This window comes from Candidatus Deianiraea vastatrix (assembly GCF_007993655.1).
GTDB classification, from domain to species: domain Bacteria; phylum Pseudomonadota; class Alphaproteobacteria; order Rickettsiales; family Deianiraeaceae; genus Deianiraea; species Deianiraea vastatrix.
This window is the reverse complement of sequence record NZ_CP029077.1, coordinates 227,756-285,426: the sequence shown is the minus strand read 5'-3', so window position 1 is coordinate 285,426 and position 57,671 is coordinate 227,756. Positions and strand designations below refer to the sequence as shown.

At 32.3% G+C, this 57,671-nt stretch carries 49 protein-coding genes and 1 pseudogene (2 of these 50 running past the window's edge); 42 read left to right on the top strand and 8 right to left on the bottom strand.

Translation table 11 applies throughout. The features are described 5' to 3' along the window. Positions 1–1,913, top strand: partial view of a DNA gyrase subunit A gene (gyrA, locus tag deia_RS01250; protein WP_146820362.1) — the 3' portion only. Its footprint begins 835 nt before the window's first position; the window shows 1,913 of its 2,748 coding nt (coding positions 836–2,748); its start codon lies off the left edge, out of view; its stop codon occupies positions 1,911–1,913. Positions 1,914–2,084: 171 nt separating this feature from the next. On the opposite strand, the gene obgE is transcribed toward gyrA, so the two are convergent. After that, on the bottom strand, positions 2,085–3,083 hold the full coding sequence (gene obgE, locus deia_RS01245) for a GTPase ObgE (protein WP_222912636.1): 999 nt from the start codon (positions 3,081–3,083) through the stop codon (positions 2,085–2,087). 111 nt (positions 3,084–3,194) lie between these two features. Between obgE and deia_RS01240 the strand changes: the two genes are divergently transcribed. Further along, entirely contained in the window at positions 3,195–4,382 is a 1,188-nt protein-coding gene (locus tag deia_RS01240) for a hypothetical protein (protein WP_146820361.1), read from the top strand. Positions 4,383–4,640: 258 nt separating this feature from the next. Here the strand turns inward: deia_RS01240 and lipB are convergent, their stop codons facing one another. Further along, on the bottom strand, positions 4,641–5,273 hold the full coding sequence (lipB, locus tag deia_RS01235) for a lipoyl(octanoyl) transferase LipB (protein WP_146820360.1): 633 nt from the start codon (positions 5,271–5,273) through the stop codon (positions 4,641–4,643). Between the two features lie 127 nt (positions 5,274–5,400). On the opposite strand from lipB, the gene deia_RS01230 reads away from it, so the two are divergent. Continuing rightward, complete coding sequence (locus deia_RS01230; RefSeq protein WP_146820359.1) at positions 5,401–5,988, top strand: hypothetical protein; 588 nt, start codon at positions 5,401–5,403, stop codon at positions 5,986–5,988. A 48-nt stretch (positions 5,989–6,036) separates the two neighbouring features. Here the strand turns inward: deia_RS01230 and deia_RS01225 are convergent, their stop codons facing one another. Then, entirely contained in the window at positions 6,037–7,134 is a 1,098-nt protein-coding gene (locus deia_RS01225; protein ID WP_146820358.1) for a hypothetical protein, read from the bottom strand. A 205-nt stretch (positions 7,135–7,339) separates the two neighbouring features. Here deia_RS01225 and hemE point away from each other — a divergent pair, with 205 nt between their 5' ends. Genes hemE through deia_RS01210 form a run of 3 tightly spaced genes read left to right on the top strand, consistent with a single transcriptional unit; the run spans position 7,340 to position 9,240 of the window. Next, positions 7,340–8,392: a uroporphyrinogen decarboxylase gene (hemE, locus tag deia_RS01220; RefSeq protein WP_146820357.1), complete on the top strand. Its 1,053-nt coding sequence runs from the start codon at positions 7,340–7,342 to the stop codon at positions 8,390–8,392. A gap of 44 nt (positions 8,393–8,436) precedes the next feature. Then, a complete protein-coding gene (locus tag deia_RS01215) occupies positions 8,437–8,718 on the top strand; it encodes a hypothetical protein (RefSeq protein WP_146820356.1) in 282 nt (93 codons plus the stop codon). Positions 8,719–8,721: 3 nt separating this feature from the next. Next, a complete protein-coding gene (locus tag deia_RS01210) occupies positions 8,722–9,240 on the top strand; it encodes an alpha-ketoglutarate-dependent dioxygenase AlkB (protein WP_146820355.1) in 519 nt (172 codons plus the stop codon). On the opposite strand, the gene deia_RS01205 is transcribed toward deia_RS01210, so the two are convergent. Both deia_RS01205 and deia_RS01200 read right to left on the bottom strand, forming a co-directional pair. Further along, positions 9,215–10,465 (bottom strand): RecQ family ATP-dependent DNA helicase, encoded by a 1,251-nt coding sequence (locus deia_RS01205; protein WP_146820354.1) that lies wholly within the window; start codon positions 10,463–10,465, stop codon positions 9,215–9,217. The genes deia_RS01210 and deia_RS01205 overlap by 26 nt on opposite strands. A 5-nt stretch (positions 10,466–10,470) precedes the next feature. Further along, the gene (locus deia_RS01200; protein ID WP_161982782.1) at positions 10,471–12,282 is read right to left on the bottom strand and encodes a ShlB/FhaC/HecB family hemolysin secretion/activation protein; all 1,812 of its coding nucleotides are present in this window, start codon (positions 12,280–12,282) and stop codon (positions 10,471–10,473) included. A gap of 169 nt (positions 12,283–12,451) precedes the next feature. Here deia_RS01200 and deia_RS01195 point away from each other — a divergent pair, with 169 nt between their 5' ends. From deia_RS01195 to deia_RS01170, 6 genes are all read left to right on the top strand, one after another. Continuing rightward, positions 12,452–13,264, top strand: a complete 813-nt coding sequence (locus deia_RS01195; protein ID WP_161982780.1) for a peptidylprolyl isomerase — start codon at positions 12,452–12,454, stop codon at positions 13,262–13,264. Between the two features lie 17 nt (positions 13,265–13,281). Then, positions 13,282–19,272 (top strand): two-partner secretion domain-containing protein, encoded by a 5,991-nt coding sequence (locus tag deia_RS01190; RefSeq protein WP_146820351.1) that lies wholly within the window; start codon positions 13,282–13,284, stop codon positions 19,270–19,272. A 232-nt stretch (positions 19,273–19,504) separates the two neighbouring features. Then, positions 19,505–21,289, top strand: a complete 1,785-nt coding sequence (locus deia_RS01185; protein WP_146820350.1) for a hemagglutinin repeat-containing protein — start codon at positions 19,505–19,507, stop codon at positions 21,287–21,289. After that, positions 21,273–21,977, top strand: a complete 705-nt coding sequence (locus deia_RS01180; protein ID WP_146820349.1) for a hypothetical protein — start codon at positions 21,273–21,275, stop codon at positions 21,975–21,977. Before deia_RS01185 ends, deia_RS01180 begins: the two co-directional genes overlap by 17 nt. 12 nt (positions 21,978–21,989) lie before the next feature. Continuing rightward, complete coding sequence (locus tag deia_RS01175) at positions 21,990–22,826, top strand: hypothetical protein (protein ID WP_146820348.1); 837 nt, start codon at positions 21,990–21,992, stop codon at positions 22,824–22,826. A gap of 360 nt (positions 22,827–23,186) precedes the next feature. Next, positions 23,187–24,350 (top strand): type I restriction enzyme HsdR N-terminal domain-containing protein, encoded by a 1,164-nt coding sequence (locus tag deia_RS01170; RefSeq protein ID WP_146820347.1) that lies wholly within the window; start codon positions 23,187–23,189, stop codon positions 24,348–24,350. On the opposite strand, the gene deia_RS01165 is transcribed toward deia_RS01170, so the two are convergent. Then, positions 24,347–24,700 carry a hypothetical protein gene (locus deia_RS01165; protein WP_146820346.1) on the bottom strand — a complete coding sequence of 118 codons (354 nt, stop codon included), beginning with the start codon at positions 24,698–24,700 and terminating at the stop codon, positions 24,347–24,349. The genes deia_RS01170 and deia_RS01165 overlap by 4 nt on opposite strands. A gap of 2 nt (positions 24,701–24,702) precedes the next feature. Between deia_RS01165 and deia_RS01160 the strand changes: the two genes are divergently transcribed. From deia_RS01160 to deia_RS01130, 8 genes are all read left to right on the top strand, one after another. After that, on the top strand, positions 24,703–24,972 hold the full coding sequence (locus deia_RS01160) for a hypothetical protein (protein WP_161982779.1): 270 nt from the start codon (positions 24,703–24,705) through the stop codon (positions 24,970–24,972). A gap of 473 nt (positions 24,973–25,445) precedes the next feature. Beyond that, a complete protein-coding gene (locus deia_RS01155; protein ID WP_146820344.1) occupies positions 25,446–26,030 on the top strand; it encodes a hypothetical protein in 585 nt (194 codons plus the stop codon). Between the two features lie 12 nt (positions 26,031–26,042). Further along, positions 26,043–27,497: a hypothetical protein gene (locus deia_RS01150; RefSeq protein WP_146820343.1), complete on the top strand. Its 1,455-nt coding sequence runs from the start codon at positions 26,043–26,045 to the stop codon at positions 27,495–27,497. 14 nt (positions 27,498–27,511) lie between these two features. Beyond that, positions 27,512–28,147, top strand: coding sequence for a hypothetical protein (locus deia_RS01145; RefSeq protein WP_146820342.1), 636 nt, complete (start codon positions 27,512–27,514; stop codon positions 28,145–28,147). 140 nt (positions 28,148–28,287) lie between these two features. Beyond that, the gene (locus deia_RS01140) at positions 28,288–29,925 is read left to right on the top strand and encodes a recombinase family protein (protein ID WP_146820341.1); all 1,638 of its coding nucleotides are present in this window, start codon (positions 28,288–28,290) and stop codon (positions 29,923–29,925) included. Between the two features lie 191 nt (positions 29,926–30,116). Beyond that, positions 30,117–30,308 (top strand): hypothetical protein, encoded by a 192-nt coding sequence (locus tag deia_RS05795; RefSeq protein WP_161982777.1) that lies wholly within the window; start codon positions 30,117–30,119, stop codon positions 30,306–30,308. Positions 30,309–31,003: 695 nt separating this feature from the next. Continuing rightward, a complete protein-coding gene (locus deia_RS01135; RefSeq protein WP_146820340.1) occupies positions 31,004–31,570 on the top strand; it encodes a hypothetical protein in 567 nt (188 codons plus the stop codon). 9 nt (positions 31,571–31,579) lie between these two features. Beyond that, positions 31,580–32,368: an SMODS domain-containing nucleotidyltransferase gene (locus deia_RS01130; protein WP_146820339.1), complete on the top strand. Its 789-nt coding sequence runs from the start codon at positions 31,580–31,582 to the stop codon at positions 32,366–32,368. Positions 32,369–32,374: 6 nt separating this feature from the next. Here deia_RS01130 and deia_RS01125 read toward each other — a convergent pair whose 3' ends face one another. Then, positions 32,375–32,740 (bottom strand): helix-turn-helix domain-containing protein, encoded by a 366-nt coding sequence (locus deia_RS01125; RefSeq protein WP_146820338.1) that lies wholly within the window; start codon positions 32,738–32,740, stop codon positions 32,375–32,377. 202 nt (positions 32,741–32,942) lie between these two features. Here deia_RS01125 and deia_RS01120 point away from each other — a divergent pair, with 202 nt between their 5' ends. From deia_RS01120 to deia_RS01055, 13 genes and pseudogenes are all read left to right on the top strand, one after another. Continuing rightward, positions 32,943–33,734: an LEM-3-like GIY-YIG domain-containing protein gene (locus deia_RS01120; protein ID WP_146820337.1), complete on the top strand. Its 792-nt coding sequence runs from the start codon at positions 32,943–32,945 to the stop codon at positions 33,732–33,734. Between the two features lie 122 nt (positions 33,735–33,856). Continuing rightward, a complete protein-coding gene (locus tag deia_RS01115; protein WP_161982776.1) occupies positions 33,857–37,516 on the top strand; it encodes a restriction endonuclease subunit S in 3,660 nt (1,219 codons plus the stop codon). 80 nt (positions 37,517–37,596) lie between these two features. Beyond that, the gene (locus deia_RS01110; RefSeq protein ID WP_146820335.1) at positions 37,597–38,421 is read left to right on the top strand and encodes a hypothetical protein; all 825 of its coding nucleotides are present in this window, start codon (positions 37,597–37,599) and stop codon (positions 38,419–38,421) included. A 91-nt stretch (positions 38,422–38,512) separates the two neighbouring features. After that, a complete protein-coding gene (locus deia_RS01105; RefSeq protein WP_146820334.1) occupies positions 38,513–38,842 on the top strand; it encodes a hypothetical protein in 330 nt (109 codons plus the stop codon). Between the two features lie 293 nt (positions 38,843–39,135). After that, positions 39,136–39,879 (top strand): DNA adenine methylase, encoded by a 744-nt coding sequence (locus tag deia_RS01100; RefSeq protein ID WP_146820333.1) that lies wholly within the window; start codon positions 39,136–39,138, stop codon positions 39,877–39,879. Between the two features lie 303 nt (positions 39,880–40,182). Next, positions 40,183–41,391, top strand: coding sequence for a phage/plasmid replication domain-containing protein (locus deia_RS01095; protein ID WP_146820332.1), 1,209 nt, complete (start codon positions 40,183–40,185; stop codon positions 41,389–41,391). Positions 41,392–41,396: 5 nt separating this feature from the next. Further along, the gene (locus deia_RS01090) at positions 41,397–43,013 is read left to right on the top strand and encodes a recombinase family protein (RefSeq protein ID WP_146820331.1); all 1,617 of its coding nucleotides are present in this window, start codon (positions 41,397–41,399) and stop codon (positions 43,011–43,013) included. A 124-nt stretch (positions 43,014–43,137) separates the two neighbouring features. Beyond that, positions 43,138–43,353, top strand: a complete 216-nt coding sequence (locus deia_RS01085) for a hypothetical protein (protein WP_146820330.1) — start codon at positions 43,138–43,140, stop codon at positions 43,351–43,353. Between the two features lie 6 nt (positions 43,354–43,359). Continuing rightward, entirely contained in the window at positions 43,360–43,665 is a 306-nt protein-coding gene (locus deia_RS01080) for a hypothetical protein (RefSeq protein ID WP_146820329.1), read from the top strand. A gap of 12 nt (positions 43,666–43,677) precedes the next feature. After that, on the top strand, positions 43,678–44,043 hold the full coding sequence (locus deia_RS01075) for a type II toxin-antitoxin system death-on-curing family toxin (protein WP_146820328.1): 366 nt from the start codon (positions 43,678–43,680) through the stop codon (positions 44,041–44,043). Positions 44,044–44,055: 12 nt separating this feature from the next. Then, positions 44,056–47,121 (top strand): Eco57I restriction-modification methylase domain-containing protein, encoded by a 3,066-nt coding sequence (locus deia_RS01070; RefSeq protein ID WP_146820327.1) that lies wholly within the window; start codon positions 44,056–44,058, stop codon positions 47,119–47,121. A 7-nt stretch (positions 47,122–47,128) separates the two neighbouring features. After that, positions 47,129–47,626: a dual specificity protein phosphatase family protein gene (locus deia_RS01065; protein ID WP_146820326.1), complete on the top strand. Its 498-nt coding sequence runs from the start codon at positions 47,129–47,131 to the stop codon at positions 47,624–47,626. Position 47,627: 1 nt separating this feature from the next. Continuing rightward, positions 47,628–50,051, top strand: a pseudogene (locus tag deia_RS01055) (AAA family ATPase). Here deia_RS01055 and deia_RS01050 read toward each other — a convergent pair. Continuing rightward, positions 50,039–50,404, bottom strand: a complete 366-nt coding sequence (locus deia_RS01050; protein ID WP_146820323.1) for a helix-turn-helix domain-containing protein — start codon at positions 50,402–50,404, stop codon at positions 50,039–50,041. The pseudogene deia_RS01055 and the gene deia_RS01050 sit on opposite strands and share 13 nt — an antisense overlap. 183 nt (positions 50,405–50,587) lie before the next feature. On the opposite strand from deia_RS01050, the gene deia_RS01045 reads away from it, so the two are divergent. The 9 genes from deia_RS01045 to deia_RS01010 all read left to right on the top strand — a co-directional run. Further along, the gene (locus deia_RS01045; protein WP_146820322.1) at positions 50,588–51,262 is read left to right on the top strand and encodes a hypothetical protein; all 675 of its coding nucleotides are present in this window, start codon (positions 50,588–50,590) and stop codon (positions 51,260–51,262) included. Then, positions 51,244–51,807 carry a phospholipase D-like domain-containing protein gene (locus deia_RS01040; protein ID WP_146820321.1) on the top strand — a complete coding sequence of 188 codons (564 nt, stop codon included), beginning with the start codon at positions 51,244–51,246 and terminating at the stop codon, positions 51,805–51,807. The genes deia_RS01045 and deia_RS01040 overlap by 19 nt, the downstream gene beginning before the upstream one ends. Before the next feature lie 933 nt (positions 51,808–52,740). Continuing rightward, positions 52,741–53,310 carry a hypothetical protein gene (locus tag deia_RS01035; protein WP_146820320.1) on the top strand — a complete coding sequence of 190 codons (570 nt, stop codon included), beginning with the start codon at positions 52,741–52,743 and terminating at the stop codon, positions 53,308–53,310. A gap of 111 nt (positions 53,311–53,421) precedes the next feature. After that, entirely contained in the window at positions 53,422–53,598 is a 177-nt protein-coding gene (locus deia_RS05775; protein WP_153259910.1) for a hypothetical protein, read from the top strand. Further along, complete coding sequence (locus deia_RS01030) at positions 53,585–53,878, top strand: septation protein SpoVG family protein (RefSeq protein ID WP_161982774.1); 294 nt, start codon at positions 53,585–53,587, stop codon at positions 53,876–53,878. Before deia_RS05775 ends, deia_RS01030 begins: the two co-directional genes overlap by 14 nt. Continuing rightward, the gene (locus deia_RS01025; protein ID WP_146820318.1) at positions 53,850–54,938 is read left to right on the top strand and encodes a hypothetical protein; all 1,089 of its coding nucleotides are present in this window, start codon (positions 53,850–53,852) and stop codon (positions 54,936–54,938) included. The genes deia_RS01030 and deia_RS01025 overlap by 29 nt, the downstream gene beginning before the upstream one ends. A 15-nt stretch (positions 54,939–54,953) precedes the next feature. Further along, positions 54,954–55,736, top strand: a complete 783-nt coding sequence (locus tag deia_RS01020; protein ID WP_146820317.1) for a recombinase family protein — start codon at positions 54,954–54,956, stop codon at positions 55,734–55,736. A gap of 46 nt (positions 55,737–55,782) precedes the next feature. Then, positions 55,783–57,399, top strand: a complete 1,617-nt coding sequence (locus deia_RS01015; protein ID WP_146820316.1) for a recombinase family protein — start codon at positions 55,783–55,785, stop codon at positions 57,397–57,399. Between the two features lie 92 nt (positions 57,400–57,491). After that, on the top strand, positions 57,492–57,671 hold the 5' end (the start) of the coding sequence (locus deia_RS01010; RefSeq protein WP_187694791.1) for a hypothetical protein. Its footprint extends 621 nt past the window's final position; only the first 180 of its 801 coding nucleotides appear in the window; it begins with the start codon at positions 57,492–57,494; the stop codon falls past the right edge of the window.

The window sequence follows — 57,671 nt, the reverse complement described above, 5'->3', positions numbered from 1 at the left end:
TAGAAAAAATCGTAGAACTAATAAAAGACAAGCGTATTGAAGGAATATCCGATATTCGCGATGAGACAAATAAAAAAGGAATTCGTGTTGTAATTGAGCTTAAAAAAGACGCACACGCAGACGTAATTTTAAACCATTTATATAAATATACACCGCTTCAAACAAGCTTTTCGTATAATACCTTGCTACTAAATCACATGAAGCCTGAGCTTATGAATGTTCGCTCTATTATAAAGGCTTTTATAAACTTTAGAGAGGAAATTGTAATACGCAGAATAACTCATTTACTTGCGGTTGCAAGAAATAAAGCCCATGTTTTAATAGGGCTTTGCGTTGCAGTTGACAACATTGATGAGGTAATAAAGATTATCAGATCATCGGCAGATACGGCGGAAGCTCGTAGTAGACTTGGCGAAAAACCTTGGCCAGCAAAGGGAAATATTGAAAAATTAATAGCCCTTGTGCATGATAAAAGTAATACCGTAAAAGACGGATTATTCTTCTTTACAGAAGGTCAAATTAAGGCGATTTTGGAAATGAGACTTTCAAAACTCGTTGGACTTGAAAAAGAAAAACTAGTGAGTGAGCTTGAAGATTTGGGTCGTGAAATCGAAAAATTCTTGCATATTTTAGGCTCTAAAGAGGAAATAATAAAGATTATAGCTGATGAACTTGCGAAAATTAAAGAGGAATTTGCAACCCCTCGCAAGACTGAAATTTTAATCGATGAAGCAGAGGATGTTGACATGGAAGCCTTCATCCCGCGTGAAGATATGCTAATTACCATGACTATAAATGGATTTATTAAGCGTAATCCACTTTCTGAATATACCTCGCAAAGACGCGGCGGAAAGGGTAAAAAAGGTATGGAAACTAATGAAGACGATGTAATTTCCGATGTTTTAATATCAAATACACACCAACATATATTGTTTTTCTCAAATTTTGGTAAGGTTTATCGCATGAAAGCCTACCAACTGCCACTTGGCGGAAATAACAAAAAGGGGCGCGCGATAGTTAATATTTTACCACTTCAAAACGGTGAAAAAATTAACACTTTAATCCCAGTTCCTGAAAATAAAGAGGAGCGAGAAGGAGCTAGCTTGATTTTTGCAACGAAAAAAGGAAATATCAGACGCTCTGGAATGGCTGATTTTGAAAACATCAATTCTGGTGGTAAAATTGCAATAAAACTTGATGAAGACGATGCTTTAGTTGGCGTTTCACTTGCAAATGACAAACAACACGCTATGCTTTGCTCAAAAGAAGGTAGCGCAATTCGCTTTGCAATTGATGATTTACGCGTAATTAAGAGTAGAACATCTGACGGCGTTCGCGGCATGAATGTTGAAAAAGGTGACGAAGTGGTTTCAATGTGCATTTTAAGCGGTCACGAAAGGGATATTACGGTTCGTGATGAATATCTTTCAATTCCGTATCAAAGCAGAATTAAAATGAAAACCGGCACACAAATTGACATAGAAACCGAGCTTGCAATCCTCAAAAAAGACGGCAAGGAAATCAATTTAGACTCAAAAACAATATGTGAAATGTCAAATGAGGAAGAATTTCTACTTGCAATCACGGAAAATGGCTATGGAAAAAGAACTTCTGCATTTGAATATCGCATTACAAATCGTGGCGGTAAGGGTGTAATTAACATAAATACCTCAGCGCGAAACGGTGGAGTTGTATCGACTTTTGTGGTAAACGAAGATGATGATGTAATGCTAATTGCAAAGTCTGGAAAGATAATTCGCTGCAAGGCAAATGGAATTTCAGTATTTAGCAGAAGCGCGCAAGGCGTTAAAATTATCGATGTTGCAAAAGATGACAAAATCGTATCAGTTGCAAAGGTCACTGGTGGCGATGATAGCGAAGAGGAAATGATTGAAATATCCCCTGCGCAGTAGATTTTTACACTATTTGGTTTATCAATAGAGGTCAATAAATAAATCTCAATGATATATAATGGCTAAAAAATATAATGTTTTTTGACGCAAATGTTCGGTATAGTATTGTAATTTACCATCCAATACTTTATAAGATGATTTTACGCTAAAATTACTGTCTTATATTTTGTATTAATTACTAAGATCAACTATTACATCTTCCAATAATTCAAGATTAAAGCCTGAAAAAGACGATATAATAATGAATTTTTTGCGCGCAAAGATTGTCTTCAAAAGTCCTTCAATTTCCAAAAGCTCGTCATCGTTAAAGCCTTCAGCCTTGGAAAATACAATAATTTCTTTCTTTTTTGCAAGATCTTTATTGTACGCTTTGAGTTCATTTCTAATAATTTTGTAGTCTTCAAGTGGGTTTTGCGAATGTATGTCAATTAAGTGTATCAAAGCTTTGCAACGCTCAACATGTCTTAAAAATTGATGTCCAAGACCGTGATTATCTGACGCACCCTTGATTAAACCTGGAATATCTGCCAAAACATATTGTTTGTAATTCATCTCAATTGTTCCAAGAACAGGCTTTATGGTTGTAAAAGCGTAGTCCCCAACAGCAGATTTCGCATTAGTTAAGGCATTAATTAGACTTGATTTTCCTGCATTTGGAAGCCCAATTATACCAACATCGCAAAATAATTTAAGGCGAAAAGTAAAAACTCCAGCCTCACCTTCCCCGCCAGGCGTGGTATCACGCGGCGCCTGCTCAACTGATGTTTTAAAAGTTGCATTTCCCCTGCCGCCTCTGCCGCCTTGCGCAAGCACAATTTTCTGCCCATCTTCGGTAATATCGTATATTAAATGCTTAGTTTGATAGTCAAGCACCTGAGTTCCAAGTGGCACACGCAAGATTATATCCTCACCACTAAAGCCAGTTTTATTACGTCCAGAGCCACTTTTTCCAGATTGAGCTATATAGTGCCTTTGATATTTGAATTTCGATAATGTGCTAAAATTTTTGTCACCAATTACGATAATGCTGCCGCCGTCACCGCCGTTTCCGCCGTCTGGACCACCTTCGGGAATGAATTTTTCACGCCTAAAACTACAGCATCCAGACCCGCCATTTCCAGCCCTGATATTTACAACCGCTTCATCAACAAACATAACATCATTAATCATAGATACAATCTATAAGAATATTTTATTTAAATGCAATTTTTATTTTTAAAATAAAATGTTTCTTGACATTAACAAAAAATTATGCTATAATGATAAAATTATAATTTTTTTATGCAAAAAACAAAAAGCAATTTACAAAACTCAAAGTACTCAAATCCAAAATTTAATGCTAAACAAGGCGAGCAAAATGGATTAAATCAAGAAGAAATTCTTAAAAAAATGGTTAAAGATGCGCAAAATATGGAAGCTTCATATATTACACCTCAAGCCGTTACACAAGAAAGTGGTAGTCAAGAAAGGTACAATATTCAGGAAAGAACGCCATATCAAAACCAAGCACAAGAAGGTTATTTAAATAGGGTTGTTCCAGACATTACAATATCAAATTTTAAGCAGGTATTATTTTTTTTAACTGTTTTCTTTAGTCAAATTCATGGTGTCGGAGCACAGTATTATGAAATACAAAACTTAGTTAAAAAAATTGCACAAACAGATCCAAGCCTTGCTCAATCATTTGCTTCTTGTACAAATGTTTTATTTAGTAATATTGCACATGTTGAAACAGAGCTCAATATAGCAAAACTATGTTCATTTGATCAAGTTAGGACAACAATAGAGAAAATTAAAGCATTAGATAAAGATTTAATGGTAACTATCCTTAACGATAAACCGAGAGATGGAGATCAAATCTTTGCAGCTGGAATGTCAGCCGTTGATGAAGAAACCGGTAATCCAATAATATTTATTAACAGGGAAGTTGCCATGGAACGAAATTTATTTGATCAAGATAACTACAACGATGCTAACGATGTATATCTACATGAATTGATACATATACTGCAACGTATACTAGGATGTGAAAATCCTTTTCAAAATAAAGAATGCAATGTTCCGGCAACTGTAAATGAAGATCAAATTGAAACTTGCTTAAGTAGCCTAAGTAATCATTATCAAGTTATAATTAATGGTCAAGTTCAAAGATACAATCAAAGAGATGGTACTAAGGGAGTTATCGAAAAAGAAACACATACATGTCAAGCACTTTACCACATCTATTACAACGAAGGAAAAAACATTCCAAAAGAGTGTACAAGTTTCTGTAGAGTGTCACCGAAAATAGGAAAAGGATTGCGTGAGATAGAAAAGCAAAATACAAAACTCAAAATTAACACAGGAACCGCGTATGAAGAGGCTGTAAGAAGAGAGAAAAGGTTACAATCGGCGAATTCTGAAAAATCATTGAAACAGGAAGCACAAAGACCTCAAACAGCGCCTTCTGGTGTAAGAGCTGATTTATAAAATAACCTTACTAACCCAGACATCACTTTGTGTCTGGGTTTATATATTTTTTTGCAAACTTACTAAAAAATTACTGTATTTTTATATAAGTTGTATCAATATATAAAAACTCAGAAATATTAAATTCTAAATAGAATATTCAATTGGACAAAAACATACTTCAACCCAGACATCATTTGGTGTCTGGTTTGGGGTTGATGCTTGACAGATTTTGTAATTCATTGAAACAGAAATAGATGAGTTTTTAGATAACGATTTTTACACGGCAATCTTGCGAAGTTCATCTAAAAAAATTTCCTGCATTTTTTCGCAAACCTCGACAATTGATGCTTCTTTTTTAAGGCTTTGCATTGAGCAAACGCCAAAATTTTGTATTCCGCATGGAATAATTTTATCAAATTTACTAAGGTTGCAATTGATATTTAGCGATATTCCATGATACGATATGCCATTTTTTATTCGAATGCCTATTGCTGCGATTTTTTCTTCTAAATTCCCATTTCGCACCCAAACTCCAACCATTTTATCCTTTAAATAAGCCTTAATTTCAAAGCTTTCAAGGGTCTTGATTATAACATTTTCAAGAAATCTAACAAAATATCCCGCGTCCATATTAAATCGCTGCCGAACGTCGATCATGGTATACATTATAAGTTGCCCAGAGCCGTGATAAGTGACTTTTCCACCGCGATTTGTGTAAATATGTGGTATTGATTTGTCCAAAATGTCATTTTCACTTCCGCTACCGCCTATTGTGTATATATCTTCATGTTGCAAAAACCACACGACTTCCTTTGACTCATTTTTAGCGATTTTATCAATTAATTCCAGCATTCTATCAAAAGAGTCTTGATATTTTATGATTTTTTCCGAGTCGTTAATGATTAGCATAAAATGCAGAAATGTTTATATAAGATTAAATAATATATTCATTAATAGCAAGATTTAATTAAAAATAAAAGATTGACTTTTAAAAAGATATGAATTTGATTTTCTGATTTGTAAAATATTTATTTATATGACGGGCATTATTAAATTTGTAAAACAAAAAACCAAACCTGGAGATTCAAACAAGAGGGGTGGAGGTCGTAGAGATTCTCGTGGATATCAAGGCGGCGATTCAAGGCGTAGTAGCGAGAATAATGCTAAGTCTAATTTAAAATCAAGAATAAAGAAATTAATAGATGACGGTAAAACATTAGATGAGGCACTTGATATGATTTCAAGACCTAGAGCTGATAATTTTTCCAACGATAGAGATTCGCAGCATCCTAGAAGAAATTTTGGCAAAAGACCTAGATTTGAAGACAAAAATGGATACAATGATAGAAGAAGGAATTATTCAAAGTCTCCTTCAGAGCAAGAAGGTAATGGAGATGAAAGACGCTCGTTTTCAAAATACCCATCATCTAGCTCAGAAGATGGTAATGCTGGCGAAAGACGATCATTTAATCCAATGCAACGAAGAGATGGCTTTAAGAAAAGGCCATTTAATCGTGAATTTGATCAAAGAAGGAAGCCATTTGATAAAAGTGCAAATTTAATAGCTGAATTAAAGCAGAAAATAAAAATACTTCAAGATGCACAGAAAAGTGATAAAAATTAAACAATAATGTCACAAATAACAATCTTAGGTAAATTTGTTATTGTTTAATTATATACTCTTGTAAGAAGTTTTTAATCTACTTTGTTGCAAATTTTTCTCAAATCCTCTTTTCTGCGATTGATTTCTATCTGTAAGCCCTTGCCCATTAAGAGATAATTTACCATCAAGATTTAATCCATCTGATTGTTGCTTTGTCTGTTTTGTTACTACAACATTATGAAAATTATTTACCCAATTGTTATTTAATGGCTCTGTTTTTGAGCGAACTTGTTGGCTTGGAGCGTTATTTACAATTGAATTACTGCGAGATGTTTCTAACGATGGTAGCGTAGTAGATTTTTCACTATTTAAGCTACTATCACGCTTATACATATTTTGATAAGATGAAGCAATAGAAATTTGGCTTAAATTTGGACTTTTTTGATTTCCTTGAATTACTTTAGTAGTTTGTTGTTGCTTTTTTTCCTCTTCTACAATTTGCTGCTCCTGAGTATATCTTTTATAATGTTCAGGATTTGCATTATTGATATTCCCAATATTCTTATTTGTTTTTTCCATTTCTAAATTCAAACTATTTAATATTTGCTTTAATTGCCCCAAAACTATATTTAGACCATTGCCTCGACTATCTTTTGAGTATGCAGATATTATAGAAGATCTTGTTGCTTCATTTATTAATCCAAACTCTTTAGCTTTTGTGCATAAATTAATTATATCATCCAGTTTATAACCTGCATTTTTATCATTTAAATCTTGCATTAAATTAGCAATTTTGCTTTTAAGCCATTTTGCATATTTCCCTTGATGTTTAGCGTCATCAATCTGTTTTTTATATTCACTATAGTCTTTAATTGAGAATTGATTCTTTAAATTGCTATTTTTAGCGCTCTCATTAAATTTTTCAAATTTCTCTCTTTTTTTTTCTTCATCGTATTTTTCTGGTGAAAATGTTTCATATCCTTCAGGAAATAATTGTTTTCCTTGATTTTTAACTTTATTTGGATTAACATTTTCTTTTGTATTATTTATATTTGCTTTTTTCGCATTTAATATATTTTCATTTAGTCTACTAAGCCGAGATGTGAGTTGCAATTGTTCATCTGTATTAAAAATATTTTCAACTTGATTAAAGTCTTTAATGTTCATAAAGAAAAAAAATAACAAAGTATTTTGTCATCTTATAATTAAAAAGCAAGTTTTTTTATATATTTTTTTGTCTTTATAAATTATATCTTCAATTATAACAAGATGTACTGAGGAATAAATTGTTCAAGAGATAAATTATTAATAATTGTTTTTTAGATTATTGCTTTTTATTTTTTTTATTACAATGCTCTAATAAAAATTGCAGATGACAGATTTTATCGCTACATTAAATGGTCAAAAATGTGAGAAAATTCCATTTTGGTTCATGCGTCAAGCGGGAAGATATTTGCCCGAATACATGAAGCTTCGCACGAAAATGCGCGATAGCGGCAAGACTTTTCTTGACATGTGCTATGACGCAGATCTTGCAACCGAAATCACTTTACAACCAATTAATCGTTTTAAAATGCCCGCTGCTATTGTGTTTTCCGACATATTAACAGTTCCAAACGCACTTGGATTAAAGGTTGAATTTTGCGATGGCAAAGGCCCGATTCTTGAAAAATTTAGCTCAAGCGATGATTTAAAAAAACTCAGTCTTGATTGTGGTTTTGAGAAATATAACATGGTTGGAAATGTCGTGAAAAATGTGCGTGATAATCTTGCAAAAGACAAGGCTCTAATTGGGTTTTCTGGCTGCCCTTTTACCCTTGCCTGCTATATGACTCAAGGAATGGGCTCTAAAGATTTTCATGAAACACTAAAAATGGTGCACAAAAATCCAGATTTATTTGACGAATTAATACATATTTTAACCCACGCAGTAGTTGATTATTTATCCATTCAAATTGAAAAAGGCGCGGACTGCATTCAGCTTTTTGACTCTCACGCTGGAATTTTACATGGCAAATTATATGAAAAATACATAACCATGCCAAATCGTGAAATTGTCTCAAAAATCAAGGCAAAATACCCAAAAATTCCAATAATTTGCTTTCCAAAAGGAAGTGGGATTTTATACAAAAACTTTGCAGAAAACGTAGACTGCGAAGCAATTTCTATCGATAACAGCGCAAGTAATAGCTTCTTTGCAAACGCAATTTCAAACAAAGTTTTACAAGGCAATCTTGATAATTTCCTACTTTGCTATGGCAAAACTCAGGATATACGCACGGAAACTGAAAATATTATCAGAAATTTTGGCGCAAAACCATTTATTTTCAACCTTTCCCACGGCATGTTAAAAGACACACCGATTGAAAATGTTGAGGCTGTGTGTGAAATTTTACATAGTTGTAAATACAACATTTGCAGTTAATAGACACTTCCTAATAAAATTAAAAATATAAATCTATAAAATAAATGAACTATGAAAACGATTATATTGGAAAAGTTATTGTCTCAATTGTTGACAGTCCATATTATCAAGGTGCATTTGGCTTAAAAGATTTATTTTCCAGTTTATGCGCCGCTGCGCCTTCGGCGGGTCAAATAGAAGAAGTTGGAACTGAAGCGAGGTATAAACGCTATACCGTTTACAAATTCAATCCCTTGCTTTTTAAAGATTATATTCATACAATGACTAATGAAGATGAAAGTGCAATTTCAAAAAATGATGATTTAATAACGATAGTATTTGAATAACGTATGACTTTATTTGCCTCTGAAATACCAAATATAGAAGGTTTATCTTACGCTACAAACTACATCACTTTAGAACAAGAACAATTCCTAATTGACCGCATTGATAAACAGCCTTGGCTTTCCGATCTAAAAAGAAGAGTTCAACACTATGGCTATAAATATGATTACAAGGCTCGCAGAATAACACCTGATTTAAAAATTGCAGATGTACCAGCTTGGCTTCAAATCCTGCCAAGCTTTGACCAAGTAATTATAAACGAATACCGAGCAGGACAAGGTATAACGCCACATATTGACTGTATTCCCTGCTTTGGCGATACGATTTGCATTGTAAGTTTACTTGAAGATTGCGAAATGATTTTGGAAAATGCGGGCGTCAAACATTCAATAATTTTGCATCAAAAAAGCCTCTTAAAACTTGAGGGCGAGGCAAGGTATAAGTGGAAACATTCAATCCCACAGAGGAAATCTAATATTAATAATAGAAGGGTTAGTATTACATACAGGAAAGTGATTCTATAATAATACAATTATCACAATTAGAGCAGTTGTGTTTGTGATTATCGTCTGCGTCTTCTGCAACCTTCTCCCCAAAATACTCAAGTATAACCTTTCTTCTACAATGGATAGTTTCACAAAGCCCTAGTAAGGCAGTAACTTTTCTTTGCTCAATTCGTTTATACCTTTCTTCAGCTTCAGATGATTTTACTAAATTCCAAAGCATGGCTACGTCTTGCATTCCGTGTAGCATTAATACTTCAGAAGGCAAACCGTCTCTTCCCGCCCTTCCAGTTTCTTGATAGTAACTTTCAATTGATTTTGGCATATCAAGATGAACTACAAACCTTACATCTGATTTATCAATTCCCATTCCAAAAGCAATGGTTGCAACCATTATAACTCCGTCTTCCTTTAGGAAAGTATCTTGATTTTTTGTTCTTATGTTTTTATCCAACCCTGCATGATATGGAAGTGCATTAAAGCCTTTACCCCTCAAGTATTCAGCAGTCTTTTCAACTCCGTTACGAGACATACAATATACAACACCAGCTTCTCCTTTATGTTTATTTAGGAAGTGGATGAGTTGAGCGTTAGCGTTATCTTTGGGTATGATGTTATATTTTATATTCGGTCTGTCAAAACTTGAAAGGAATATCTTGCCACTTCCTAAGCCTAGCTTAGTTATAATTTCCTTCCTTGTTAAAACATCTGCCGTTGCAGTTAGGGCAAGTCTTGGAATACTTGGAAACAACTCTGAAAGCTTACTCAAAGCTAAATATTCAGGTCTAAAATCGTGTCCCCAAGATGATATGCAATGAGCCTCGTCAATGGCAAACATTGATATTTTTACACCTGCAATGAAACTCAAAAACTCTTCTGTCATCAATCTCTCTGGAGCAATATAAAGCAACTTCAGTTTACCTGATTTTATCGCTTCTTCTGTGCGTGTAATAGTTCTGTAATCTAAGCTTGAATTCAAAGCCTCAGCTTTTACGCCATACTCCTTAAGTGCATTTACTTGGTCTTGCATCAAGGCAATAAGGGGAGAAACTACAATACAAAGTCCATCCAAACACAAAGCCGGAATTTGATAGCACAATGACTTTCCTCCGCCCGTTGTCATTAACACCAAACTGCTATTTCCTGCAATTGTATGGTTTATTATTTCTTCTTGGCTACCCCTAAAATTATCATAACCGAATATGGATTTTAGGATATGGTGTGGAGATTTTGCATTTTCATTCATATATTCTACCAAACCCCCCTCACCGTCAAATAAATAACCCTGCCATCATTTGCTTTCACGCTTTGTGTTAAATAGTCGGGGTATTTAATAGAATGAGCAATAGTTAGACTTGTTTGAAAGTATTTTGAAGTATAACCAATTTTATAACCAGCACCAGCAAGCACGCCATGGTTTCCACTTGATAAATTACCAGCTCCAGTGCCTCCAGCGGTTGTATTGCTTGCAACATGCGAAGTTGCTTGCCCGATATCAAAAAACCCTCCAAGAGTTAAGCCACCTTTGCCGTTATTGGTGAGGATTTGTGTAAATTTATTAGTTGGTTTAATATAATCCATTAGTGCAAAATCAATATCGTTACGTGTCAAGATTCCACTAGAGCTATAAATATTAACATCCCTAAAACCTCTTACAGAATAAAATCCACCTAAAACAAACTGGTTTTGCGAATAAACATCTTGCCAAGCGTATTGTGCATCTATAGTGTTTTGAAATGTAAAAGGCAATTTACCATTGAAGATTTTATCCGTCTTGATACTGTAAAGGTGATAAAATCTAATCGCATCAAATTGTGCGTGGTAAGTTGATGTTGGAGTATCGCTAATAGAACCAAAGGAATTTAAACCTCTTATGTATGTCAGCTTATGAAAAAACCCGCCATAAGGAGTATATAGGTTGTTCATTATGCCAACTTCCATATTGGCAAGACTTCGGCTTTGAGTATTACTTAAGGCATCATTAATATAATTCTTAGTGCTTAATAAGTTCAATGTTGAAACAAGTGTTGTCTTCACCGATTTATTCCTAAACACAACTCCATTTGCAAAGAATGAGTTTGACGTTACAGTTCCGCTAGACTGAAAAGATTGAAGTTGTCCTTGAATTGTAGACAAATATTTTGAATAAGCAGAATTCACCCCAATTCTAGCCCATTTTACAGGCATAGACCACGAACCTATAAAGCTACGAGAATACTTTCCGTCTGAAGCATCGTTAAAAGTTGAAACATACTTCAAATTCAAACTATCACCAAGTTTTAACGGATTATCAATCCTTGAACCAAGTGTATACCTATTATGCCCTGTATATTGTTGACCTATTGTATCGGTTTCGGCATAAACGGACGCAGGAAAAGATTTTGTACCACTGATGTTAATCTTAGACAATCCAGCCTTAGACCCAGCTTCAACATTGGTTTTATATTGGTAAGATGGAATGTAGCTTAAGTTTTCAGTTGTTTGGTCAATTGCTTTTACATTGAGAACGTCATCTTTTGATAGAGGTGTTATAAAGTAACCAGTAACCTTATCGGCAGTAGCATTATTACCAAATTTTACATCTTCAACTTTACCTTCAATAACATTTAACGTTAAAACTCCAGACTTCAAATTCTGCTCCTTAACATAAACTTGAGTTGTGATATAGCCCTTATCTTTATATAGATTTGAAAACGCAGTAATAACTTCTGCTATTTTTTCTGGAGTAATGCAAGTATTCAAATATCGTGAGGAGGTTTTGGAAATATCTCTTTTGGAAAACACGGTATTGTCTTCAAGCTTTATTTCATGAATGGTAAAACAATTCTCAGGCGATTTGTCCTTATTGGCATCTTCAACATTATGCTCTTTCTCCCTTTCCTTCTCCCAGTTCTTAAAATCTTGAATTTCCCTATTAAGCTGTTCCTGTTCAATGAGCTTTTGTTGTTGGGGAATTATTAAAGAAGCAGGGTCATCTTGTGCATAAGCTGTATTTATGCTAACTAAGATACTAACCAATAAAACTACAAAAATGCTAAAGGAGTTTACAAAACTTCTTGACATTTGATAAACTACCCCTTTATATCTCAAATATAAGCCCAAGATTAATGGCATAAGAACAGACATTTCCACTACGTACAAATTTTACTTGCTATTTAAAATAATACTGTGATAAAGTATTATTAAAAATCAACCATAAAATATGGTTTTACTAATTAATTTTTTTAGAATTATGGCTTTTACACAATCTTTATACAGATTAATTTCTGTTACTTTATTTACAACATTTCTATTTGCAGGGCCTTCTTTTGCATCTGAGCGTATAGCCTCTATCGGGAAATATGAAATAACAAAACAGGAAGCGGACCTTGCAACAAAAATGGCAGGACTTGGTGAATTTGATAAACTTTCAGTTGATAGCAAAAAGGTTGTAGTTCAAAGACTTATTAATGATAAAGTTCTTGAGGAACAATCCAAAAAAGAAAAAATAAACGAACAAGATGATGTTGCTATGGCTACAAGGGCAATTCTTGTTTCAAAATATATTGAAAAACATTCTGGCAATTTAGAAACCTTGGCTAAGAAAAAATACGACGAGACAACCTCGGCTTTAAAAGGTAAAAAGACTTATACCCTATCTCATATTTTAGTTAAAGATGAAGCTGAGGTAAATAAGATTTATAAGACCCTTTCAACTTCTGCAAACTGGAAATCTGAGTTTAAAAAACTAGCAAAAGAAAAATCAATTGATACGGCAACGGCTAAAAACGGCGGCTTAGTTGGAAGTGTGCCTGAGATGAAACTACCAGCTGATTTCCTTTCAAATATTCAAAATGATAAAACAAACACATTAATAAAACCTTTCAAAACAAACCTAGGCTATCACATCGCAACAGTTGAAAAGGTAGAACCTGTACACATTGAACCTTATGAAAAGGTTAAAAACGTCTTCATAGGTCAAGTCTTCCAAGAAGAAACTGAGCGTTTAGCAAAAGAAAATTTAAAGGGTAAGGAGGTTAAATTTGAGTTTGATGCCAAAAAATAACGATTATTTGAATTGTCATGATAATCGCTATCAAAAGCATACTGCTCAAAACTGGTAATTTCTTAAGGCAATCACTCGTTTTTACTGCTGCCTTTTCCTTAGTATTACAACCCATTTTCTATAACCAAGCTCTTGCAAATCCTTCAAACATAATTCCTGATGGAACAACCCAAACCACAACAGAACTTTCACCAAATAACATTACAGTTGTAAACATTGCCTCACCTACAGGCAGTGGAACATCAATGAACAACTTTGACCAATTCAACGTTGACCAAACTGGTGCAATAATGAATAACTCAAGTGTTGTTACTAATACTCAAATAGGTGGTTGGATTTATGCCAATCCTCATCTTGCTGATGGAAGACAGGCAAATGTAATTGTTGGTGAAGTAACGGGCAACATGCCTTCAAACCTTTTAGGATATACCGAAATTGCAGGAGGTAAAGCTGAATTCGTATTATTAAATCCAAATGGAATAGCATGTGCAGGATGTGGATTTATAAACACAAACAGCCTAACTCTCGGAACAGGCTGGGGAATTTACAACGCAGACGGAAGCCTTGCATCAATCAATATGGGCAATGGTAATTTCTCAGTAACAGGTGCTGGGCTTGATGCAACACTTGTTGACTACTTCCGTGTTATTAGTAAAAACATTCAACTTTCAGCTCCTATATGGGCAAAGGACGAACTTGCAATATATCAAGGAAGTAGCAATTTTAACACAAGCACCAACACTTTCTCAGTGAATGCAAACCCACAGGCAGGACAAACAATCGGCATAGATGTATCCGCTCTTGGAGCAATGTATGCAGGCAAAGCAACTTTAATAGCAAGTGATTTAGGGCTTGGCGTAAATATATCTTCCGATGTTATAACATCCAGAGACGGCATTGCAATTACGGCTAATGGGGATATTGTTTATAACAATCTTACTTCAGCAACAAGCACGAATATTACTGCTAATAATAATGGTAGCATTACCCAAAATGGAAGTCTTAAAAGCTCAGGAGGAGACACAAATCTAACCGCACAAAACAATATTTCAATTGCAGGAACAAGCCTTTCTTCTACTGGAAACACTACAATTACAGCAGGAGGTAATATAAGTAATTCAAATAATTTAAGCCTGCAAACAAGCAACCTAACAACAACTTCCACAGGCAGTACAACACTTCAAAATCTTAATGCAACGGTTGCAGGGCAGACTAACGTTACGGCAAATAATTTTTCAGTTTCAAACTCTAATATTAAATCTACAGGTGGGTTTGCAAGTAATGTTACCAATGCAACAAACCTAACAAATACGACAGTTTCAACCAATGGCAATGCAAACCTAACAACAAAAGACCTTACACTAACGACTTCAACATTATCAGCAAATCAGGTAAATATTACAGCAAGCAATAACGTATCCACAACGAATTCGGGAATTAACAGTAACACTTCAGTTTTACTAAATGCTACCAACGCAATCACAAATTCAAATAGTAAGCTTAAAGGCATAACAGACGTTACAATAAACTCCGCAAGCCTAATAAACACAAGCGGAACGTTAATAAACTCAAACGGAACACTAAGCGTTGCATCAACAACAATTTCAAATGATGGCTCACAGATTTATTCTATTGGTAACCAAAGCCTTATAACAAATTCCTTAACAAATCAAAACCTTTCACTTATTTACAGCGGTGGAACACTTGGTATTAATAACACTGGCAACACAAACCTCACTTCACTTCTAAACTTAGGAAGTGATATTTATTCCACTGGAAACTTAAGCCTTAAAGCAAATACATTAACAAACTCATCTTCTTCGTTAATCCAAACTGGAGGAACTCTAAGTATTTTATCACAAACACTAACAAACCAAACTGCTTCTAAAATTCTTGCTATAGGAAATACAAACATTACAGCAACAACACTGAATAATACAGGTAATTCACTAATCCAAACAAATGGAGTTTTAATTGAAGCAATAACAGGAAATATTACTCAAGACAGCTCTCAAACCTTAGCAACAGGTTCAATAACAATTAACGCAAGCTCTTTAACAAACCAAAACTCTTCACTAATCCAAACAGGAAGTACACTAAACATCACATTAATATCAAACCTTAACAATACGGCAACAAGCTCAATAATTGCAACATCAAACGCTACACTAACAGCGGTAAATGCAACTAATACAAGCACTTCAAATATCATAACGGGTGGTAATTTTACAGGTAGCTTCTCTGGAACTCTAACAAACTCGGCAAATATACTAGCATTTGGCAGTATAACAGCAAATAATCTAAACAACCAAAACGGATATTTAGAAGCAGGAACTTCAGTGCTTATAACAAACAACAACTTTGCATTAAACAATTCAGGTGGAACAATTCAATCTGATAACGGCAATACAACAATTAACTCAAATTATCAGTTCAACAACACCAACGGACAAACAAACTCTGCAAATGATATCAATCTAAATATCAAAGCAAATCAAAACTACACAGACACAAAATCTAAAATCAATGCAGGAGGAAACATTTATCTTAACTCGGCGGGGTATGATATAACCGAAGGCTCAGGAGTAAAATTTAAAACATCAAATCTATTCCAAGTAACAGCCTCAAACTTTACTAACAATTCAGATATCAACGTTGGCTATATTGATTTTGCACTTTCAAACGCTTTAATTAATAATTCAAATCTAGTTTCAACAAATGATTCACAATATATCATTCGTAAAAATATCATCAACACAGGAACAATTGCTTCAGGTGCCACTCTTCTTCTACAAGGTGCAAACATCACAAACACTAACGTTGAAGGCTCTACAGGTTTAATTTACTCTGCTGGAAACATGGAAGTTGCAGGGTCAAGTTCAATTACAAACAACGCAAATTCTGCAATAGTTTCAGGTGGAACGTTAGGAATTTATGCAGATACATTAATAACAAACGGCTCTAACGCACAAATGTGGTCAGTTGGTAATTTAACTTTAGCAGGTTATGGAAATACAAGCGTAGCAACATTTAACAATGGAAGTACATCGGGAGCTGCATACCTCAAGTCTCAAGGCAACATGCAGATTTACGCCAATCAAATTAACAATATTGGCAAGGATAACGCAAGTTTAACTGAAGGTAGTGCCTACACGGTTGCAACAGTTGGATACGGCGGATACCCAGGGATGGACTCAAGTAAAATAATGAGCCAAGAAGTTGCAACAAATATCCTAACTTCAACCAATTCACAAATCGTAGCAGGTGGTTCAATGTTGATAAATAGTAATGTTTACAATCAAACCGCTGATGTTTTAGCGGGAACAAACCTAACTATAAACGGAAATGTAACAAACAACGTAACACACTTTACAACACGTTCTTTAAGTGAAAGCTGGGCAAATACTTATGAAGATTGCTGGTCTTCTGCATTCGGTGGATTATTCTGTTCAACAGAACATGACTGGTGGAGTGGCTCTCACACAAATACTTTCTCAAGTCTAACTCCTTCAAGAATAGCAGCAGGTGGAAACCTTACGATAAGTGGAAGTAAAATCTCTAACGATGGAGGAAGTGCGGTTTATCAAAATAATACTCCACTTGGTGGAAGTAGTGGTGGAACAAACTCAGGTTATTCAGGCTCTTATGCAAGTAGTTTTACAAATTCAAGCAGTTTAGGTTCAAGTCCAACCTCTGGCAGTGGTACTACAGGTACAACTCCAACAATAACCCTAGTTACAACAAACCCTACAAACGGTTCAAATCCTACAATTGTTTCCGTACAACAACAAAATCCTAATGCAAGCCTTGCCTCTCCATCACTTGATTTAAGTGCAATTTCAAACCCTGCAATAGCAAGCATTAACACAAATCCACCAGTTCTTACAATTACAAATGCAAGTGGGCAAAACATCAATTTCACTTACTACGTAGAATCAAACCCTGTTTTTGCACAAGAACACAACTTTACAACAAGTGAGTACCTCTTCACTCACTTAGACTATAACCCATCAAGACAAATCATTCTAGCCTTTGACCCATATTCAGAACGCAGAACAGTTGAAGACACAATTGCAAGAACTGGAATGGTTCAGTATTTAGGTAACGGTGCAATTGACGGACTTTACGCAAATGGATTGAAATATTTAGAAGGAAATACAACACAAATAGGACATGAATTAACTGGGGATCAAATATCTAACCTTACAAAAGATATAATAATCCCTGTTGAAGAAGAGGTTAACGGTCAAATAATGCTCGTCCCTAAAATATACTTCTCGGCAGATACCCTTGCAAAAGCACAGGATGTCAATAAAGCAGGAGGGCAAATTTACGCTGGCGGAAATGTAACGCTTCTTTCAAATGGAGATTTAACAAATAAAGGGTATATCGGTTCAGGTGGAAGCACAAGCTTAATAGTTCAAGGCGATTTTAGTAATATTGGTGGTGAAATAAACACGGGAAGTAACCTAAGCATTACAGCTAAAAACACAATACTCAGTGCCTTAACCGACCAAAACAACCAAGTTCAAAACGTTTCTAAATTCAACGTTGGTGCTAACCTTCTAATCAACACAACCGAAAACATCTCAGCCTACGGAGCTTCAATAAAAACAGGACTTGATACTTACCTAACAGCAGGCAATAACATCACAATAGCGGCAGCTACTTCTTCAAGCTCAATGTCTGCACAGGGCGGGGATATGTCGATGAGTAAAAGCAAAGTAGTTGCATCAGTCTTAGAGAGCGGAGGAAATATAAACATTAAATCAGGTGGAGATTTTAGTCTATTAGCTGGGCAGGATACCTACAGCTCACACTTTGCTCACACAGATGATGGAGCTTTAGGCACAAGTTCGTCCGTTACAAAAGATAGCTCAGGTTTAACAAACGTTGCTTCAAGCATAAAAGGTAACAATGTTTCAATTGATAGTGGAAATGATGCAACAATTATAGCCTCAAACATCACAGCAACAAACAACCTAAGTCTTGAAGCAAAAGGCAACACAAACATCTTGGCAAGCAAAGATATGTCTTCAAGCTTTAGTCAGGAGACTTCTTCAGCTGGGTTTATATCAAATTCAATTGATGTAAAGAATCACTATAATGAAACCGTTGCAAGTTCAAACCTAACAGCAGGCAACTCAATGCTTATCTCAAGTGGTTCAGATGTTAATATTCTGGGTTCAAACATAACAGGCAAAGATGGAAACATTGTTGCAGGATACTACCAAGATGACAACGGTAAAATAACAAGAAATGAAGGAAATGTAAACGTGATGAGCGTTACTGAGCTTGCTAAGAATTATGAGTATAGTTTAAATGTTCGCTTTGATGTTGGGGGATTTTTAGTGGCAACAGCAAGTGGGGCAATAGCGGGTGGAATTACAGGATGTTTAGTTGGCGGGCCTGCAGGCTGTATTGCAGGAGTTGGTGCTGGTGCTTTGTCTGGAGCTGGAGTTGGAATCAATTCCAAATCAGGCCATGAAAATACTGACGAAAGTCTTCTCATAACACAAAAATCATCAAATTTGTATTTTGAAAACCTTGAAATAACAGCATCTAAAGATGTAAATGTACAATCTTCAAATATAAATGTTATACAAGATTTGGTTATAAATGCAGCTAGCTTTAATGTTAATGATACTTATAATACCGATAAGAAGACCTCAATTCATACTGATATTTCGCCTGATTATGTAGCTTTGGCAATTGGTGGAGCAGTAACTGGAGTCGCTACATTTTATGCATCAGGCTACGCAAGTAATCAAGGCTTTGCATTTTTGCAAGCAAATGGATTTGTTGCAGGAGCTGGAACTGGCGCAGTTTTTGTTGCTCATTATGGTTTCGGATCCATTGGCAGCAGTATCACTAATGCCACAACTAATGCTATATTGGGAAACGAATATACAAACGATTCCAGCGATCATAATCATAACTCCGTTGTAACTAGAAACATTATTAAATCTGAAATTAATGTAGAATCTTTTTTATTTAATAAAACATAATGATGAAAATTTCTTTAATGTTATTACATATCATGCTGTTAATTATTTGCTGTTCTTGTACAGATATTTTCTTTGGCGTAATGGGATCAGCCTTATCAGATAAAGCTGCAAATCAAAAGAACGTCTGCTTCGGGTATTTTAAGCACCCAAAGCCAACTCAGAGAAAGGAAAATTGGGATTTAGTTTGCAACAAATACAAAAAGGATTATGAGAATAGTATTTATTCCAAAATATGAAATACTCAATTCATACTAATATTTCGCCTGATTATGTTACTTTAGCAATTGGTGGAGCAGTTGCTGGAAGCTTAAGTGCAGGAACATCCGCCCCAGCGTTTGGCTTTTACGGCTACGGTTCTTTAACGGTTGAAAGCTCTTCTGCAAAATCAACAAACACAACAACAAACGAAGTTCAAAATCAAATCCTAGCCGGCAACTTAATTGACCTTACAGCTGTAGCAGATGCCAATATTTACGGCTCACAGTTAGTCTCGGGCAACAACATCAACATTACAGCACAAAACCTAACTCTTGAAGCTTCAAAGAACAATCAAACCTCAGGAAGTTCTTCGGTTTATGATTCAGTAACAGGTACGGCCAAAACTACAGGTACATTCGGTGGAAGCTTTACACATGCAGAAAGTGGTTCAAGTTTGACTTCAACAACAAATGTTGCTTCAAATATCGCAAGTGATAATGTTAATATTAATACAAGTGGCGATACAAATGTTTTAGGCTCAAATATAGCGGGGGTAAATTCAGTCCTCCTTAATGCTCAAAACCTGAATGTTACAACCTTGCAAGATGTTTTATCTTCAAGCTCAGAATCTCACTCATACACCTTTGGAACGGATATCGGCTTCTCAATTTCTTCTTCAAGCCATGATAAACTTTGGGCAGGAACTCAGGCAGGCATAACCTCGGGCGATGCTCTAAATATCACCGTTGCAGATAATACCAACCTTACAGGAAGCCTGCTGAACTCACAAACAGGCAATTTGAATTTAGCCACTAATACACTGACACATAGCGATTTACAACAATCTGAGAAGGACTGGAATTATGCTTATTCACTTGGGATGAGTTTTAGCGTTGGCAGTGGAACTGCAAACGGAGGTAGTGGAAATGGTCAGTCTAGTGCTGGGCAAGGTGTTTCAGGTCAGACTGGCGTTTATAACACTGGTGCTGGTTCAACGACGATAGGGTTTTCTAATTCTGGTTTTGAAAAAGAAGGTGTTGCCAAGGCTACTGTTGGAGAAGGTAACATAACCACTACATCAAATGTTGATGGGTTGAATAGAGATGAAACACAATCTATGCTTGTAACTAAAAACGAGAGAACTGGTGGGTTAGATGGGAATATTACAATTGATAACTCAATGTTGACTGATTTAGTTACTGCCATGTCAACAGGAAATTGGGAATATAAAGATACTGGCAGGAAAGATGAAAACGGAAATCCAATCATGGAAAAAATGTATTGGAAGAGTGTAGCAGATGGGCTTGATGTCATTGGAAATGCCGATGAGAAGCTACAGGATTATACTAAGACAAACCACCTTAATTATGGTATAGGCGGTAATGCCGTAACAAAAAGCAAAGACCCAGATACCCAAGAAATTGCGGATAATGCAAATGCTGGTCGTAATCAAATTGGAATAGGAAATAGCAATGATGGTGGAGTTATTGGTAAAGAAGTTGGTATTTCCGATATTGGATGGAGCGGGAAACAATTTACAAACGAAGGTGGATTGATGTCCACGATAGTGAGCATGATACCTGGTATGAAATCTATGGCAGTGTTTCATGACGGATGGACTGGTAATAATTTTAAAGACAACAATACTTCAGAAGGAGCTTATAAAACAGGAATGACAATGGCTTCAATTATTCCCGCAATAATGATAAACTACTACGCATTGGCATTACATACAATTAAAAGCCCTGTTGCAACGTATCAATCAACATTCTCAAGTTCAACAACAGTTTCTTCTTCTCAAAATGCACAAAATCCATAATAAATTAATATCGCTATTGTTTATATTACTCCTTACTAATTGTGGGGATTTTGGAAAGATACCGACTAAAGCAGTTGGAATAAGAATATACCAATCATCAAAATTTCCTGAAATAAATTATGATGGAACAAATGGTATGCCCAATAGAAATTCCAACGAAGCAACAAACGAAATCTACACCAAAGAATCTTATATGTATATCTATATAGGTAACAGATTATATCCTGATAAGAAAGGAGATTATTACCTTATGGTTAATAGACCAAACAACGTAGTAACGGATAAAGACATAAATTTCATGATTAATTTTATGGTAAACAACTCCTGTACGGAAAATCGCCTATATTACATTAAGAAAGAAGATGTCTACCTATTAAAAAATGATGGAACGAAAATTCCTGTACAAATGCAAGCATCTGGAATTAAAGACTTAGATAGCATAGGCTCTGAATGTAGCATTGATAGGGTATCATATTTAAGCGGTAAAACATTACTGAAATATAAATGGATTACCTTTCCGCTACATTTATGGCAATATCTAGAAAATGATACCAAGCTTGTAATAGCCAAAGTATACAAAAACGATAAAGTAATTATGCAAAATATTGAATACAGTTTTGATATACATAAATTTGATCATGTTAATCCATACTGGAACAGAAAGGTTAATATCAAATTACCACAATAGTTTTTTCTATTTATGACCCTTACCAAAGCAAAACTTCTCCTCACACTTACAACCCTAACCATCTTAACATCATGTGCCACAACACACCTACCAGACCACATGATTGACAAAACTCCAAAATACATAGGCAAAGATATTCAGATAAATGAAGATGAAACAAACTTAGGAATGCCAATCAGCTCACAGTTAATGTCTCTTCCTATGTATGGTGCATTAATGCTACTAAAAACACCAATGTACTTAAACCCCCAAACTTATAAAAAAGAGACTATAGACCCAAGTCTAAACAAAGGTTCTTATTTCTTCGTAAACGCTGATAACTCAAATAATATAGTTTACTGCACAAATAAAGTCATGAGATTGGTTGTTGGTTTTGGCGGGGAAGAGGGAAAGCTTACCTACACTCAAGATGACAAAATTCTACCACATTATGAAATTAAAAAAGAGGACATTTATTTATTACAAGGTGATGGCAAGACTAAAATAACCCCAAGTAACATTTTCATAGCTGGAAGTTCATTCAACACCGTAACCTCAAGAAACCTCAAAATCACTTACCCAATTGCAAGAACAAAACTACACCACGAACGATTTATTGATTTTCCTATTGATTGTTCTTCAATTTCAAATACACAAACAAAGCTTGTTATAGCCAAAATCTATAAAGATGGCAAGGTATTTGCCGAAAATATTGAATTTGCAGAATTCAAATCAGAAAACCAAAGAGGCAATATTCAAATGTTTGAGTATAGGTCTGGAATGGGTGCTTTGGTTAGAAATAACGGAGTGAGGGCGGATATTGGATTTACATCTAAAAATTCCGTTCTTCTTATCAACCTTGAGCAATAGAAATATCCATCTAGCAACAACGTCTTACTGAATTGGTATTTGTTCGCAATCTTTTGTTAAAGATTCTGTCTTTTTTTACACTCCAAACGCCCAACTCTCCCATCTTTTTTACCCCAAATCACATTAAACTTGATTTTTATAAAACCTTAGTATAAGTTATCTGTAATGGTTGATGGTGCTGAATACACCGAAAATTAGTTATAAATATTTGTCCGAACTTCAATCGTACAAAGGACTCCTGTATGTCAGGAGTTTATCTGAATAAGATGCTCTTGGGCATTCAATAGGATAAGCACTAAATTTTCGGTGTATTCAAACTCCTGACGCCACTTAATTGTTATTAATTATTTGGTCATCTATATGGTACACAAACAGGAAAAACAGGAACTACTCTTGACAATTAGTAGTAAAATTCAAAAAATAGCAACAGAATCCCAAGGTTTTGAAAGAAGCTTAGAACAAAATTCCCCAAAGGGAAGAAACTCTAAAGAAGATGAGGAATACTTAGAAGCTAACACTGAAAACGTATTACTCAAACCCTTTGTTGAAATCTTTGGATATAACACACAGTCCTTAACAGACCCTAACAGAGCAGTTGCTCAGCACAAAGTCAATAGCAGAAGAGTTGACTTAGCGTTGTTTAAAAACAATCAAATCTCAATAGTTATTGAATGCAAGGGCTTTAATTTTAATCTAAACAATAAGCAATACATCAACCAATTAAGCGAATACTTTAACAACATAAGTCCAGCTCCTAAATTCGGCATATTAACAAACGGACTTCAATACAAATTCTATGCCTCTTTTGATAACAACAACCGCCTTGACGACAACATTTGCTTTGAGTTTGATATAAGGACTGACTCTAACAACATGGAAAAGTTAGACAGACTTTACAACATCCTACACGAAGTAGACGAGGAAACCGCCAAACAAGCTAAAACTTATTCACGCACAAGGGAATTTATAGAGGAGGATATCTTAAACAATCCAACAGACCTCTTTATAAGAAAGGGCATATTAGAAACAGCCAAAGAAAGTGGGCTAATTTTACACGAAGGCAAAATAATAACAGCCAAAGACACGGAAAACCTAAAACCAATCGTAAGGAAAATCTTTGAAGACATCATTAAGGAACGAGTTCAACAAGGATTAATTCAGGCAATCAATAGCAATAACCCGCAACCAACAGAACAAGAAACAAAGGCTAACAAAACTGAATTTACAGAGTTAGAACATCAAGCCTTACTCATAATCAAAGCAATAGCTTCTGAACTTGAGAGCTTTGACATCAACCGCATTACAGCAGATGACTGCCAAGGTCATTGCAATATAATCCTAGACGGTCAAGCTCGTAATAAGAAAATCTGCGTCCTGTATTTCAACAATACAAAGAAGTTGTCAATATCAATAAATAGCTCCCAATCACAAAATAACACGCCATACAACCTCACCTCTCCTTCAGACATCTACAAATACAAAGAAGAACTGAAAGAGTCTATAAGAGTCTTTATTCAGGTTTAAACAGTTTTTTTGTAGAAAAAGTATAATATCAATCCAGCAATCAATTTTTGTGTTATAATTCCAAAAAACCATGTTAATGCTATAAAGTTAGTAATCGGCATTGTTGCATATGTGATATATCCCGAGCTAATACCCATTACAAAACCTATTGTAAAAACATATAATAGTGTATTTTTTAGTGTTTTGTCTGTAACAAAGTAGACGTAGGAAAGGCAAATTGTAATAGATATTAGAAAATTAACAAGTTGAATTAATCCAAGTTTCATATCATTTTGCGAACGCCACAAACTTGCAGTTTCGTTATATGAAGACATAAGAATATTTCCATGAATTAGACAATCTGTCAACATAAATGACAAAAAAACCAAGACAATACTTAATAATAATTTTGTGTAAGACATATCGTGTAAGAATAATAACTCAAGAAAATATAATTTTGATTTTTGTAAATGTCAATAAAAAAATCACCAATAAACACGGAAGTATTTACGAAGGTGATATTGTGGAGTGTTTTGATATTGTTGCAGTGCAAATCAGAATTACAAAGGAAACGAAGCTGACCAAGAAGATGATTGAGAATGCGAGGGTGCTAAAGATGGATAACAGCTCAAACACAAAATAAATTTTCTAATAACGAGTATATATCAATATCAACATCTTGATACCAAGGATATTTCCTTAAACAAGAAACATCTAAGGCGTAAAGGCGTTGATATTAATTATATATAGTAAAAGAAGTAGAATGAAAAGAAATAATATTAGTAGAAATAGAAGATGAATAAGAAACAGAAACTATAAGGGTAATAGAATATATCCTTGTAAAAGAAACAGACAATGTCTTATGTATTGGATAACAGTCTTATACGTAAAACAAATCTTTGAATTAAGCTAATTGTTAATTTAATTCTAAAAAAAGAGATAACTGGGTGTATATTGAAAGATAAATACCCCTTATCTCGATAGGGTGTTAGGGGAAAGAAGGGATAGCTTCATAACTAACAACAACCAAACAATACAACAACGCAACTTTATTGAAATTTAAAAAACCTCGTGGTAGAACTATATTAATGAGATTAATTGTTGCTATTATTAGGTATGGTTGTTAAAAACAATAAAGATAAAAGGGATGCTCCCAATGTAAAAGACTATGTAAGAAATCTATTCAAAGAACACGATATTGCATGCCCTGAAGATGACCTTGAACTTGCATCAAATAATCTTGTAAGGTTCTTTAGACTCTTACATGAAAGCAAGCTTGAGATGGAAGGTAAACCAAAGCAAGAAAAACCTCAAGTAATAAGGAAAACCAAAAGACCTTCATATTTCCCAGTATATATGGACGCTTACAGGCTAAGACCTAAGATATCGGAATTTATGAACATGCTTACAAAGGAACAAATTATGCAAATATGTTTTGAGATTGAAGACTTTCAAAAACTCAAAGAGCAAACAAACCGTGCTTACGAAGAAATACACACAACAATGACACCTGAATACAAGGAATTCCTACTATTCAAACAATCAAAGAAAGCAAAACCGAAATCAAACAAAATAAACTTTGCAACCGTAGGAGGTAAGGCACTTGAAGAAATAGAAAATATGACAGCAGAGCAAAGAGTTCTAAACGAATTCATAGACCACCCCGAATTTGACGAATACGGACTTCCTTATTATACCTAGTTTGGATATGGTATGATAGATACAATCAAATTAACATTGACAGACGGAACGTTTGAAGTGCTGGACAGAGATAAATTCCAGCCTAATGCCGATGTTGTATTGCGTCCCTTTTTTGCAGAAACGGTAGTAAAGGCAGTTCAAAGTCCTACAAAAGCGGAAACTATGAACAAGATTTATAAACCTAGACTTACATTGTTAAGGCAGTTCAAAAAAGTGATGCTTATAATGGAGTTCTCAATCCCAAAGCTAATGTTCGGTAATAACTTTGAGGAAATCGGAGGAGTTGATTTGAAATTTGTTATTAAAACACTTCAAGAAGTTCTAAAAGAAATGGGTGTAAGTGTTGAGGAAGAATACCTAATGAGTGCAAAAGTTCAGCAGGTAGATTATGGTAAGAACTTTATATTAACAGGTATTTCAACGGCAGTAACACTTATTAATCTGATAGCTAAAGCCGATACAACCTTCAGAACCGATATATCAACAAAGCTTTACAGAAACGGAGGCAAGCTTGTAAGTTTTTACACCAAGATTCAAGAGATAGTATTTTACGATAAAATAAAAGACCTTCAAAAAGAACTTAACATCAGTAAGAAAAGAACCGAAGAAGTTGATGCCGAACTTCAAAGAGACTTCCTTGCAAACTACGGAAAGCACGATGTTTTAAGAATGGAGGTAAGAATTAGGAATCCAAAGAAACTCAAAAGAGTAATTCAAAGAGAAATGGGATCGTCAATCCCTGCAAATCTTGCAGAGATAGTATCCTCGGAAGAAGAAGTCTTGAAGTTTCGCCATGTATTTGATGATGAGATTGCTAAAAGAATACTTACAAACTACCTAATGCAATTAAAGAAAATGCTATATACCGTTATGGCAAGCTATAAGGATGGAATGCTTCAATACTTTATATCTGAAGGAATTAAACCGCAGAAGGCTCTTGCTTATGCAAAGGCACTTGAGCTTATCAAAGAACAAGGGGAAAGACGTTTGAGGGTCATGTTTCCAAGCGTACACAAGCAAATTGATAAGCTCAAGCAACATCCAGTCATCGGGGTTATTTTAAACCTTGATAATCATAACAGCGTATTTCTTTCAAATGCTTTTCACAGACTTGAAAATGTTTTATATCACTTCAGACCAATAAGACTTGAAAACGGTAAGGATATTCAAGGAAGAGCCGAAATAACAAACAGAGACTTCTATGAGTTTTTACCAACAAAAGGAGATAAAAAATATCAAGATATGGTACTCGACATCAAACCTAAAAATAAAGATGTTGAAGATGAAGAACCGCAGGACTATGCCACAAAAAGATGGATAGCTGAACATGGCACACCCGAAGTTGGTAACGCTCATTGGATTTATAATTCTCGTAAAGCTCGTCGTGATAGCTACGAGGGAGGAAGTAAAGATGACGATGAAGAAGAGTTTCTCGATTATCTTGCAGATGATGATAACGTAATATAATTGTTTTAAAATGTATGGAAGATAAAATATACCACCCTGATTTACCTGAAGGCTACTATATCAACAAAAACGGCATTGTTTGTGAGGTAAGAAAGGTTAAAGAACTCAAATACAAGGAGACGGAATGGGAACTCGGCATCCCCTCAGTTATATTCGTAAGGGGATTTAACATTGATAACACTTCAACCTTTTATGATATTAACGCCGCTCAAGACGCAGAAAACAAAGATATTCTTAAACATTATGATTTTCGTTATGAAAAAAGAAACGAAATGTATAAAGACGGATACAGAGACTGCGAGAGACTTGATGATATTGTATGCAAAATACAGATGTATAATTACGGTTGTGAATTTACACACGACCCCTTTATAATAAGAACATTCGGAGTTGATTCAAGCGATAATAAATTCCATGTAGAAAAGGTCAGATTTATGCTGGATTATATCAAAAGCTTCAATTGCAAAATGATGATTTGCACACTTGATGTAGGAATGCTTCTTGACGGTCTTAATACTACCAAGTATGCCATTAAGAGGTTGATTCAGGAAGAGAGAATTAACATATACTTTACAGGTTTGGGTTTTTGCCTTAATAGCTCCACCATTGATATGGGAGGTTTATTTGTTGATGAAGATTCGGTGATTTAGTAAATTCAATCTTAAAAACTTACAACTCCTTGTAGAAGTTAAGCTTAATAGAATTGAAAATTAAAGAATGCTATTTTATAATTCGAAAAGGTAAGAGTATTATAAAAATAAAAAGCATTTAAAAATTTGTTATCAATTCTATGGCTATAAAATCTAAAGTTAAAAAATCAAAGTTCTCGGTTAATAAAGAAAGGACTTCAAATAAAGCGGTAATATGTGCAAGAGTTTCAACAACAGACCAAGAAGATAACCACTCTCTTGTTGCTCAGAGAAACAGACTTATTGAATATTGTAAAAGAAACAGATTTGAGATTATCAAAGAGTTTGAAATAGTAGAAAGCTCAACAAAAGGAGATAGACCTAAGTTTCAAGAAATGCTTCAATTTATTGAGGAGCAAAAAGAACCTATAAACCTTGTTTCAGATAAGGTAGACAGACTTCAAAGAAGTATTATGGATATAGGAAAGATTGATGACCTTGTTAAATATCACAACATGGCTTTACATTTCCTTGATATCGGAAGGCTTGATAATGATTCCAACGCATCACAAAAAGCTTTCTATAGGATAGCGGTAGTCTTTGCTAATGCTTATACGGACGCAATATCGGATAATGTTAAACGAAGCATAGGAAAGAAATTAAAAGAAGGAACGATTTTAGGACCAGCTACCCTTGGATATATCAACAAAGAAAGACCTAACAAAAAACTTGAACCTAATGCCATTGTTTTACTTGATCCCGTAAGAGCACCTCTCGTTAAAAGAATGTTTGAAGACTATGCAACTGGAGCTTACTCAATAAAGCAAGTTATGCAGAATGCTACCAAAGCAGGGCTTAGAACTTTAAAAGGACATAAACTTTCTCACAGCACAGTTGAAGGAATCTTAAAACAACCTTTTTATTACGGTTTTATTCAATCAGGAGGGGAGCTTTATAAACACAGATATGAACCCTTAATTACCAAAGAACTCTTTGATATCTGTCAAGACATAAGAGCTGGTAAAACAACAGATAAAACAAGAATACCAAAAACTGAAGAGGACTTTACTTATAGAGGATTAATCAGGTGTCATCACTGCAAATGTGTTTATACCCCTGACCCGAAGAAAGGAGGAAGGTATATTTACATGAAGCCTACTAAATCCCAAGGAGATTGTGAATTTTGTAAAAATACCAACGAAAACGTTATAAACGAACAGATAGAACACATAATCAAAGAACTTACAATTACAAAGGAAGCACTTGAAGCAATAAAACCGGAATTAAAAAAAGTATTGGAAGAGAATAAAAGCCTAAATGAGATAAAATTTGACGAACTTAACAAAAAACTCAAAAATATTGAAAAAAGGCAAGAGGAACTCATTGAAAGCTTAACTGAAGAGCAAAATGACCAGAGTATTACCCTGGATGAAATTCAAAAAATGAATACAGTCCTAAGTATGAAAAAAACCCAAATTCAAGATGAACTACTATCTTTAGACATTAATAACACATCTACAAGAAACCAGATACTGACTATATTTGAGCTAGCTGAAGGTATGTATGATATTTTTGAAAGTTCGAATAATATCAAAAAGAGAGAACTTATTAAAATTTTATTTTCGAACTTAGAACTAAGTGGCTTAAACCTACACTATTCCTTGCAAAAACCATTCGATTTATTGCAAAAAAAGGAGGGTCAACCAGTTTGGCTCCCCAATATGCCTTTATTCCTAACAGAAAGTCATCAAGAAATCCAAAATTTTCATAAAATATATTCTTCAAAACTTTCAGCATAAAATTTTATCATCCGTCAAAAAAACTTTTATAACAATTCGAGGCAAGAAATTTTTATAAAATTTCCATCTTCAATCCATTCTTACTTTTTCATAATACGATAACAGGTAATTTCTCACCATCCTTGTATTTTCTTTTTATTTCATCTATATCGTGCGAGAAGTGGGTGAACTTGTACTAAAATATAAGTTGCATGCCAGCGAGAAGCACAGAAGAGAAAAACCAAATTTTGTTAATTACTACTAATACTAATACTATTGCTATAACTATTGATAAAAATATAAATTTTGCTATAATAACTAAAACTGAAAATATAACTAAAACGATTAAAACATTAAAAATTGAAACTGTAAAAATTATAAAAGAAAAAAGAGTAAATACATAAAACAATAAGGCTAAAAAGGAAATTACGTAAGTAACCAATAACAATAAAACTTAAACCAAACAACCAAAACCAAAGAAAGAAATTTCCAAGGAAACAATAAAGGAAGGGGATCTGAAAGGGTCTCTTTCTAATTCGATAAAGTCTTAAATCAATCAAGATTTAGATAATAAAATACAAAATCAATTTATTAACACACCATTTGTTCGCAACATGTTCGTCAATGTTCGAAACTTGTTAATATCTTTTAAGATCAAAACTAACCTTCAAACATCCTTGATTTTTATCAACATACTCGATAAAGTTGTGTGAAAATTATGCGGCAAACCAAATTAGGCATGTCAAAATTTTCACACAACAACTTTCTAACTTTTTCTTCAATTCTTCTTTTATCATTTCTAATCTAACTACATAATTGTTAAAGAGTAAAAAAATTCACGCCACAAAGTGGGCTTCACGCTTCGCTATTGCGATGTTTGCTTATCGAGCAAATCAATCAGTGGTTACAAAGCATTTTGGATAGCTTCTTCGTTCTTTTATGTTTGTATATATAAAGTTCTGTTCAGTAGTGCCAGAGGTTGTTTTTTTGTAGGTCTTTGGTATACGAAGTGCGATTTATTTCGCCAAAGACTTGACAATTGGGAATTTGAGATTATATATGGAATATATTGTCAAAAAATGTTATCTTCTTAAGAAATATGTCGGAAATAATCAAAGCTTTTAAAAAATTACAGGTTGACATGGATTATACAAAATCATCTTTATTTAATACGGGAGATTGTCATCATTCTGGATTAATTTGGACTCGTCGTGTAACTAGATTCTTTGCTTTTGCATCATTAATTGTTTTGGCAATGAACAAAGATTTTTTATCAATTTTCGATATCAATCAAAAATATGTATTACTAACCGTCTTTATAGCAAACGTATTAAATTATGCTGTTTCAGAATTATCTGACAAAATAGAAGATTTAAATTCTCAAATCAAAGATTGTAAAAAGCACGGTCATGAAATAAATTCACTTCTAAAGGAATCAAGAAATGTTTTAGCGATATATGAAGATTATAAGGTAAAACAAAAGAAGTACCAAAACTTTGATGACTTGGATGATTACTTAGTATATCAGTTGCAAGATTTTACCACAAAATACAATGTCATTATTGAAAAAATGCCACATATTGCTGAAAAGCATTATAATAAAACACAAAAAGATTTTGCCAATGGCACCAATCAATACACGGAACAGGAACTTAACAATATTTAATCTTTTATTATGGCAACGGTTTCAACGCATTTAACGGATATAGCTGATAAGCTAAAATTTTCAGACGATGAAAAATCAAAAATTAACACATCAATTGACACGATTAAAAAGAGAATTAATGGGTATTTTAAAAATGACATTAGTTACCAAGTTGAAGATGTAATCATATTCGGATCGTACGCAAGGGGAACGATTGTAAAAAATAGCGATAAAAGCGATATTGATATTATGGTAATTTTTAAGAATTCGGCCGAGTATAAACCTCAGACTTTTTTAACCAAATTAAAGGAATTTGCAAATAATTCGTATAGCGCATCAGAAATTAAACAATCCAGTCCAACTATTAAAATTGAATTAAATCATATTATTTTTGAGCTTGTGCCAGCGTATCAGAAATACTTGCAATATGGACTAACGGATTATTACATTCCAGAAACAAAAGATAATCATTTTTCTACAGATGGATGGCAAAAAACTGATTTTATTGAATTCAATAAACAAATAAAAGAAAAATGTCAAAATAGTAGCACACTTTATAGACTGATACTTTTAATGAAATCTTGGTGTGCTAAAAATAAATATATACAATCTTATTCATTAGAAAAATTTATTGTAGATACATATTATTACAATTGTAATACGTTATTTGATTATTTGTATACATTTACAACTAATTCCAGTTGGAATGTGAAGCAAGAGTTAGAATCATTAAGAGCTCAAATTATAAAAGCTAAAAATTATAAAGACCAAGGGTATGAAAATAGTGCGATAGATGAGTTAAAGAAGATTAAGTTTTAACCATTTCTATTTCTCCACCACAACCCTACAAATCTCGCTTACAACTTTATCAATTGCAGTAATAGTGTCATCATTTTGAGCAGAGATTTTATTGATAATTTCTTTAATTTTCTTGGCAGATTTGCTGCCTTGTTTTACTTTTACATCAACAAATAAATCAGAAAGTTCAATTTGTAAGGCTTCCGATAGATCAAATAATGTTTCAATTTTTACGCCAAAAATGCCACGTTCAACATTTGAAATCGTTTCAACAGTTTTATTGATTTTGTCAGCAAGCTCCTCTTGTGTTAAACCTTTCATTTTCCTGTAATATTGCACTTTATTGCCAATACTTTTTATCACTTTGTCATGTTTTGGAATTTTATTGCTCATATAGTTATACTAAATTACACTTGGAACAGAGTGCTACTTAATATAATCGCTTATAATGATTCAAAAAACCATAGAGTAGACTTAAGTAAATTGATGTTATAATTTATCTTAAAGCCGAAGTGATACTTCTATTTTTCTCTTTACTTTTAAATTTTCTTCTTCTAAGCTATCAGGAATTAAGGTAAATCTTTTTGTCGAAAATATGTCTGTAAATCAATTTAGAACTGATATTTGTGAGTCTTTGGGTTATTATGTTTATCGTTTAGTCGACCCAAGAAACGGAGAAACTTTCTATGTAGGCAAAGGAATTGCCAATCGAGTCTTCGAACACGAGTCAGAAACAGACGATATAACAAGTATTGCAGAAAAAGAAAAACATAAGCGTATTTTAGAAATTAAGGCAGACGGACACGAAGTAATAAGAATAATTCACAGACACTTTCCATTTGAAACCTTTGATAAAGAAACATCAGAATTATTGTCATTTGAAGTTGAATCAGCATTAATGGATGCCTACACTGGACTTACAAATATTCAAGAAGGAAGAGATGCTGATAATAGAGGATCAACACATATCAGTGAAATTATAAAGCGATATTCAAAAGAAGAAATAGTTCCACATCACAGCTTAATGGCAATATCAATACCTATCTCAATTGAACAAAAGAGCCTTTATAATGCCGTTCGCTACGCTTGGAGAGTAGATATTAATAAAGTGCAAAATCGCTATGTTCTCGCGCATACAAAAGGATTGGTGCGTGGAGTGTTTGAAGTTTCTGCATGGTTAAAAGAGGGAACGGAAGAATTTGAAATTGAGTTTAAGGATTTTCTGAGAGTTGAAAAAACAGCAGGAAGATATGGTTTTATTGGAAAAGAATTATCAAAAGATAGTGAAATATCAAAGCTTTACCTTGGTAAAAGGCTTCCTCCAGTTAAGAAAGGTGCAATGTCTCCGGTGAGGTATTTTGATAAGCTGCAAAGTCCCGTAAAATAAAAAATCCATATAAAATTGACTTTTAAAAAAAACTTGTTTTAGATATTGGTAGAGTTTAACCGTTCCTTGGTTTGCTATATTTTTTGTAAGTTTTGTATCGTAAAATGGCTCTTGTAAACAATATGGACATATTATCATGGCTCTCAAAGCTTGGATTTAAAATTCAGTCTGGCAAAAAGGATTGCTATAGCAAAATCATCAATGGGTACGAGCTTTCTGTTGACTTGGAAACTTCAAAAATTAACTACGGAAAAGATATCACAATTCACAGAACGACAACATCGAATTTATCACAAGACGAAAATCTTGTAGTATTAGATTGTGTTTGTAGATTGCTTAAAAAAGGGTATAGTCCAAAAGATATAGAATTAGAAAAAAGTTGGAATTTAGGGCATAAAGGCAAGGGTTTTCTTGACATACTTGTAAAAGATAAGCAAGGCAATTCGCTGTTTATGATTGAATGTAAAACTTGGGGACCTGAGTTTAACAAAGAAAAAAACAAGATGTTCAAAGACGGAGGGCAGCTTTTGAGTTATTTTAGGCAAGATAAAAAACCTAAGGCACTTTGTTTGTATGCCTCAAGAGTAGGTGAAAGTGCAATTGAATTTGTTAGCGACATTATCAATACAAAGGGTCTAAATGGTGAAAACGAAGAAGAAATATTTATATCTTGGGACCGTACATTTCAAACAATCGGTATCTTTGAAAATGATGTAAAATGCTATGATTTTCAAGATTTATTTTTGACATATAGAGATTTGAAAGATCTTGACAAAGAACATGGAAAAAGAATCTTCAATAAATTTGCTGAGATTTTGCGCAGACATAATATATCAAATAAGCCAAAGGCATTTGATATTATTTTTAATTTTTTCATTTGTAAAATATACGATGAGAATATTAATTGTAATGAAGGGGATGAATTGCAATTTCAATACAAAAGAAATGAAAAAAATGAAGAGTTAATTGATAAGCTAAAAAAACTTTACTCTGGAGGTTTGGAGGTTTACATTGATATCTTAATTCCATATATACAGAAACAAGCATTAGAAGAAGGAAAATTGTCGCCGGATTTAGTAAATCAAATTTTATACTATAGCGAATCTGGTGCATTTTCTTTCAAAAAAGTATACAACAAAGAAACTTTTGAAGACAATATTGAAATTGTAAAAGAAGTTGTTACCTTACTTGAAAAATATAAATTTAGGTACGATAAAAAGCAGCAATTTTTGGGCGATTTCTTTGAACTACTTCTTAATACCGGCTTTAAACAAGAGTCAGGGCAGTTTTTTACACCAATACCAATTGCTAGATTTATTTGCAAGTCTCTACCGATTAAGCAAATAACCGATCGCATTATTGCAGACAGGGAAAACACTTTCTTGCCGTACATAATAGATTACTCCTCAGGTGCTGGGCATTTTATTACAGAAATAATGGATGAAATTGATATACACGTTAAAAGCAATATCTTAGAAGGTGATATCAAAAATGCAATGGCAAAAAAAGCATTTATAAAAAACAGAGATGACTTATCTTGGGCAAAAGATTATGTTTATGCGATAGAAAAAGACGAGAGGCTTGTTACTATTTCAAAAGTTTCATCATTTTTACACGGCGATGGCGATGCCAATGTGATATATGGCGATGGCTTGGCTCCATTTTGTAGTAAACGTTATAAAGAAAAGCTTTTGTCTGATAAAGTAGATAACAACAATTTCGATATTCTCATTGCAAATCCTCCATATTCTGTAAGTGGCTTCACTAGAGACCTTCTTAAAGAGTATGAAAAATTGAGTCTTAATCCAGAGAATTATTTTGAATTATATCAATATTTAACTCCTCAATCATCCGAAATCGAATGCCTATTCATTGAACGCACGAAGCAACTTTTAAAAGAAGGCGGTGTTGCTGGTGTTATATTGCCAATTTCGATATTGACAAACGGTGGGATTTATGAAAAAACCCGTGAAATTATATTTAAAAATTTTACATTCAAGGCTATAGTTTCGCTAGGGAGTAATGCCTTTATGGCGACTGGTACAAAAACCATTATAGCGTTTTTACAAAAAAGGAATCCAAGCGATTACCAAGGCATTGAAAAAGAAGTTGACAAATTCCTTGAAGGTGGATTTGTTGATGTTGCGGTTGGTGGCATAAAAGACGCATTTTCAACTTATGCAAGTAGAGTTTACGAGATGGATTTTGAAACCTACAAACAAATTTTAAACGCACAAAATACAAGCCACGAGCTATCAAAAGAATATAAAGACCTTGACCAAAAGCATATTCGTGAGCTGGAAAAACAAAAATTAATCTACTTTATTTTAACATACAGCCAAAAAATAGTTTTAGGCGATTCAGGCGAGAAAGACATTGAAAAGGAATTTTATGGCTTTGAATTTTCAAACCGTCGCGGACACGAAGGAATTCATATTTATAAAGATGAAGAAGGTTATTTACAATCAAAATTATACAACGAAAATGACTTGTGCGATGCAGAAAAACTCAATACATATATACTAAAAAGCTTCACAAACGACGCAAAGCTTGAAAGCAAAATTACAGAAATTCAAGCCTCAGAAGACCATCCACTAAAAGACCATATCCATTATTTACGCCTATCAAATCTAATGACATTTGATCTAAAACGGTTTGATAAATCGGTGAATTTGAATAAAAGAAATAATTTGAAGATTGAAACAAAATTTCGTTTAATAAAACTTGGAGATGTTTCTCAAGGCATTATAAGTGGATCTACTCCATCTAAGCAGGTAAGAGAATATTGGGATAGCAAAGATGTGAATTGGTGTACTGTTGATGATTTTACAAGTTTCTACATTCATGATACTAAACAACATGTATCAACTAAAGGCTTAGCAAAACTTACAATCATACCTATAAATAGTGTTTTATTAAGTTGTACGGCTACAATAGGCAAAGTTGCCATTAACAAGATTGAACTAACAACAAATCAACAAATAAATGGTATTGTTTGTAACGCAAATATTAAACCAGAATATCTTGCCTATTTTCTTGAAAGCAACGCGAGACTTTTAAGTGCAATTACTGACAATGTTGGCGTTAAGCATATCAATTTGCAAATGTTAAGGGATTTCAAAATTCCATTCCCACCACTCGATATCCAACAAAAAATTGTTGCTGAAATTGCCGAGATTGAAAAGAAAGAGGAAAAAGTGAGGGAGAAGATTGAGAAAAATCAGGAGAAAATTAATGGATTATTTGGCAGTGCAAAAAATATAAAAGACATCACAATTTCAGAAATTGCAAAAAATTTGACTGCAGGTGGTGACGTGCCAAAGGGTAACTTCTCTAAGAACAAAACAGAAAAATATCAAATCCCTATTTATGCAAACGGATATCAAAATAAAGGTTTGTATGGCTATACCGATATTATTAAAATTAACGAAGCTTGTGTTACAATCGCTGCACGTGGAACAATAGGATATACAGAAGTAAGAACTGAACCATTTTATCCAATTGTTAGATTGATTTGCTTAGTGCCAAAAGAAGAAATTGCCAATGTTTTTTATATAAAATATTTACTAAGTAGAACGCAGTTTATTAATAGCGGAACAACAACTCCACAATTAACAGTTCCTCAAATTTCTGGAATAAAACTATCTCTCCCACCCCTTGCCGAACAACAAAAAATCATCGCACAAATTGAGCCATTGGAGGTAGAAATTGAAGAAGCAAAGACATTTTTGGCAAATGTAAAAGAACAAAAACAAGCGGTTTTAGATAAATATTTAAAATAATTTCCAAAAACCCAAGTCTATTCGTTATATGAGTTATAGATAAGCAAGTTTGTTTGTGATTTAACTTTTACAATTTCTGTATGACTGGAACAAAAATAACTGTAGAAGATTTGGCAAAGTTTGGATTTACAAGGGTAATAAATATGTCGGATATTATTTTATTGGACGATGTTCAAACTGGTAAAATAATAGAAAATAGAAATTATGACATGTGGGATGAGCAAAGTATACAAGAGGAAGAGGAGCCTGTAATTGAAGAAAAAATCGACCCAGAAGAGCAGAAGCGGCAAGATGAAATTAAACGAAAACAAGAAGAGCAACGCAAATTAAAAGAAGCTGTTGGATTTTTACAAACTACAAATGAGCAAAAAATTGCCAATGATTTTTTGGCAGCTTGTTTGGATAGTCATAGTAAATTCAATGTTGCAATTATTTCTTCCAAGTCAAAACATCATATTTTTTTAAAAGATCAAAGTCTTTACATAAACCGAATATTTACAGAATTTGAGGATTTTGATATTAAAATGATGATTGTATCGGATTTAAATATTCCTTGCCCATTTGAAGACGAAAGAGAGGCATTTAGAGACTCTGCTGTGGTTTTACTTTACGAAAAGAACGCTTGCACAAAATGCAACCCCGATAAAGGTAGCGAGTCTGTGGATCTAAAGCGAAAGTTGCTTGATCTTGTAACATCTATCGGCCTGCAATTTGTCTTTAAAAATGCTTATGAAAATGGCTTTTATTTTTATAAACGCCTTACTTCAAATTTATCGGTAAATAGTTATACTGTTGATGATGTTTCGGATTTTCAAATTCCTGAATCGCAGATATTGAATGTTTCTATAGATGGCAGAATATATAAGGCAAATACATCTTCTGAGTTTTTAAATGAAATGTTATGATTTATAAAATGTAAAAATATTTAACTTTTTTGTATCAAAAATCGCCTGTCAATAAATAATAGTATTAGGGAAGAATTTTTTATCTAATACTATGTCCATTAAAAAGTTTACAACATTGTCAATTATCGGGGCAGCTTTATTGCTTACTGCTTGCGACAAATCTCCAACATGTTCCGATGAAATAGTTCTTAATAAAGTTAAGAATAAATTTCAGCAGCTTTTAAATCTAACTGACGAGCAAAGAAATTCACTTGAAATAACAGGCGCAAGGCCTATAAGATACAATAAGGATATAAATACATATAGATGTGCCGCATATATGTCGGGAACGCTCAATGGCAAAACAATACCTGCAACAGAAATACAGTTTAGTTTGTATATAGCCGATAACGGCAAAGATTTTATACTTTCCTATGAATAAAATGCACAAAAGACAAGTCTTTAAATAAGATACATTTTTGTACAACATAACATATAAAGTTAAGAAAGGTCAGGTATCTTTTGCCAAGGTATTCTGGTGGGGATTACTAATTAAGTTCGTCATAGGCATGATTAAGCAAACCTTTCCAAACCCTGTGACCATCGCAATAGATTTAGGTTATTTAATAGGCTGGATGCAAAGTATGTGGTATTCGAGAAAAAACGTGAAAAATAAAATATGGTTTTTTATAGGATTTGGTTTACCAATTGTGATAACAGGCCTTTATTTACTTTATGTATAGACTCGGAGATAAAACAAGAATTGCACAGGATATCATAAAACACTTTCCAAAACATTCCGTCTATGTAGAACCTTTTTTTGGCATCGGTGGCGTTTATTTCAACAAGCCTTTAGCATTAAAGAATATCGTCAACGACCTCGATTCAGATGTTCACAATCTTTTTACTTTAACGCTATCGGAAAAAGACTCGCTACTTGAAACGTTAGACATAACGCCAATTACAACTGCAACATTTGATTTCCTAAGGGAAACGCAATTTGACTGTAAAATAATGCGAGCAGTGAGGTTTATTTACCTTTCAAGCTTTAGTTTGTTTGGAGCTGGAACAGTAATGATGGTAGGCAACATTGTGCGTAAATCTACAGTAATTGAAAAGGCAAAAGAGCTTTTAAGACACGCACATACTCAAAAAGCACAGTTTACAAATAAAGATTTCAGAGAATTTTTTCAAAGTCTTTCAATACATGCAAACAACAAGAATGCGACTTTTATTTACAACGACCCTCCATATTTAAGCCTCAGAGCTGAAAGGTACAATACACCAAGATGGACTAAACATGATTTTGACGATTTATTGAAACTAAATCTAGAAACAGGATACAAATTCGCAATATCAGAATTTAACAATCCTTATGTACTACAAAAAGCGGATAGTTTAGGATTAAAAATAATTGAAGTCTGTAATAGAAAAAATGTCCGCAAAGAAAGTCAGGAAATTCTCGTTGTCAACTACTAAAATCAACCACATTTTAAGACCGACTTACAACAAAATAAAAAATATTTTCAAAATCTTCGTCAGAATCGCAGTCAATTCGTTATATGAGGATAGAACAAATTTATTGATCTATCTTATGGATACGGAAATGAAACTAAGAAACCTCTACAGGTTGCTATACTGCGAAGAAGACGAAACAGAATGTAATGATTCTAACGTTAGAATTGCAAAGAGGCTTGTCGAGTATTTCAAGGTTTTGTCCGACATAAGCAACGATCAAAAGAAATGTTCAGATGTTTTAAATGTTTAATTATTTTGTCTTTTATGTTGGATACTGTAAAATTAATGATAGATCACGGCTGTTATAAAATAACAAAGCCAGACCTTTTTAATCCTTCAACAAAGTTGTTAGATCTTCGCCCCTACCAAAGAGTAAGTAAAAACGGAGACTTGCATTGTGCATATTATCCTAGTGAAAAAAGCTATAGAAACGGCACACATGGCGAATATTTACCAAAAGTTTCGGTGCATAGAATGCTTGTTGGTAAAGATAATTTTACAACATTTCTAAAATTGGAGTTTTCGGCACCAAAGCTTTTATTTGGCAATAATTTTCAAGAGCTTGTTGATAGCGATTTTCCTGATTTAATTAATGCTTTACATAGAAAACTCCAGTTTATGGGTATTGAAATCGACAAATTGTGGTTGGAAACTGCTAAGGTTATGACGGTACATTTTGCGAAAAACCTTGTTATAACTGAATACGGATCGTGTCTTTATCTGCTAAACGCAATTTATAAGGCAGATGTTACAAAAACCTTAGATGTAGCCAAAACTGATTATCGCAACAATGGAAGCATTGTAAGATTTCATTCAAATACATCTGAATTATGTTTCTATGACAAGATGAAAGATTTAGAAACATCGCAAAAGGTAGGTGAAGCCAGATGTCTTGAAAACAACAATTTTCTTCAAAGAGACATGCTTGAAAAATACAAAGATCAAGAAGTTTTAAGGATGGAATTCAGATTAAACGCACCACAAAAACTAACGGCAATTTGCAATAAAGTTGATAATGGTACAATGCAGTATTATTTTTTTCATGAAATATTTTCTCAAAGTTTATCAAGAAAAGTCTGCATCTATTACTGGGAAATTATCAGAAAAGGCATGAAATATCTTGTTCTTCAGGATAGCTCTATTGATAAAATAATGGAGTTTTTAATGGAGAATAAAAAATGGGAAACAGGAAAGTTTTTATCAACACTTGGTGCTTTGTATCTTGCAAATGATAAAGGTATAAGGTTTTTACGAGAAAAATCTTTAAAAAAATACAACGAGATCAAGAACATTTTCAAGAATACGAGTCAGTTTAATAACGGCTATTTAATGAAAACGGGTGCAAAAATAGCAAAGGCGCTAGATGAATTTGCTCCATTGCGAGATGGTGAATTCGAACCATATAAATACAGATCAAAGTTTGATCTACCGATCGATGTAAATACAATGAAAATTCCAGGTTTATTTTTATAAAATATATGTCTAACAATAATAAAGCAAAGCCTACAAGAGCAATAATTTGGGCGAGGGTTTCGACGCAAGAACAAGCAAGAGAGGGCTATTCAATTGACCATCAAATTGAAAGGTTAACTGAGTGTTGCCAAAGGCATAACTTGACTATATTTGAAATTTTTAAAGTTCAGGAAAGTTCAACAAAAGGCGAGAAAAAGGAATTTAACAGAATGATGAACCTTGTTAAAAGTCAAAAAGATAAAATTGTTGTTCTTGCAACTAAAATTGATAGGTTAAATCGAAGCATGGCCGATTTATCAAAGCTTGAGGAGCTTGTGAGGATGGACAATGTTGAGCTATATTTTTTAGAAAATGGAAGCTTTGACTCAAATGCAAACTCAGTGCAAAAACTAACATTAAGAATGTTAACAGTTGTTGCAAACGCTTACAATGATACTCTTTCAGATTATGGCAAAAGTACCTATGAATACAAAGTTAGAAATGGTGAATGTCCAGGTCCTGCGCCAATTGGATATTTAAATGCAAAAGATGTTTATTCAGGAAAATCTACTGTTATTATTGATGAAATGCGTGCACCACTCATAAAAGAGATGTTTGAAATGTATGCACAAGGAAATACATCAATCGGAGACCTTGAGATATTTGCTAAAAAATACAATATTACAAATACTTTCTTTAAGGGTAGCAAAAAAACCTTGTGCAAAAATGTTATTGGAAAAATGCTTCAGAATTCATTTTATTACGGCGAGATTTATTCTGCAAAACTTAATAAATACTTTCCTCATAAATATGAAAAACTAATTTCAAGAGATCTTTTTGACGCATGTCAGGATATAAGGCTTGGCCGTAAAAATACAAAATACAAACGTACGATGATCGAATTTGCATTAAGAGGTATGGTAAGATGTTGCCATTGCGATTGTGCATATAGTCCAGAACTTCATAAAGGTAAATATATCTACATGAGGCCAAAACCAAGAAACGGTTGCGATAAATGTTTTTATGTACGAGAAGAGCTTATTACGGGTCAAATTGGTGAAATCATTCAGCAAATACATATTCCTACAGATGTTTTGCATCAAGTCAAAATATGTCTTAAAGATTTAGTAGGACAGAAGTTTGAATTACAGATGCGAGAAATCAATTCTTTAAAAAATAGATTAACGCAAATTAAAATAAAATTTGACAGACTTACGGACCTTGTTATCGACAATAGTATTACTAAGGAAAATTACGACCGTAGGGTGATAGATCTTAAAAAAGAAGAAGGCGAAATTAACAATCAACTTGAGCAATCTGTAATTCTTGATAATAACTTCGAAGACCAAGTAATTAGCGTATTTGAGCTAGCAAATAGATCTCACGAATTATTCAAAAGTTCGGACTCTTGTCAAAAACGTCAAATAGTCAATTTGCTATTTCCTAACTTACAAATGGACGGCGAAAAGCTAGTGTTTACCTTGCAAAAACCATTCGATAGGCTCTTAAAAATGCAAGACTGTGCAACTTGGCTCCAAGAACTAAGGAAGTTCCGAACTTCTGAGTATGAGAATGTCATAGAATGCAGTAAATATTTTGAAGCAAATAGAGCCACTTTACAAGAATTACAAATATCAGCTTAATGTGATGAAAAAGTTTTCAAAATTTTACTTGACGAAAAAATTTGAAGTAATTTTATAAACCTTGCTTGACTTTTAATATATAAAACTTTATCACTTTATCAAGAATGTAAGATTTATAAATTGTATGTCCAAAATTGTAATTGATGTTGAAGAAAATTTCCATAAAGCTGTTAGAATAAAAGCTATTGAAGAAGGGTTAACAATGAAGGATTTTATTGTTAAAACCGTTCTTGATGCAATAGGTCATAATTCTTCAAATGCAAAAGCAGACTTTAACAAAGAACTAAAAGTTTCAATGAAGGAAAATAAATCTATTTTAAAAGAGTTGGCAGATAAGTAGTTTTTTATGTCAAACTATCTTGAAACATGTCTTGAAATAATAAAAAATCTTAAAGATTATTTCAAATATAGATGTACACATTGCAAATCTCATGGTATTAAAAAAATATTAATTAGAGAAAATGAGGTTCTATATTTATATAAATGTCATGACTGTAAATTATTTTCATTAGAACTTGATAAGTCTATATCTTTACGAAAAATTATAACCAGCTCATCATTAGAAATGAGAATTATATTACACGAAGATTATGATATAAATATAACAGATGAAGAATATTCAAGATTTGATTCTTGGGTAGAAAATAGTTAATATTATATTCTTATGCGATTCTTAGAAACAGATGAAATTATTGAAATAAATAAGCTAACAACGGCAGAACAAGGAGGCTTGCACGGATTAAGAGATAAGCACTTATTAGAAAGTGCAATTGCAAACCCTAAAAACCTATATCATTATCAAAATTCAGATATTTACACTCTAGCTTCAAGTTATGCAGTTTCAATAATCAAAAATCATCCATTTTTAGATGGCAACAAAAGAACAGGATTTCTTTCAATGGATTTATTCCTTAGAATGAACGGCAAAAAGATTAAATTTCCTCATAAAGAAGCAGTTGAAACAATGGTCAAAGTTGCAACAAGTGAGGTTGATTTGCAAGGGTTAAGTGAGTGGTTGAAAGGTTTGTAATAAAAGGAGAATATGAAAGATGTAAAGTTAATAAATCAAAATTTTTTAGAAAAAAAGCTAAAAGAATCAAAAGAGCAAGCTCAAGACAACTCTACAATCTTTTTAAAATGGCATAATGATAATCGCAAGGAAGAAGCAATTCAGTCGGACTTTTTAAACGATATTTTCGGCAAAATTCTTGGTTATGAAATTGAAACTGACAAAGAATATAATCTCGATAAGGAATATAAAACTCAAAAAGATGGTACAAAAGTTGATGGAGTACTTGGATTTTTTACAAAAGAGAGTAAAAATGTAAAAGCAGTTGTTGAATTAAAAGGGAAAAATACAAACAATCTTGATGAAATCGAAAAACAAGCATTTGAATATCGTGATAAAATAGATGGAATTGAATTTGTTATAACTTCAAACACCGAAGAAATAAGACTATATTCGGCAAAAAGCGGCGGAAGATTAAAATATCAAAGCTGGACGATGCTTGAGCTTTCACAAAGTATCGAAAAACAAAAGGAATTTCATTTCCTTTTGTCTAAACAAAACCTCATTGGCATTGACAAAAACGCAATTTCAAACACTAAAAAGCTAATTGAGGAAGATATAAAACGAGAAGATGAGATAAAAGCAAAGTTTTATAAAGAATATAAAGACCTTCGTGAGGAATTTGTAAAAGATATTTTAAAACAAAATCAAGTTTCAAATGATGATGCCATAAGTAAAACGCAAAAACTCCTTGATAGGCTTTTGTTTGTAAGGTTTTGCGAGGATAATAATTTCATAACAAAACCATTTGAAAAGGTTGATTTTGCAAAGCAACTCGGCTTTCCGCTTTGGGATTCAATGAAACAGTTATTTATCGCAATTGACAAAGGAAATCCGCCACATATTCATAAATTTAATGGCGGACTTTTTGCCACAGATGAGTTATTTGACAGTCTTAAAATTTCAACAAATTTGCTTGAAAAACTAATAGGATTTTTAAGACTTTATCACTTCAAAAATGATATTTCGGTTCACATTCTAGGACACATTTTTGAGCAATCGATAACAGACCTTGAAGCCTTAAAAGCTGGACTTACTGAAGAAAACTTTGATAAAAAACAAGGCAAAAGAAAGAAAGATGGAATTTTCTACACTCCTGAATATATAACAAAATACATCGTTGAAGAAGCCGTTGGTGGCTGGTTGAATGACCGCAAAAATGAGCTTGAAATTGATAAAATAGAACCTCAAGAAGTTCCGCAAATCAAATCAAAAAAATGGATTAATCCAAATGCAGAATTAATCAACAAATATAAGCAATATGCTGAAAAACTCAAGCAAATCAAAGTTCTTGACCCTGCCTGTGGCTCTGGTGCATTTTTAGTTGAGGTTTTTCATTATCTTGAAAACGAGTGGCTAACACTTTCGGAAACTCTAAAAAAGCTCGGAGACATTGATGAATCAGGGCTTTTTAACTACAAAACAATTTATAAATCCATCCTGCAAAATAACATTTACGGGGTTGACCTCAACCACGAAAGCGTGCAAATCACAAAGCTTTCTCTGTGGCTGAAAACCGCGAATTTGAATGATGAACTCACTACTCTTGACAACAACATAAAATGCGGAAATTCCCTCATTGATGACCCTGAAATTGCAGGAGAAAAGGCTTTCAAGTGGGAGGAGGAGTTTCCTTTCAAGTTTGATGTGGTTGTGGGGAATCCGCCTTATGTTTTTGCTAGAGAAAAAATATCACAAGAAGTTAAAGATTTTTATGTAGGGCGATATAAATCAGCTCAATATCAAGTTAATACTTATCTATTATTTATAGAACAAGCTCTAAATTTAATTAAAATAAGCGGTAGTTTTGGTTTAATCGTGCCAAATGCTTGGTTAATGGTTCAATCTGCAAAAAATTTAAGAGAGTTGTTATTAAAAGAGTGTTCAATTAAAAATATTGTCAATCTTACAGGGGAATCTTTTGAAAATGTAAGTGTAGAAACGATAATTATTCATGCTGTTAAAATATGCAGTAAAAATAATGCAGTAAATATCTTGGAAAAGCAAAATGATAAATTTATTCAATCTTATATAGTAAATCAATCTTCTTTCGAGGAAAACGAAGATAAAAGTTTTAAAATATTTATAAACGATAACAACAATATACTTCTTGAGAAAATCCAACAATCTACCTTAGCTCTATCAGAGGTAGTAAATGTTAAGGCTGGCTTAAAAGCTTACGAAAGCGGAAAGGGAATGCCAAAACAGACCGCTGAAGATGTTACTAATAGGATTTACGATTATACATATAAATTTGATGAAGGTACCTATAAATATTTGGAAGGCAAGGATGTTTTAAGATATGGTTTAGATTGGAGCGGAACTTGGTTAAAATACGGAAATAACCTTGCCGCACCAAGAACTTTTGAGGTATTCAATGGAAAGAAAATAATCATAAGAGAAATAACAGGGCAATATCCAAAATCTATTATTGCCACATATTCTGAAGATGTATATTTGTTCAATATGAGTAATATTGCAGTTTTACCAAAGGAAGGCTCAGATTATGATTTAAGGTATATCCTTGCCATACTTAACAGTTCAGTAATATCCTATTATTTTAGACTAAACACGCCAAAATCAATAAGACAAATGTTTCCAAAGATAATTTTACAAGACTTGGCGAAGTTTCCAATTAAAAAAGCATCCGCACAAGAACAACAACCTTTCATTGAAAAAGCCCAAACAATGCTTACTCTAACAAAACAACTGAATGAAAAAACAAAAGCCTTTGTTGATTATTTTGTTGGGAAGTTCAAGGCAAAATTGCCCACTGACAAGAAGTTGAAACTCACTCGCAACTTAGAAAATTGGCATACACTTGACTTTGCAGACTTCATGAAGGAGCTAAACAAGCAGAAAATTGTTCTTTTTTCAACAGAGGAATTTGATTTCAAGCCTCTATTTGAAAGAGAAAAGCAAGCTTGTAATGAGTTGCAGTCTCAAATCTCCAAAACCGATGCCGAAATTGATAAAATGGTGTATGCTCTTTATGGTTTGAGTGAGGAGGAGATTAGTGTTGTAGAAGGTTTAGTTTGATAGTTTTATGATAGAAGTTTATAAAAATTTGTTTGTTGGCTCTGAAAATGATTATTTTAATATTCAAAATCAGGACAACTGGAGTGTTATCCACGCATGTAAAAATTTTCACAATCAAATACTTGGAGTTAAAGGAATGCAAAGAATACCACCGAGCAATCCTGAAAGGAATTTTGCTATCAGAAACAATAAATTATCTCTTAATTTAATTGATGGAGACGATTATAAAGGTCTGCAACAAATTTATAGAGATGAGATTAATTTGATTATGAACAAAGCAATAGATTTTATAAATGAAAATATAAAAACTAATAAAATCTTAGTTCACTGCAATCAGGGGGTATCTCGTTCGCCTACAATTGCTTTGCTGTATTTAAAAAAATATACTAATGCTTTGGATAATCTACCTTTAAAGGATGCAATTTTAGAATTTAAAAAATTATATCCATTTTATAACCCTAAAAATGGGATGATTGAGTATGTAGAAAGTCAATTATTGAATTAATATGATTACTCATATAAAAGTTAAAAAACATACAGACGATAATATAGCTTTGCTTAACGTAGATAATAATTTCAAAAAATTTAACTTAATATATGGTTACAATGGCTCAGGCAAGACCACATTTTCAAGATTTTTTGAATGTCTTAATGAAGGAAAAAATCTATCATCCGAAAAATACACAGACTGTAGTATAAACAATTCCAATGTATTTGATAACTATAAAAATAAAATTTTTGTTTATAATAGTGATTATATAGAGAAAGTTCTTTTAGAAAAACATGAGAAATTTAAAGATGTTTTTTCTTTTGATTCGGAAGAAATTAAAAACAAGATAAGAAAGCGAGATAATATAGCTAAAGCAATAAGAGATTCAAAAACAAAATGTGATAACAATATTAAAGATTTAGAGACAAAGATTAAAGATGTTGTTAAAACAAAATTTGATGACAAATTAACAAAAAAAGCCTCAGAAATTAAAGGTCAATACAATATTGGTGGGAAATTTTTTAACTTTACAATACGTGATATAGAAAATAAAATCAAAGATTTAAAGAACTATCAACTTTTGTCGCACTAGGAGGAGGAAAAATATCAATCAGCTTTAAAACCAAAACCACCAGAACAAGAGCTTGTGGACAATCTAATTAAACAAGAGGAATTTAGACAATCCATAGAAGCAACAAATACACTTTTAAAAAATCCAATTTCAAAATCTAAAGATATTGAACAAGTTTTATCAAAATGGATAACAGAAGGTTTTACAAATTTTTACGACGGAAACGAGAAAGATAAAACAATATGTAAGTTTTGTGAGCAAGAAATTAATGACAATATTTTAAAAAAAATTGAATCGATTGCAAAAAGTGAATATCAAACGCTAATAAAAATAATAAATGAAAAAATATCTAAAATTTATAATCTGAAGCAACAATATTTAATTAAATTAAATCGTTTGTTATCCCTTAATGAAAGCGGAGAAATAGAGCTTGCGGCAATTCCAAATAATTTAAACGATAACAAAAAGGAAGGATTTAAAAAAGAACAAGAAAAATTAAAAACACAATTATTAGAATTTTTTTCAGAATTGGTAAATTATACAAATAATTTTTTAGCAGAAAAAGGCAAAAACCCTGAAAAAGACTGCTCTTATTGCGGTGATTTATTGGCAAAACATGAGAATATTAGGGTAATTCATCAAAATATTAGCAATCTTGTCAAAGAAGATAATGAAGAGAAAAAAAATGCAAGACCAGATGAAGCAAGAGAGAAGTTAATTAAAAATGATGTTTATAAATTTATTAATGATGATAAATATTTGAGCAATATTAAATCAATTAAAGATAACATACAAAGTATTGTTAATACATATAACTCAACAATTGGAAATAAAATTCTAAAATATAATGATAATGAGATTACAGATTATTTAGATAATATCACAATATATAGCAATGAAATCAAATCTATTGCAAAGAAAGAGGACAATAGATTCGCAGAAATTGAAAAAACCATTTTAGCAAAGAAAAATGAAATTATTAAAAAATTCAATCAAGAAAAGCCCGATATTGCTCAAATTAATAAAAACTTAGAGTTAATCATAGGAAATAGAGGATTTCATATTGACGAATATCTAAATCCTGACAATCAATTGCAATGTTATAAAGTAAAAAGACATTCAACTGACAATGAAGAGAGAAACAGGAGACTAAAAAAGTTTAGCGAAGGAGAGAAAACTGCTATTTGTTTTGCTTTTTACCTCACTAGAATTCAGGAAAGCAAAGAAAAAGATATTATTGCCGTGATAGATGATCCGATTTGCAGTTTGGATCAGAATATATTTCATAATATTAACGAAAGTATTATTGAAAATATTTTTAAAAATACACAAATAGCACAGTGTTATATTTTGACACACAGTTATCATTTGTCATATTTACTAGCAAACTATTTACTGAGTAAAGATAATGATATAAATAAAAAGCAAGATATAAATTTTTTTACAATACAAAATAAATTAACCGAAAAACCGTATAAAAGTGATTACAGACGTCATATTTTTACCGATGAATATAGTTTTCTATGTAGATATGCCAAAGAATTAGCTGAAATGACAGACAATGATTTGAAAGATAAAGATGATTATTACTTTTTTTCAATAATAAATGTTTTACGGAGATTGTGTGAAAATTTTACAAAGTTTAAAATAAAAAAAGATTATCTTGATGATTTTGAAATAATAGATAATCAAATAAAAACTTATGCCTTATCTATCAAAACATATACAAATTACTATTCACACGCAGTAAAAGAAAAAAATAACAATTTTTTTGCCTTATCAAACGAAGAAAAAAGAAATATAGCAAAAAAAATACTTGCTGTAATTAAACATATTGACGAAGAGCATTACAATGCTTATTTTTCTTGAATCCCTTCCACTTCCTCCAATATCCTCAAATAACTCTTAACTTTCTTTTCATCACCAGAAAGTAGAATTAAATTGATTTGTTTTATAAGTTTAGATTTCTCCTTTGAAATAGAATTTTTGCTTGGAAAGTCTAGTAAATCAGCTAAATTGATTTCAAGAGCTTCAGCAATATCAATAAGAGTTTCCATAGTAGTGCCAGCAAAACCTCTCTCGATGTTTGAAATAGTATCCTCAACTTTATCAATCTTAAAAGAAAGCTCTGCTTGAGTCAAACTTTTTTGATTCCTAAAGAAAGCAATTCTTCTTCCAATTTCTTTAAAAATTTCTTTGTGTTTATCTGTTTTTCTAGCCATAAATTTAATGAAAACTAAATAGTAATACGATTAAATGATGAAAAACACATTAAACCACCCACGACAAATTAGGAAATTCACTTGATTTTTATTTTTACTCTAATTATAAATTAGGAAAATGAGTTGATAGTATTATATTAACCTATTTTGATTTGGTATAAAAAATGTGATGATTTTATAAATATGGAAATTTTAATGAGCATTTTAAGATATGGTTTATCATTAGTTATTTTAACAATCCTTTTGATTTCATTGCGAAGAGGAAAGCTTGAAAGTGAATTAACCGAAGAAGAAAAGAAACAAATTAAAAAGAATGGCGGATATAGAGATATAGTAAAAACAAAAATAGCCATTGCTATTGTTTTAATTGGTTATATTTTTATATCAGATACATTTAAAGTTGATGAAAAAATGAAAAAAATATCAGAACCGAGTTTTGTAAAAAATATTAATAGCAAATCAAATATTGTAGACTTAAAGTATGAAATTAGTAAATATTATATTAAAGACAAAATGCCTGCTTTTAACTTACAAATTAACGGTGAAATTTGCGATGCTTTAAAATATGCTATATCTGAAACAGGAGTATTTAAAGTGAATATAAAAGGAGTTTTTCAAGACGGTGCATTTGTTGTAAGCGATTCTTACGGAAATAACGAGCCTGTAAAGAATGTTGTAGCCTTTGAAGCAACTTGGTGGACTACTGATATTGAAAAGTATAATTGCAATAATTATCCGGATATATGGAAACATGCAACAATTGATAATTTATCGATGGAATTTAAAAAAATAATAAAAAAAGATTGTGAAAAAGAAAAAAACTATATGCTATATTCATTATGTTCAAAAATTATGTAATAACACTATTTCTGCTCCTCAACCCAATCAACTCCCATGCCCAAATAACCTTTACCAACAAATGCGAAAAAGAAGTAATAAAACTTATTAATAACTCTCAAAACTCAATAGACATAGCAGTTTACTCAATCAACAACCTTAACATCATTAACCAATTAATAAAAGCAAAAGACAGGAATGTTAAAATAAGAATTCTAACCGATAGCATTCAAGCATTCGGGAAGTCATCTAAGGTTAAACTTCTTCACGATGCAGGATTTGATATTAAAATTCATTCAAAAGACAGAATAATGCATCACAAGTTTGCTATATTTGATAATCAAAAGGCAATTGAAGGAAGTTTTAATTGGACTTATTCCGCAGCAAATAAGAATGCTGAAGATTGTAATATATTTGATAGTGAAAAAGATGTAAACACATTAAAGAAAAGATTTAAAAAGCTTTGGAAGATTAACGAGAAAGACATTTCAGAGTGTTATTTTGACAATATGAAGCTTGATAAAGAAGAGAGAAACAGTTGCACCTTAAAAAACAACAAAAAATAAATCATTTCTATAAAAACATATCAAATAAAAGCCTAAAATGGAAAAAATTATGATAAACCTTTAAATTTATTGTAGTCATGAAATTAGCACAGAAAAAGAAATATCATAATTGATATAAAAGACTCCAAAACCCTTATGAATACTAGATTTATTGGTTAAAAGAAGAAGTAGAATTAAAGAAGTCTGAAGGCATAATATAAAAAATCTAACTTTACAAAAAATATTAAATTAATATCATAATAACTGCTATTTGTGGCGATTATTTTAAATATTGTATTATTTTAAAATAAGTTTATATAGCCAAAAACTTAAGAAATATAAAAACAAATCTCTATTATATTTAATAAAATGGCAAAATGATTATAACCATTTATTTTTTATCGTCAATATTCCTGCTTAACAATCATTTTCAAATGGTTATAATATCCAACTTCAATTTTATTGCATAAAATGACAGTTTTTATTAAATTTACTTAACAAAAAAATTTAAAAATTTAAAGGGTTATCATATAGATTATTGTAGACATAAAAACCCAATCTAAAACAAGAAATAACAAATCAAACATTGATGTTTTTATATCTTCATATATCAATAAGTTAAAGTGAAAAGTTTTTCAAAAGTTATGAATATTTTTCAAAATTTTACTTGACGAAAAAATTTGAATGAATTTTATAATATATCCTTTATAAGGAGGATAAAGATGTAGTAAAAATATCTTAAGTTTTGAGAAATTCCTTGTTATAATTAACTATCTAACAAACAGACTGCAAAATCATTCTATTTATGTAAGTTCCAAACATCAAGGCGGATGGATAAAAGAAGCTCCGCAGTTTTTAGCTTTTATTGATGATATTGAATGTAAAGAGGATGAAGTTGAATATGTTTTAAATATTCTTTCATGCAGAGATAATACAAATTTAAAAGAAGCTGGAATGTACTTTATTAAAATTGGCAAGGAGCTTACAATTCAAGCAAAAACACAAAGAAATTGTTATCTTTTGCAGACGATAAATGATAATCTAAGGCTTTTTAATGAAAGTAAAGATAAAAAGATTGAATTGAGTAAGATTTTAAATAATCAAAATGAAATGTATAAATTGCTTATTGAAGATATAGAAAAACCTGTAATTTTAAATGAATTGTTAAGAGAGAATAGAGAGTTTGGTATGATTACGAATGTTAGTAATGCAATTTATAATGCAAAAAGTCCTGTAAATAAGGAATTAATATCAATTACTACTGAACCAAAAAATCATTCAAAGATACCATCAAAAGTAGCTATAAGAAATGAATATGAATCACATTACACAGAGCATCCAGTTGATTACAACAATAAAGAAGAGCTTGAAATTGAGATTTATAACAAGTTAAAACCAAATTATCCAACACTTTCTAAAACTATAATACAAAAAATAGGCAAAGAAGTTAGAAAAGAAAAAAACATGAATAAACAAGGAAGACCAAAATATAGAGGTCCAAGAGGACAAATTAACAAATATTAATAAATAAAACGAAAATAAATCGTTTTATCACTCGTTATAAATCCGTTATCTCATATGGTTCAATAGAATTATATCACTCATTATAACTACAGATTAAATTCTTGTGGTTATATGTCGTCCTTTGACTCTAACATTGCGAATCAAAATGAGCAAATGAGCAAAGGGGAAGCTGCGTCTAAAATCGCAGAGCTTCTTTTTGAACTTTTTCAAACCGACATGAATGGCAAGATTTTTCTCAAAAACAATGAAGTGATAAAAGATTATGATTATGAAAATGGAGAAAATTAGTATTAGCGAGGTTAAAATTAACCTTATAAAACCTCAAGAGGGTTTAATTGGATTTGCGAGTTTGGTGATAAACGAAAGCATATATCTTTCAGGAATTGGAGTTTATAGAAAGTTTGGAACGAATGATTTTCGCTTAACATATCCAACAAAGAAAGATGGATTTAATCTCTTTCATCCAATAACAAAAGAAGTCTCAAAGCAAATCGAAGAGGCAATTTTTCAAGTGGTTAAAACTGTAATGAGTAAAGTTTATGATAGATACAATAATATTAATGTTTGAAAATTCCAATTTCAGAATTTTGGATTATAACGCTTTTACCCCTTCTGCACATAGAATTTTCAACGGCAGAAATGAAAATGAAAGATGTTATAAAAATGCAACAGAAGAAGACAAGAAAAATGGAATTTATAAACCGAAATTAACATTGCTTAAAATAAAGTTTGATTATGGCTATGGAATTTGTTTATTCGTTGAATTTTCAGCTCCAAAGCTTTTGCTTTCAAACAACATTGATGAGCTTGATGATGAAGATTTTGAGTCTTTAGTTGATATTCTTTCGCAAAGGCTTTTTGAAATGTCTGTTAATATTGAAAGAAAGAACTTAATAAATGCAAAAACTTCAAAAATTCATTATAGCAAGAATATTGATATTACAAATTACGGGAATTGCCTAGATGTCATTAATATAATTCATAAAGCAGATATTTATAAAAAACTTGAATCGTCAAGGGAAAGATTTAAAAACGATGGTCAATTGATAAGATTTTATTCAAAAAGATACGAATGTTGTTTTTATGACAAAATAAAGGAACATTTCTCATTAAGAGGCGAGGAGAAGAAAGAAAACCAATCACAAACAGAACTTTTTAATCACTTGAAAGACAAACAACTTTTCAGAATGGAGTTCAGATTCAATGAAATGGATAAACTTAAAGAGATTTTTCCAAAGCTAAACATTAACATATCCGAATTTACATTCAGAAATCTATTTAGAAAAGAAATTGCAAGGCGAGTTTGCGGTCATTATTGGCAGATTATAAACAACACCTGTCTAGTTCCAATTTTTGGCAAAAATGACGAGGAAAATATTAAAAATAATCTCATTAATCAAGGTTTTTCAACAAGGGATGCTTTTGAATTGGTTTATTCGATAAAATACGCAAATACTCACGGAATGCGAAAGCTTAAAACGGAATGTCCATCTCTATATAAAAAGGTTAGAGATATAAACCTGCTTTACGAAATTTTAACCGAAAGTCCAATGTACTCGGTTTTCCAGAATATCACTCGGTCAGTTGATCGCTTTGAAAGACTAAGGCTTAGTGATATGTTTTGTTAATTTTATTTTTTTTATATGACTAGTTCAAAAAAATGCCCGCAAAAAGCTATAATTTTTGCAAGAGTGTCTTCTTCAACTCAAAGAAATGAAGGATATTCATTAAACACCCAAGTTTCTCGTTTACAAGAATATTGTAGGCAGAAAAACCTTGAAATTGTAAAGGAGTTTTCTGTTGTAGAAAGCTCAAAAACAATGGGTCAGAAAGAGTTCTTTAGAATGATTGATTTTATCAAGAAGCAAAAAACTAAGATGATTTTAGTGTGTGATTCGATTGATAGAATGCATAGAAATTTTAAAGAAATTTCTTATATAAATGAATTGATAAAAAGTAATAAACTTGAGCTGATTTGTATCAAAAATGATAACTTTTTATATCAACTTAACGCCTTGATGTCTTTGAGATATTCAGAAAATTTATCAAAAAAAGTCAAAATAGTCTTCCAATCCAAACTTCAAAATGGCGAATGGATTGGAAAAGCTCCGTTTGGTTATAAAAACATTACTCTTGAAAATGGCAAGAAAGATATTGTGCTTGATGAAATTCAAGCTAGTATTGTTTTAGAAATTCTTGTTTCATTTTTAACTGGTGAAAAATTAAATGACATATCCAAAAAATTTACTTTATCAAGAAGAGTAATTTTAAATATTCTTAAAAATCCTTTTTATTGCGGAAAAATGTATATCAAAAAACATGATAAATTTTATCCACATAAATATGAGAAATTAATTCCAGAAGAAATTTTTAATAAATGTCAGAAAATTCTTCAATCAAAAGAAAGGTTGATTAAGAAAATTTAATTTTATATTAGTATAATTATTATTTAGTAAATTATTTGTTTTATATATGAAAGCCGTAATATTTTGTCGAGTATCGACTAAGGAGCAAGGAGAAGAAGGTCATTCTTTAAAAGCTCAATTAAATGCAACAAAAGAGTATTGTGAGAAAAAAGGTTTTGAATTACTTTGCGAACCAATTCAAATAATGGAAAGTGCCAGTAAAGCTAAGCGACCTGAGTTTGAAAAAATGCTGAATTTTATTGAAAAATCTAAGCAAAAACAAGTAGCTTTAGTATGTTATGCTGTCGATAGATTGCCAAGGGATTTAAAGTCTCTTGCAGAACTCGAAAGTCTCGTTATGAGTGGAAAACTAGAAATACACTCTATAAGAGAAAACACGATTCTAAACGAAGATTCAGATGATTTCTTGTATATGATTAATGCTTTAATGGCAAGAAGGGAAACGAAAGTTTTAGGTAAGAGGGTTAAATTTGTATTTAATGATAAAAGAAAAGAAGGGGTTCTCTGCGGAGATTCTCCTCTTGGGTATATCAACAAACAGCGTAAACATGAAAAGAAAAAGGAGAAACGAGAGCCTGTAGAGGTTTACATCGACCCAATAAGAGGACCTTTAATGAAGCAACTTTTTATTGATTATAGCAATGGTATGTCAATAGAAATTGCAAGGATAAATGCAATTAAAAATGGATTAACAAGCAAAAAGGGATGTAAACCTTCCATGAGTAGCATTGAACAATATTTATCAAATCCTTTTTACTGTGGTTATTTGTATAGCAAAAAATACGACACAAAAACACCGCACAATTATCCAAAGCTTATAACAGAAGAGCTTTTTGAAAGATGTCAGGAGATTCGCTTTGGAAAAAAGAGAAAGAAGCCAAAATCAAATGTAAAAGAACTTTATACTTTTTGTCATGGAAGATTAAAATGTCATCACTGTGGTGCTTCGTATAGCGGAGAAACAAAAATCAAGAAAAGTGGCAGAGTATATAGATATTTGAGAACCAAAAACAAAGAATGCACTTATTGTCATGAAGTAAGGCAAGAAATAGTAGAGTCTCAAGTCATGGAAGTTTTATCTAAAATGACTATTGACAAAGATATGCTTGCTGAGATAAAAAGAAATCTTCAAAAGCTTGTTGATAGTCATTATAAGGATAATGTAGATTCTTTAAAAAAGTTAACATCAAGGCAGCTTCAAATAGATGAAAGTTTAAAAGCTTTAAGACATAAACAAATTCCTATGACTATTAGGTCAGATGAATATGAAGAAATTGAACAAACAAAGAAAGAATTACATGAAGAAAAACATCAAATTGAATTGAAGCTAAGTCAACTAAATCAATCGGACAAAATCTTTGAAATCACCTTTAATACTATACTAGATATAAGTTCTAGAGCAAGTGATTTATTCAAGAGTTCGGAAATTGGAAGAAAAAGAAAGATTTTAGATTTATTATTTCCGAACTTATCTTTATCAGGCGAAAACCTACATTATTCCTTACGAAAACCATTCAATGAGGTGCTGGAAAATAAGGAAAACTTAGTCTGGCTCCACTTTGGAAGCAAGCTGCGAACTAAATCCTATGCTGGAGTGGTGAATTTTGCCCGTAGAGTTAAGACAATGAATTTTGATATTGATAGGCTATGTGCAGCTACGTAATTTTTGAACACGTGTTCAAAATTATTTTTTCAAATGTGCTTCCTCAAATGAAAATAATATATTATAGAATAGTAAAGAATTATTACCTATATATGAAAAAACGAATTTTAATAGTGGCAAAGACATATCCTTGCCCATCAATAAAATATGGAGAGTTGGTTTGCACCGCAGGAATTGATGAGACAGGCAAATGGCATAGACTTTATCCAGTTCCATTTAGGAATTTAACAAAAGAACATCGCTATAAAAAGTATCAGTGGATTGAAGTTGAA

Excerpts from the sequence above, each read along its gene's own strand:
- deia_RS01090 (WP_146820331.1), top strand. The coding sequence starts at position 41,397 with ATGTCTAACAATAATAAAGCAAAGCCTACAAGAGCAATAATTTGGGCG.
- deia_RS05775 (WP_153259910.1), top strand. The coding sequence starts at position 53,422 with ATGTCGTCCTTTGACTCTAACATTGCGAATCAAAATGAGCAAATGAGC.
- deia_RS01045 (WP_146820322.1), top strand. The coding sequence starts at position 50,588 with ATGGAAATTTTAATGAGCATTTTAAGATATGGTTTATCATTAGTTATT.
- deia_RS01070 (WP_146820327.1), top strand. The coding sequence starts at position 44,056 with ATGAAAGATGTAAAGTTAATAAATCAAAATTTTTTAGAAAAAAAGCTA.
- deia_RS01095 (WP_146820332.1), top strand. The coding sequence starts at position 40,183 with ATGTTGGATACTGTAAAATTAATGATAGATCACGGCTGTTATAAAATA.
- deia_RS01030 (WP_161982774.1), top strand. The coding sequence starts at position 53,585 with ATGGAGAAAATTAGTATTAGCGAGGTTAAAATTAACCTTATAAAACCT.
- deia_RS01230 (WP_146820359.1), top strand. The coding sequence starts at position 5,401 with ATGACGGGCATTATTAAATTTGTAAAACAAAAAACCAAACCTGGAGAT.
- deia_RS01100 (WP_146820333.1), top strand. The coding sequence starts at position 39,136 with ATGTATAGACTCGGAGATAAAACAAGAATTGCACAGGATATCATAAAA.
- deia_RS01065 (WP_146820326.1), top strand. The coding sequence starts at position 47,129 with ATGATAGAAGTTTATAAAAATTTGTTTGTTGGCTCTGAAAATGATTAT.
- deia_RS01170 (WP_146820347.1), top strand. The coding sequence starts at position 23,187 with ATGGTACACAAACAGGAAAAACAGGAACTACTCTTGACAATTAGTAGT.
- deia_RS01185 (WP_146820350.1), top strand. The coding sequence starts at position 19,505 with ATGAAATACTCAATTCATACTAATATTTCGCCTGATTATGTTACTTTA.
- deia_RS01180 (WP_146820349.1), top strand. The coding sequence starts at position 21,273 with ATGCACAAAATCCATAATAAATTAATATCGCTATTGTTTATATTACTC.
- deia_RS01150 (WP_146820343.1), top strand. The coding sequence starts at position 26,043 with ATGATAGATACAATCAAATTAACATTGACAGACGGAACGTTTGAAGTG.
- deia_RS01195 (WP_161982780.1), top strand. The coding sequence starts at position 12,452 with ATGGCTTTTACACAATCTTTATACAGATTAATTTCTGTTACTTTATTT.
- deia_RS01135 (WP_146820340.1), top strand. The coding sequence starts at position 31,004 with ATGTCGGAAATAATCAAAGCTTTTAAAAAATTACAGGTTGACATGGAT.
- deia_RS01130 (WP_146820339.1), top strand. The coding sequence starts at position 31,580 with ATGGCAACGGTTTCAACGCATTTAACGGATATAGCTGATAAGCTAAAA.
- deia_RS01155 (WP_146820344.1), top strand. The coding sequence starts at position 25,446 with ATGGTTGTTAAAAACAATAAAGATAAAAGGGATGCTCCCAATGTAAAA.
- deia_RS01080 (WP_146820329.1), top strand. The coding sequence starts at position 43,360 with ATGTCAAACTATCTTGAAACATGTCTTGAAATAATAAAAAATCTTAAA.
- deia_RS01115 (WP_161982776.1), top strand. The coding sequence starts at position 33,857 with ATGGACATATTATCATGGCTCTCAAAGCTTGGATTTAAAATTCAGTCT.
- deia_RS01110 (WP_146820335.1), top strand. The coding sequence starts at position 37,597 with ATGACTGGAACAAAAATAACTGTAGAAGATTTGGCAAAGTTTGGATTT.
- deia_RS01145 (WP_146820342.1), top strand. The coding sequence starts at position 27,512 with ATGGAAGATAAAATATACCACCCTGATTTACCTGAAGGCTACTATATC.
- deia_RS01200 (WP_161982782.1), bottom strand. The coding sequence starts at position 12,282 with ATGTCAAGAAGTTTTGTAAACTCCTTTAGCATTTTTGTAGTTTTATTG.
- deia_RS01040 (WP_146820321.1), top strand. The coding sequence starts at position 51,244 with ATGTTCAAAAATTATGTAATAACACTATTTCTGCTCCTCAACCCAATC.
- deia_RS01105 (WP_146820334.1), top strand. The coding sequence starts at position 38,513 with ATGTCCATTAAAAAGTTTACAACATTGTCAATTATCGGGGCAGCTTTA.
- deia_RS01165 (WP_146820346.1), bottom strand. The coding sequence starts at position 24,700 with ATGTTGACAGATTGTCTAATTCATGGAAATATTCTTATGTCTTCATAT.
- deia_RS01175 (WP_146820348.1), top strand. The coding sequence starts at position 21,990 with ATGACCCTTACCAAAGCAAAACTTCTCCTCACACTTACAACCCTAACC.
- deia_RS01190 (WP_146820351.1), top strand. The coding sequence starts at position 13,282 with ATGATAATCGCTATCAAAAGCATACTGCTCAAAACTGGTAATTTCTTA.
- deia_RS01035 (WP_146820320.1), top strand. The coding sequence starts at position 52,741 with ATGTACTTTATTAAAATTGGCAAGGAGCTTACAATTCAAGCAAAAACA.
- deia_RS01075 (WP_146820328.1), top strand. The coding sequence starts at position 43,678 with ATGCGATTCTTAGAAACAGATGAAATTATTGAAATAAATAAGCTAACA.
- deia_RS01205 (WP_146820354.1), bottom strand. The coding sequence starts at position 10,465 with ATGAATGAAAATGCAAAATCTCCACACCATATCCTAAAATCCATATTC.
- obgE (WP_222912636.1), bottom strand. The coding sequence starts at position 3,083 with ATGATTAATGATGTTATGTTTGTTGATGAAGCGGTTGTAAATATCAGG.
- deia_RS05795 (WP_161982777.1), top strand. The coding sequence starts at position 30,117 with ATGCCAGCGAGAAGCACAGAAGAGAAAAACCAAATTTTGTTAATTACT.
- hemE (WP_146820357.1), top strand. The coding sequence starts at position 7,340 with ATGACAGATTTTATCGCTACATTAAATGGTCAAAAATGTGAGAAAATT.
- lipB (WP_146820360.1), bottom strand. The coding sequence starts at position 5,273 with ATGCTAATCATTAACGACTCGGAAAAAATCATAAAATATCAAGACTCT.
- deia_RS01225 (WP_146820358.1), bottom strand. The coding sequence starts at position 7,134 with ATGAACATTAAAGACTTTAATCAAGTTGAAAATATTTTTAATACAGAT.
- deia_RS01140 (WP_146820341.1), top strand. The coding sequence starts at position 28,288 with ATGGCTATAAAATCTAAAGTTAAAAAATCAAAGTTCTCGGTTAATAAA.
- deia_RS01215 (WP_146820356.1), top strand. The coding sequence starts at position 8,437 with ATGAACTATGAAAACGATTATATTGGAAAAGTTATTGTCTCAATTGTT.
- deia_RS01020 (WP_146820317.1), top strand. The coding sequence starts at position 54,954 with ATGACTAGTTCAAAAAAATGCCCGCAAAAAGCTATAATTTTTGCAAGA.
- deia_RS01240 (WP_146820361.1), top strand. The coding sequence starts at position 3,195 with ATGCAAAAAACAAAAAGCAATTTACAAAACTCAAAGTACTCAAATCCA.
- deia_RS01050 (WP_146820323.1), bottom strand. The coding sequence starts at position 50,404 with ATGGCTAGAAAAACAGATAAACACAAAGAAATTTTTAAAGAAATTGGA.
- deia_RS01085 (WP_146820330.1), top strand. The coding sequence starts at position 43,138 with ATGTCCAAAATTGTAATTGATGTTGAAGAAAATTTCCATAAAGCTGTT.
- deia_RS01025 (WP_146820318.1), top strand. The coding sequence starts at position 53,850 with ATGATAGATACAATAATATTAATGTTTGAAAATTCCAATTTCAGAATT.
- deia_RS01120 (WP_146820337.1), top strand. The coding sequence starts at position 32,943 with ATGTCTGTAAATCAATTTAGAACTGATATTTGTGAGTCTTTGGGTTAT.
- deia_RS01160 (WP_161982779.1), top strand. The coding sequence starts at position 24,703 with ATGACAAAAAAACCAAGACAATACTTAATAATAATTTTGTGTAAGACA.
- deia_RS01210 (WP_146820355.1), top strand. The coding sequence starts at position 8,722 with ATGACTTTATTTGCCTCTGAAATACCAAATATAGAAGGTTTATCTTAC.
- deia_RS01125 (WP_146820338.1), bottom strand. The coding sequence starts at position 32,740 with ATGAGCAATAAAATTCCAAAACATGACAAAGTGATAAAAAGTATTGGC.
- deia_RS01015 (WP_146820316.1), top strand. The coding sequence starts at position 55,783 with ATGAAAGCCGTAATATTTTGTCGAGTATCGACTAAGGAGCAAGGAGAA.